The following is a 41155-nucleotide window of genomic DNA, read 5'->3' as shown; positions in this document are numbered from 1 at the left end:
CGTCCGCCCCACCCCATGCCTACTCCGCGCCCGCCCGCGCGCGCAGACTCGACGCCATGGACGACGACGCTACGGACAACCACCGACACCCCGTCACCGGCAACGCCGCCCGGCCCTTCGTGGCGGGCCGGTAGCGCCGGGCCCGGCCGGAAGGGGTCAGGTGGGGCCGGGGCGGAGGGAGCGCCAGATGTGGTCGGGGAGGTGGCGGGCGGCCTCGGCGAGGTCGATCACGTAGGTGCTGGAGAGCCAGCGGCGGGCCGCCTCCGCGAGCGGGCCCATGACCAGGACCTCGATCACGGGCGCGGGGAGCGGGGCGATCTCGCCGCGCCGTATGCGTACCTCGAGCCACTTGGTGATGGCCGCGAACTTCTCCGCCTCGGCGGCCCCGATCTCCGCGGCGTGCGCGACCAGGTAGCCCGAGTAGGCGGAGGCGTGCAGGAACAGCGCCACGTCGCGGTGCTCGCGGGTGAAGTCCAGGTACGCCGTGACCCACTGGTGCACACCGGTCCGGGCGGGTCAGGGCCGGGTGGCGCGCTCGTACAGGGCGCGGATGCCGTCGTCGAAGTGGACGCTGTACGAGGTCTCGTCGTCGCCGCCCCCGTCGCGGCCGCCGATCACCCCCATCAGGGTGTGACCGTCCGTCAGCACCGGCCCTCCGCTCGTGCCGTTGGGAACGCCCGCGCAGTCCAGCCGCAGCTGCGTCGGGCCGGCCGGGTGGGCGGTGGTCCGGCAGTCCAGGGGCTGCTCGGCGGCGTTCGGATAGCCCACGAGCCGTGCGGGCGCGGGCAGTGCGGTGCCGAAGGCGATCGTCTTGGCGCCGGTGACGTCCTCCAGCCGCTGGCCGGGGTACCCGGGCCGGCGCAGCCGGAGGAAGGCGACGTCGTGGTCGGGGTCCTGCCGCGCGGTCCAGCGGGGGTCCACGTCGATCCGGGTGGGCACCCAGACGCCGTACGGTGCTATGCCGTCCCGGTAGCCGGGCGCGAAGGCGAGGTTGGTGCGGAAGCCGCCGCCGTACACGCAGTGGGCGGCGGTGGCGATCAGGTAACCGGCGGGGGAGTGGACCACGACGCCCGAGCAGTGGTGATCGGGGTCGCCGTCGTTGCCGGGGGAGAAGAGCGCGCCGACCGCCGGCTCGGCGGGGGCGGGCCTCGCCTCCAGCGGATCGGAGGGCTTCCACCCGCCGGCGCGCCAGTTCACCGCACCGTCCCCGGCGAAGACCTTGCCGTCCGTGGGCGGTTCCGGGTCCTCCCGGACGATCCCGTCGAGGACGGCCGACGCCGTGCGGTCGGCACGCTCGGGGTCCTGCTGGTAGACGCCCCGCTCCGGATCGCCGTCGGCGCGGGTGGTGACGATGCCGCGCAGCTCCCAGGCGACGTACCCGGCTCCCGCCAGGACCAGGGCGCACACGAGGCCGACGGCCACGCGGCCCCGTGCCGCGGTCCGTTCCCGCTCCCGCCCCTGAACCCTGCTGGACATGTGGCCCCTTCCGCCCCGCGTACGCGTCCGACTCTCGGTTCGATGGGGGGAGCCCGGCCCGGGTTCCGAGGTCGGGACGTGTCCGTCCTCACAGCCGATCGTACCGGCGTGTGCATGCCATGGGGCGGGGCCCCCGGGGCACCGCCCGACTTCGGCTCCCCGCACGGGACGCACCCCGGCCCTAAAGCGGCTGCGGGAACCGCGCCCGGTTGAAAAGGTGACGGGATGGACGACGTGGCACAGAACGCATCCCCCGACGGCATCCCCCACCGCAACCCCGACGGCGTCCCCGCCGCCGTCCCCGGCTGGACCACCACCCCGGTCGGGCCGGAACTCCTGCGCGGCGCACTGGAGGTGGCGCGCACCGACTGCGGCGTCCTGCCGTACCGGCTGCCCGCCCGCGCCCGCCGCCAGGCCCCCGCCGACCTCACCGAGGTCGTCGCCCAGCCCGCCGGCGTCCGGCTGGCCTTCCGCACCAGGGCCACCGCCGTCGAACTGGACGTCCTCGCCACGACGACGGTCTACCGGGGCGCCCCGCAGCCCCCGGACGCCGTGTACGAGCTGCTGGTCGACGGCAGCCCGGCCGGGCGGGCCGTCGCCGGCGGCGGAAACGTCCGCACGGTCGACCTCGCCACCTGGGCCCAGGAGTTCACTCCCGGCCCGCCCGGCACCGTGCGGTTCACCGGCCTGGCCGCCGCGGAGAAGGACGTCGAGATCTGGCTGCCCTACCGCGGGGTCCACGAACTCATCGCCCTGCGCACCGACGCCCCGGTGGAGCCGGCACCGGATCCCGGCCGCCGCGTCTGGCTGCACCACGGCAGCTCGATCAGCCACGGCTCGAACGCCGACGGCCCGACCGGGACCTGGCCCGCGCTGGCCGCCGCCCGGGCCGGCGTGGAACTGGTCAACCTGGGCTTCAGCGGCAACGCCCTGCTCGACCCGTTCACCGCACGGGCCATGCGGGACACCCCCGCCGACCTGATCAGCCTCAAGATCGGCATCAACCTCGTCAACCACGACGTGATGCGCCTGCGCGCCTTCACCGCAGCCGTCCACGGCTTCCTCGACACCCTCCGCGAAGGACACCCCACGACACCGGTCCTGGTCGTCTCCCCGATCCACTGCCCGATCCACGAGGACACCCCCGGCCCGGCCGCCCCCGACCTCCGCGACGGGCGGCTGCGTTTCCGCGCCCTCGGCGACCCGGCCGAGGCCGCCCACGGGCGACTGACCCTGCGCGTCGTCCGCGACGAACTCGCCCGCATCACCGCCGCACGCGCCGCCGACGACCCCCACCTGCACCACCTCGACGGACGCGCCCTGTACGGGGAGGCGGACTTCGCCGAGTTCCCGCTGCCCGACGACCTCCACCCGGACGCCGCCGGCCACCGTCGCATCGGCGAACGCTTCGCCGCCCGTGCGTTCGGCTCCGCCTGGGCCCGGTGACGCCGAACCGGGCGTTCCCTACCCCCTGTCGAGTGCTCGGCGCTATCGTGCCGGGGCGGAGGGGCGACAGCACGAGGGGGGCGGGGCGGCGATGCGTTTTCTCTTTGTCCACGGCACGGGAGTACGGCGCGAGCGGCACGACCGGCTCTTCGCCCTGGTCCGCGAACGACTGACGGCCAGATTCCCCGACGCCGCCGTCGACTCCTGCTACTGGGGCGACCGGTTCGGCGCCACCCTCGGCGCCGGCGGCCGCTCCGTGCCCGGGCTGAAGCCCGCCGCGGGATCGGCGCCCGACCCCGTCGACGCGGAGACGGCCGAGTGGACCCTGCTGCTCGCCGACCCGCTGTGCGAGGTACGGGTCCTCGCCGAGGCCGGCTGGCCCGGCCCGGGCGGCAGCCCCGAGGGCGAGGACGGGAGCGGGTACGCGGACGACGACGCCTTCGCGATGCCCGGCGTACAGCCCGCCGGGGTACGGGTGCTCGCGCTGCTGGCCGGCTTACCGCCCGCGCCGCCCCACCCCGGGGACGAACTCGGCGCCCTGCTGCACGGCACCGGGCTCGCGGCGGACTTCCCCGCCGCCCTGGACACCGCCGCCCGCTCCGCCGAGGCGGCCCGCGCCGCGGAGCGCGCCACCGCCGAACCGCAGGCCCGGGAGCTGGCCACCGCCCTCGCCCGGGCCGTGACCGCCGGCGCGCTCGCCGCCGCCGGAGCCGAGGCAGACTGCACCGGCGCCGAACGCGACCGCCTCGTCGAACTGCTCACCACCCGCCTCGGCGGCGACGCCCGGGTCCCCGGCGCCCGGGCGGCCGCCGTCCTCGGCCGGCTCGCGATGCGGGTCACCACCCAGCCCCTGCTCAACGCCTGGCGCGGCTCCCTCACCGTCGGGGCCACCCCCGCGCTCGGCGACATCCTGCGCTACCAGGCCCGGGGCCACGACCTGCGCGCGTTCCTGCACGCCCGGATCACCGCCGCACCCGGTCCGACCGTACTCATCGGCCACAGCCTCGGCGGGATCGCCCTCGTCGACCTCCTCGCCCTCGCCGCCGCCCGCGGCGACGCCGTCCCCGGAGCGGAACTGCTCGTCACCGTCGGCTCCCAGGCCGCCTTCCTCCACGAGCTCGGCGCCCTGGCCGCCCTCGAACCCGGCGGGAAACTCCCCTACGGCTTCCCGCGCTGGCTCAACGTCTACGACCGTCAGGACGTGCTGTCCTACCTCGCCGGACCCGTCTTCCCCGGCGACCCGCGCATCACCGACCACGAGATCGGCAGCCGCCAGCCCTTCCCCGCCTGCCACAGCGCCTACTGGAAACAGGACTCCCTCTACGAACGGATCGAACAGGCGGTGGCCGAAGCGGAGATCGGGTGATCCCCACCGGCCTCCTGCCCCCCGCCCTCGGCCCGCAGCGCACCTTCGCGCTCGTCGCCGGCGTCGAGCGCTACGACATCAGCCACCGCTGGAACCTGCGCGGTCCGGCCCGCGACGCCCTGCGCTTCGCCGACTGGCTGACCGGCCCCGCCCAGGTACCGCCCGGCAACCTCAGGCTCCTGCTGTCCCCGCTCGACGAACCCGACGCCCTCGACTGGCCCGACTCCCCGGCCATGACCGCCTTGCGGACCGCGTACCGGCCGGCGACCGAGGAGAACGTGAAGGCGGCCCTCCTCGACGAACTCCCGCAGTGCGACGGCGACCTGTTGTGGATCTTCTGGGCCGGACACGGCTACCTCGGGCCGCGCCAGGAGCTGATGCTGCCCTGCGCCGACGCCCGCCCCAGCCAGATCCGGCACCTCAACCTCGACTCGGCGCTGCGCTGGTGGCGCACCGACCTCGTCAAACACCGCAGCTTCCCGCTCCAGGCCGCACTCGTCGACTCCTGCCGGGTCGACGCACCCCGCGACGCCCGGTGGAACTTCGGCAGCACCGACTACGGCGGCGGGAACTCGGTACCGGGACGCCGGCAGTTCCGGCTCTACGCCTCCCGCGAGGGCGAGGCCGCGCAGAACGACGCCGAGCGCGGCGCCGGACGCTTCACCGAGGCCCTCCTCACCGAACTCGGCGGCGCCTCCGTACGGGAGAGCGTCAGCGGGCTCCCGGCCGCCGCCCGCAGCATCCACCGCTCCTTCCGGGAACTGCGCGAACGCGGCGAGGGCTGGCAGCTCCCGCAGTTCCTCGTGGACCGGGACTGGGACGCCTGCTCCTTCCTCGACGACGACCTGACCGCTCCCGCGCCGCCCCGGGCCGCCCGGCTCGACCAGCAGGCCTGGGACGGACTCGGCGCGCTCTTCGAGGGCCGCGAACCGCCGCGCTGTGCCTACGAGGCCTACGCCTGGGCGTTCAAGGCGACCGGCTGCACCACCCCGGTCGGCGGCGGCCTGCCCGGCGACGGCCTCCTGGACGTGGTCCAGGACCTGGACGAACGCCACGGCGGACGCGGCGGCATGCCCCTGCCCGTGCCCTTCGTACGGTTCCTCGCGGACCGGGCCGCCGCGGCGGGCGACGCGGCCTGGGCGGGACGGCTGAAGGACTGGGTCGACACCACCCGCGAGCGGCTCGCCCTGCCGGTGCTGCCCCCGCCGCCGCCCCCGGCGCGCACCACGGTCGTGCACGTCGGGCTGGAGCCGCCGCCCGACGGCGGGCCCGGCTTCCGGGCCCGCATGTGGCTGCACGGCGAACGCGCCGAGCACATCTGGGAGTCGCAGGGCCCTCCCGTGCGCCTGGACGCCGTACGGGAGGAACTCGTACGGCAGCTCGCCCTCATCGGCGCGGCCCCCGGGGACGGCGGCGCGGCCGGGACCCCGAGCCGGGGCGGCGTCGACCGCATCGAGTTCCACGTCCCGTACGAGCTGCTCGACACCGACTTCGACCAGTGGCCGGTGCCCCGCGGTCCGGCCGGCCGGCAGCGCGCCCTCGGCCTGCTCCACCAGGTCGTGGTGCGCTGCCCGCAGGAGCGCGCCGACACCCGGGCCGAGTGGCACGGCAGCTGGCGCTGGCTGTGCACCAGGGGAGGCCGGCACCCCGAGGCCGTCCGGGTCGTGGAGGAGGCCGAGGTCACGGACGCCCTGGGGATGGAGCTGGCCGACCGCCCGGCGCCCGCATGCGTCCTGTCGCACACCACCGCCGGCCCGCACGCAGGTCTGCTGGAAGCCGTGCTCGAAGGCGGCGTCCCGGTCGCCGTGTGGCGGCGCGGGGGCGGAACGCCGCAGCCCCCGCTCCTCGACCTGCTCGCACCGGCCGGGCCCGACGGCCGCCCGGACCCCGGCGCACTGGACGTACTGGCCCTGCCCGCACGTGTGCGGGAAGTGCGCCGGGCGGCCGCCGGCGCCGCCGCGGACGCCGCGCGCACCACCCAACAGCCCGCAAGGGAAGACCAGTTGGTGCTCCTGTGGGACGATCCCGACGACATACCGGGCTTCCGGTCCCTGGCCTGACCCCGACCACTGACAGACGGCGGCACGACGATGGAGGCAGAGGCAGTGGTGAAGGACTGGTGGCTGTACCACGGGACCGGCGAGGGCGCGGACCGGCGGGCCCGCCTGGAGGCCGGATCCCCGCCGCCCTGGCGGGACTTCACCGGCACCCCCGACCCCGGGTACGCACCCCCCGGGTGCGAGGGGCCGGCCTGGGAGCGCACCCGGCGGCGCGGCGAGGGCTACGTCCCCGACGAACAGGAGAAGGACGTCGTCAACACGGCGCTGCACCTGCGCAGGCCGCTGCTGATCACCGGCAAGCCCGGCGTCGGCAAATCCACCCTCGCCTACAGCATCGCCTCGGACCTGGACCTGGGGCCCGTACTGCACTGGCCCATCACCAGCCGCACGGTCCTGCGCGACGGCCTGTACCTGTACGACGCCATCGGCCGGCTCCAGGAGGCCGGGCTGGAGCAACTGCGCAGGCCCGCCGGCCCGGTGGGCCGGGCGACGACGGCACCGGACGCCGCCATGACCGCGGACGCGGCCCTGCCCGCGCCCGAACCCGAGCCCGCCCCCGCGCCCTCGATCTCCCGCTACCTGCGCCTCGGGCCGCTGGGGACCGCACTGCTGCCGCAGGACCGGCCCCGCGTCCTGCTCGTCGACGAGATCGACAAGAGCGACATCGACCTCCCCGGCGACCTCCTCACCGTCTTCGAGGACGGCGGCTTCGTCATCCCCGAACTGGCCCGCCTCGCCCAGGAGGACCCCACCGTCGCCATCGGCACCGACGACGACCCGGACGCCGCCGTCCGCGTCACACAGGGCCGCGTGCAGTGCCGGTACTTCCCCGTCGTCGTCCTCACCAGCAACGGCGAACGCGACTTCCCGCCCGCCTTCCTGCGCCGCTGCGTCCGCCTGCACCTGGAACCGCCCGGCGAGGAGAAGCTCGCCCTCATCGTGCGCCGCAGGCTCGGCATCGACGTCGAGGCCGGCGGGGAGTACCAGGAGCTCGTCCGGGACTTCATCGACCGCGCCGGGGACGGTGACCTCGCCACCGACCAGCTCCTCAACGCCATCCAGCTCCGCCTCGCCGGAGCCTGGTCCGCCCCCGGCGACCGCGACCGCTTCCTCAAGACCGTCATGCAGCACCTGACCGGGCCGACGGCGTGATCGAGGAGCTGCTCGCCGCCCTCGCCGACGGCGCCGACGACGCGGGCCCGCGTCCCGGCATCGGGGCGGAGGAGATCGCCGACATCCTGTGGCTGGCCGCCCGCGTGGATCCCGCCGGGCCCCGCGCGCCCGCCGTGACGCCCGGCGACTTCGCGGGCCTGCCGCCACCGGCCGCCGACCCGCCGGCCCCCGAGGCCGCCACGGCCCCCGGCGGCCCGGCCGACGGGCAGTCGGCCGTCAGGATCTACCCCGCCTCCGTCCCCCACCCGGCCGGGAAACCGGCCGACGACGGCGCGGGCCGCCGGGGCTCCCCCGTACGGCTGCCGCGCGCCGCCTCCCTCGACGACCCGCTCGCCCTGATGCGCGCCCTGCGCCCCGTCGGCCGGCGCTCCATCGGCGGCCCGGGGGAGGAGCTGGACGAGCAGCTCACCGTCGAGCGCAGCATCGAGCGGATGGTGCCCACCCCGGTCCTGCGGCCTGCCGAGAGTCGCTGGCTGGACCTGGCGCTGGTCGTCGACACGCACCACTCGATGCTGCTCTGGGCGGACCTCGTGGACGAACTGCGCCGCGTGCTGACCCGCAGCGGGGTCTTCCGCGACGTACGCACCTGGCGGCTGACGGGTACCGGCTCCGGCGCCACCCCGATGCTCACCCGGGGCCGGTGGGGCGCACCCCGCAACCCGCTGGAACTGGCCGACCCCGCCGGCCGCAGGCTGATCCTCGTCCTCTCCGACACCGTGGCGGGCGGCTGGCGCGAGGCCTCCGTACAGGGCGTGCTCCGGCACTGGTGCACGCACAACGCCGTCGCCGTGCTGAACGTCCTGCCCGAACGGCTCTGGACGCGCGGCGCCGTCCGGCCCGTCCCCTTCGCCGTCCGCGCGGACCGGCCCGCGGCCGCCACCCGCTCCTGGCAGCGGGTGGCGACCGCCCGCCGCTCCCGCGCCGGCCGCCGGCGCGCACCCGACGTCGTCCCGGTGGTCGGCGTCGCCCCGGGCAGCCTGGCCCGGCTGGTGCGGGTGGTCTCCGGGGACGGCCGCTGGCGGCGCCTGGCCTGTCTGCGGCTGGAAGCAGAAGCGGAAGCGGATCCGCAGCCGGGGGCGGAGCCGGGGACGGCGCACGTGCGGGAGGCCCCCTCGGCCGGTCCGCGCAGCGCTCTGGAGGTGGTGGAACGCTTCCGCGCGAGCGCCTCCCCGACCGCCCAGCAGCTCGCCGCGCACCTGGCCGCCGTACCGCTGACCCTGCCGGTCATGAACCTGGTCCGGCGCTCCCTGCTGCGCGACTCGGAGCACGGCCACCTCGCGGAGGTCGCCCTCGGCGGGCTGTTCGCGCCCTGGGACCACGAACGAGACGCCGAGGAGGTGGAGTTCGCGTTCCTGCCGGGGGTCCGGGAGGCGCTGCTCGGCTCACAGCTGCGCGGGGACGTGGCCGCCGTACGGGAACTGGTCCGCCGCCGGGTGTGGGAGTACATGTCCCGCAGCCGCGGCACCGGGCCGGACTTCTCCGCGACCCGCGTCACCGACGGGCGGGAGGGCCGCCGCACCGTCGCCGAGGGCACCCTGCCCTTCGCGGCGCGCCCGCCGCAGGACCCCGGGCTCGCGGACCGGGTCGTACGGGTCCGCTACGACCCGATGCCCGAGCCTCAGGAGGTGGGCACCCTGCTGACACCCCGCCTCGTCCTCACGGTCGGGGACGCGCCCCTGCCCTCCGGGGCGGCGGCATGGGTGCGGGCGGGCGACCGCGAGGTCGCCTGCCGCGCGGTGTGGGCGGACGACGCCCTGCCCCGGGTGTTCCTCCTGCTGGCCGACGAGGACCTGGTGGACCCCGCGCCCTGGTCGGGGGCGACGCCCTGGGCGCAGGCGGATCCCCAGGTGGTCCGCGTCCGGGTCGACGGCGTCACGGACCAGGGCCGCCCCGTCGCGCTGACGGGCGAGGCGGTTCCGTACGAGGGCGACCGCAACGGAGAGCTCGTCCGGCTCTCCCCGGAACCGGAGGCCTGGACCCACTACCGCGGCGGCCCCGTCTCCCACGAGGGCGACCTGCTCGGCGTCGTCCACGGCGTCTGGCCGGACCGCATGGTGTTCCTGTCGGGCCGCGCCCTGCTGGAACAGCCGGGCTTCCGGGCGGCGATGGCGGAGCACGGGCAGGTCCGCCGGGTGCCGAGCACCTTCGTGTGCCTGGCCGTGCAGCCCGGTGACGACGCCGTGTACCCGGTCGGGAGCTCGCCCCACGCGGAGGCGGTGAAGCTCCTGATGGGGCTCATCGCGGACACGGGCCTCACGGAGACGCTGGCCGGCAGTGGGCCGGGAGCGCCCCTCTTCCTGCTGCTGCAGGGACCGGGCGCCTTCGGCAGGGCCGGCCGGCTGCTGACCGGCCTCCCCGAGGCCATGGCCCGGTTCGCCGACCGGACGGGGGACGGCGGTCCCCTCTCGCTCGACGTGGCCGTGGCCGCGGGGCCCATGGAACCGGTCCTGACGGACCTCGACCTCGACGGGCTGCCCACGTCGGAGGCCGCCCGGATCGTCCGGCATCCCGGGATGGCGGACCGGCGCCGGCTGCTCCCGGGGTCCCTCGCCGTCGCCCTGTCGCAGCCCGTGTACGAGGTGCTCGGCGAGAAGGTCGGTCCCACGGCGACGCGTGCGCTCGTACCACTCGGCGGCGAGACGGAGGGCTGGTTGTGCACCGACCCCGGCGAACTCGGCGCGGCCCTGACGGAGGCCGACGCGTCGCAGGACGCCGGCGTCGTATGGCCGGTGTGCGGCCGCCCGGCGGTGGAGGACGTCCGCGTCCCGTGCAGGGGGATCCGGCTGCCCGGCCACGACGTGTGCCTCGCCCATCTCGGGCCCGACGAGGAGCACCAGTACCTGGGGACCCTCGGGCCCGGATCCACGGTGGACTTCAGGGGCACCACCTTCAGGGAGGGGCTGCTCCAGCGGCTTCTGGCCGCGCTGCGGGAATCGCGCGCGCAGCCCGTCACCCTGGGTGAGGCGGCCTTCGACCACGCCACCTTCGTGGACGACTGGAACGAGGGCGGCATCGAGTTCCAGGCCGGGGCCTCCTTCACCCGGGCCGTCTTCGCCGGGCGGGCCAGGCTCGGGAACTCCACGTTCGCCGGACGGGTCTCCTTCTACGAGGCGGTGTTCCTGGGCGTCGGCGACTTCGACCGCAGCCGGTTCCACGGGGATGCGGATTTCCGCCGTGCGCAGTTCCGCGGCCTGGCGGGGTTCTCGGACACCGCCTTCCTGGACGAGGTGTCCTTCGACCGGGCGGTGATGGAGCTGTCGGCGGACCTGAACGGGATGCGGGCGGCCGGGCGTGCGGACTTCTCCCGGGCCGTGTTCTGCGGCCTGACGGGGCTGAGCGGGGCCCGCTTCGAGGCATCCGTCTCCTTCACCTCCACCACGTGGGAGCAGGGGCTGGTCGCCACCGGTGCCGTGTTCGAGGGGCCGGTGGACTTCCGCCGGGCCAGGTTCCTCGGGCGGGTGCGCCTCGAACAGCTGAGCCTCCCGGAGGCACCTGCGTTCGTCCTCGACGACCTGCACGGTGCGTGGGACACCCAGCGGCGCCCGGACGGCACCTGGGACATCCGGCTGCGCGGCACCGGGACGCAGTGACGGCGGGGACCCTTCCGGTCAGGAGCCGCTGTGGGAGGCCTCCAGGCGGCGTGGGGGGCGGCCGTCCTGGGCGGGGAGGCTCGCCTCGATCTCGTCCAGGGCGCGGCGGGCCGTCGCGATGCGGTCCCGTACGTCGGTGTCGGGGCCGGGCGGGGCCGGCGGCGGCCCCGGCTGCTTGCGGTCGCGGTTGGCCGCGTCCTCGATCTCGCGAGCCTCGTCGAGGGAGTTGAGGACCACCCCGATCAGGACGTTGACCAGGACGAACGAGGCGAGCAGCGCGTAGGAGGCGTAGTAGACGATGCTGAGGCGGGAGATCTGCAGGCCCGCCCGGACGGCGTCGGTGAGGCCGTCCAGGGTGGTCAGCAGGAAGAGCGTGAGCATGGCGCGGCCCACGGAGCCGTAGTGCCCGGGGTCGGACTCGGCGAAGCAGACCCAGCCGACCATGGCGTACACGTACAGCACCAGTCCGCCGACGAACAGGAAGCTGGCGGTGCCGGGCAGGCTCCGGCCGACCGCGATCAGCAGGATGCGCAGGTGCGGGAGGAAGCGGGCCGTGCGCAGCACCCGCGCCAGCCGCAGCAGCCGCAGCAGGGTGGTGTTCTCGCGGACGAACGGGACGAAGGCGGAGGCGACGACCGCGAGGTCGAAGAGGTTCCACGGGTCACGGAAGAATGCTTTCGGCCGGTCCGCGAAGGCACCGGCGCGCAGCAGCATCTCCAGACTGAACAGGGCCAGGCAGCACTGTTCGGCGGTCCGCAGCAGCAGCTGGTGTTCGGCGGCCAGCCCGCTGTACGTCTCGGCACCCATCAACGCGGCGTTGAGCAGGATCACGCAGAAGACGACCGCCCCGAAGGCGGGGGCCTCGGTGGCCACCCGGCACCGGGCCGCCAGTTTCATCCGACCGCGTCCGGCCTGCCTCGGGTCTGTCATCGTGCTCCTCGTACTCTCGCGTGTACCACGGGCGAACGGCGGCCCGCCTTCCCTAACGCCCCACAGCCGATCCGGTTTCACCACCGCGCGCGCCCCAACGCGCCGAGGCGTGCGCCCCCACCGTCCGAACGGCGGCGGGGGCGGAGGGCCCCGCCACCCGTCCGTCCGCCCAAATGCGTTGCATGAACAGTCGGTTGATCCGCGGGTGGAACGGGCCCGTGGCGCATATGCTCGGCGCGTGCATCCGTACGCCTGACCACCGGCACATCTGAACACCCGCGCATCCGTGCACTCGCACGTCCGTGCGCCGTACGTCTCGCGAACCGTTAGGGGACCGCGCCGTGAGTGTCCGCATTCAACCCTCCTCGCAGGTCGACGCGAGCGCCGAGCTCGGCGAGGGGACGACGATCTGGGATCTGGCGCAGATACGCGAGGAGGCCCGCCTCGGGCGTGGGTGCATCGTGGGCCGGGGCGCGTACGTCGGGCCGGGGGTCCGGATCGGCGACCACGTGAAGCTCCAGAACTACGCACTCGTCTACGAGCCGGCCGTGCTCGGCGACGGCGTGTTCATCGGCCCGGCCGCCGTCCTGACCAACGACTTCTACCCGCGCGCGGTCGATCCCGACGGACGGCTCAAGCGCGACGGGGACTGGGAGGCCGCCGGGGTCGTCGTGGCCGAGGGCGCCTCCCTCGGGGCCCGCTCGGTGTGCGTGGCCGGGGTGCGGGTCGGGCGCTGGGCCCTCGTCGCGGCCGGAGCGGTGGTCAGCAAGGACGTTCCGGACTTCGCGCTCGTGGCCGGGGTGCCGGCCCGCCGGATCGGCTGGGTGGGCCGGGCCGGGGTCCGGCTGGTGGAGGTCGAGGGCGAGCCGGGCACGTGGGAGTGTCCGCGCACCGGGGCGCTGCACGACGAGAAGGGCGACACGCTCGTCGAGCGACGCTGACGGAATGTCGGCAATTTAGGCCACAAGCATTTCCTCAAAACCACAATCAATGAACATCCGTGGGCATAACGTGTCCCTGCACACGGGATCTGAGCAGGCAACAGGCCTTGCTCAGTGGGGGGTTGTGTACGACGAGGCACCGCGGGCAGCGCCCGGCGGAGCGCGGGTCCACCGCGCCCGCCGACACTGCCGTGCGCGCGTGTCCCGGTCCGAGGCATCGCTGGGGGGATCCAGACGGCAGCCTTTCGGACGGCTCGTGCCCGCGGCGCCAGGCGCCTCGGGCACGGGCGCCGTCACGCGCAGTCCCCCTCCGCGGAAGGACGACCGCCAGGTCCGTCCGAGGAGCGAACAGAGGGGGTAGGTGTGTTGGAGCCGAAGAGCTCGGACATGCGGGGTGCGAGCGGCACCCGGGGAGTCGGGGTGGGGACCCGATGACCGTCACACGATTAGCAGCACTGGCCCAAGCGGATCCGGATCTGCACGCACTGGCGCAGCGGCTGCTCGGGCTGGCCGAGGCGGGCCTGCCCGCCATGTACCTTCCCGAGGCGGAGACCTTCGCCTTCACCCGGGCCGGAACGGTCTCGCCCGAGGGCACCCGCCGCCTGGAACTGCGGGGTACCAGCACCCGGTACGCGGCCATCACCGCGCTGGGCGCCCGGTTCCTGCCCGAGGACCGGCAGCGCGCCCTGTTCGGCGGACGTTCCGCCGAGGAGTTCACCGGGGTGCTCGTGGAACGGCTGCCGGGAGTGGTCAACCTCGGCGACGCGGCGCTCATCGCCTGGGCCGCCGCCGAGACCGGCCATCCGAAACTGTCCGACGCCCTCGACCGGGTCGCCGCCCTGGACCTGCCCGGGCAGCCGCAGTACACGGTCGAGGCGGCCTGGGTCCTCTCCGCCCTCGCGGCCGCGCGCGCCGCGGTGGACGTGGAGGACCGCCTGGCGGCCGCCCGGGACCGCCTGCTGATGGCCAGGATCGGGAACGGTCCGCTGTTCCCGCACGCCACCGGTCCGGGACCGGTGCCCGGCTACCGCGCGCACGTGGCCTGTTTCGCCGACCAGACCTATCCGCTGCAGGCGCTGGCCCGGCTGCACGCGAGCGGCGACGACCCGGACGCCCTCGCGGCAGCCGACGCCTGCGCCGCCCGCATCGTCGACCTCCAGGGCGACGGCGGACAGTGGTGGTGGCACTACGACGCCCGCACCGGCGGCGTGATCGAGGGCTTCCCCGTCTACAGCGTGCACCAGCACGCGATGGCACCGACCGCCCTGTCCGACCTCGCCGAGGCGGGCGGCACGGACTTCGGCGCGGCCGTCCGCCGGGGACTGCGCTGGATGACCGAGGTGCCCGAACTCGTCGGGCCCGCCGGCACCCCGCGCGAGCCGATGATCCGTGAGGACCTCGGCGTCACCTGGCGCAAGGTCTACCGCGGCGACCCCAAGAAGGCCGTCCGGGCAGCCCGGGGGCTCACCACCCGCGTCGTCCCGAACGCCCGGCTCGCACCCCTGGACCTGCTCTTCCGCCCCCGCGCGGTGGACCGGGAGTGCCGCCCGTACGAGTTCGGCTGGATGCTGTTCGCCTGGCTCGGGGGGCCGCAGAGATGACCCGTCACACCCTCTTCGGGGTCGCACTCGACCCCCTGACCATGGACGAGACCGTGCAGCGCTGCCTCGACGCCGTCCGGCGCGGGGAACAGATCGAGATCGGCATGGTCAACGCCGCCAAACTGGTCAACATGCGGCGCGACCCGGCCCTCGCCGAGGCCGTCGCCGGCTGCGACCTCGTCCTGGCAGACGGCCAGGCCGTGGTCTGGGCCGGCCGCGTCCTGGGCGTCCGGCTGCCCGAACGCGTCGCGGGCATCGACCTGTTCATGCGCCTGCTCGCCGCCGCCGAGGTCGCGGACATCCCCGTCTACCTGCTCGGCGCCCAGCAGGAGGTGCTGGAGATGATGCTCCGGCAGATCTCCGAACGCTTCCCGAAGCTGCGGGTCGCCGGCAGCCGCAACGGCTACTTCGGCGACTCCGAACAGGAGGGGATCGCCGACTCCGTCGCCGACAGCGGCGCCCGCCTGCTCTTCCTCGGCATGACCTCCCCCAAGAAGGAGATCTTCACCGCCGGCTACGGCAAGCGCACCGGCGCCCACGTCGTGCACGGCGTCGGAGGCTCCTTCGACATCCTCGCCGGCATCACCAAACGGGCCCCGCTCGTCTGGCAGCGGATGGGCCTCGAATGGTTCTACCGGACCCTCCAGGAACCGCGCCGCCTCGGCAAGCGCTACCTCACCACCAATGCCGCCTTCCTCGCCATGACGGTCCGCGAGCTCATCCACCGCACACCGTCGGCCGCTCCCGCGAACAGGAGTCACTGCTGATGCGCGTCGTCGTCGTGGGACAGGGATACGTCGGCCTTCCGCTGGCCATCAGGGCCGCCGAGGTCGGCCACCAGGTGATCGGTTACGACGTCGACGCGCGGCGGGTCAAGAGCCTCGCCGCCGGAGAGTCGTACGTGGAGGACGTCTCCTCCGAACGCCTCGCCCGCGCCCTGGAGCGCGGCACCTACCGGGCCAGCGAACTCGCCCGGGACTGCGGCGGTTTCGACGTCGCCGTCGTCACCGTCCCCACCCCCTTGCAGGACGGGGCACCCGACCTGCGCTACATCGAGGAGTCGGCCCACACCCTGGCCCGCTTCCTGCGCCCGGGCGCCACGGTGATCCTGGAGTCCACCACCTACCCGGGCACCACCGAGGAACTGTTCGCCCCGATCCTGGAGGACGGCTCCGGGCTCACCGCCGGCCCCGACTTCCACCTGGGATACAGCCCCGAGCGCATCGACCCGGGCAACACCGTCTGGGGCTTCCAGCAGACGCCCAAGGTCGTCTCCGGCGTCGACGCCGCCTCCCTGAAGGCCGTCGAGGCCTTCTACGGGCAGCTCGTCGACACCACCGTGCCCGTGCGCTCGCCCAAGGAGGCCGAGCTGGCGAAACTGCTGGAGAACACCTTCCGGCACGTGAACATCGCCCTCGTCAACGAGATCGCCATGTTCGCCCGCCACCTCGACATCGACGTGTGGCAGTCCATCGAAGCCGCCTCCAGCAAACCCTTCGGCTTCATGAAGTTCACCCCGGGCCCGGGGGTCGGAGGGCACTGCCTGCCCATCGACCCCTCCTACCTGAACTGGCGCGTGCAGCGCGAACTCGGCCAGAACTTCCGTTTCGTCGAACTCGCCAACGACATCAACAACCACATGCCCGAGTACGTGACGCGCCGGGTGATCGACGCCCTCAACGCCAAGCGCCGCTCCGTCAACGGCTCCCGGGTCCTGCTGCTCGGCCTCGCGTACAAGAAGAACACCGGCGACGCGCGCGAGTCGCCCGCCGTACGCATCGCCCAACTGCTCCTCGACATGGGGGCGAAGGTCCGCGCCGTCGACCCCCACGTGGTCGAGAGCGTGAAGGTCGACGTCCGCCTCGCCCGGGTCGAGGCCACCCGCAAGGAGCTGGCCGCCGCCGACGTCGTGGTCCTGCTCACCGACCACGACTCCTTCGACTACCAGATGATCACCGAGCACGCCTCCTTCGTGCTCGACACCCGCAACCGCATGACCGGACCGAAGGTGGAGGTGCTCTGAACCCATGACCAGGATCGTCTGCGTCGCCGGGGCGCGCCCCAACTACATGAAGATCAAACCGGTGATGGACGCACTGGAGCGCCGCGGCGCCGAAGTGGTCCTCGTCCACACCGGACAGCACTACGACGAGTCCATGAACGACGTGTTCTTCCGCGACCTCGGCATCCGGACGCCCGACCGCTACCTCGGCGCCGGCTCCGGCAGCCACGCCCGGCAGACCGGGCGGGTGATGGCCGCCTTCGAGCCGTTGCTCGACGAACTGGCACCGGACGCCGTGGTGGTCGTCGGGGACATCAACTCCACCCTCGCCTGCTCCCTGGTCACCGCCAAGGCCGGCCCCCTGCTGGCCCACGTCGAGGCCGGGCTGCGCAGCCGCGACTGGAGCATGCCCGAAGAGGTCAACCGGGTCGCCACCGACCGGGTCAGCGACTACCTGCTGGCCCCCTCGCCCGACGCCGCAGCGAACCTCCGCGCGGAGGGCTACCGCGAGGACCAGATCCACGTCGTCGGCAACGTCATGATCGACACCCTCCTCGCCAACCTGGACCGGGCCCGGCAGTCCGACGTCCTGGACCGCCACCGACTCACCCGCGGCGGATACGGCCTGGTCACCCTGCACCGGCCCGCCAACGTGGACGACCCCGGGGCACTGCGTGGCCTGCTCAAGGCCCTCGGCGAGATCGCCGGCCGCTGCCCCCTGCTGCTGCCCGTGCACCCGCGGGCCGCCGGCCGGCTCGCCGAACTCGGCGTCCCCGACGGCATCCGGCTCGTACCGGCCGCCGGGTACCTCGACTTCATCGCCCTCCAGGACTCCGCGCGCCTGGTGCTCACCGACTCCGGCGGCGTCCAGGAAGAGACCACCGCGCTGGGCGTGCCCTGCGTCACCCTGCGGGAGAACACCGAGCGCCCCATCACCATCGAGGAGGGCACCAACGTCCTGGCCGGCACGGACCCGGACCGGATCGTGGCCACCGTCGACAAGGTCCTCGACACTCCGCCCGCGCCCCGCTGCCCCGCCCTGTGGGACGGCCGCGCCGGCGAGCGCATCGCCGCCGTCCTCCTCGACGGCGGGACCGCCGGCACCCGGCCCAGACCCACCGACCTCGTGCCGGCCACCGGACCCGGACCGCAATAACCGAACCATCCGCAACAAGGGGGAAGACCATGGATCTCGCCGAGATAGGGCGGGTCATGCGCAGGCGCTGGTACGTGCTGCTGCCCGGACTGCTGCTGACGGCGGCACTCACCACCGCCGTGCACCTGCTGATCCCGGTGGAGTACCAGTCGCAGAGCACCGTGACGCTGCTCAACTCGTCGAAGGCCACCGAGGCCTTCGACGGAAACCCCTTCCTCAGCACACAGGCCTCGCTGACCGGCATGGCCGACGGCCTCGCCCGCAACCTCAACTCGGACGGGGCCAAAGCCGACCTCAAGGCCCTCGGCGTCACAGGCAAGCACGAAGTGAAGATCGCCGACAACGCCCAGGGTCCCTTCATGTGGCTGACCGTCACCGGCACCGACCCGGCCGCCGTCCTGCGGTCCGACGAACTCCTCACCGGCTACGCCGACAAGCGGCTCAAGGAGTTCCAGACCCAGCAGTCCGTGGCCCCCGAGGCCATGATCCGGATGGCCACCATCGTGCCCCCGCAGAAACCGGAGGCGCAGACCAAGACCCGGATCCAGTACATCGTCATGGTGGGCGCGCTCGGCTTCGTCCTCAGCCTGGTCGCCACCTTCTTCGTGGAGGCCCGCAAGCGCACCCCGCGCGGGAAGAACCACCCGGCCCCCGCCGGGACGCCCGCCACGGACACCCCCGCACCCGCAGCCGCCACGCCCGTCGCGACCGACGAGACCATGGCCCTGCGCACCGTCGGCCCGAGCGGGGCCGGATCACCGTGACCGACACCGGTACGAGCACGCAGACCACCCCGGCGGCGCCCTCCCTCGGGCGCAAGGTCGGCTCCGCGGCCAAATGGAGCCTGATCAACACGGTCGTCATGCGGCTCGGCAACTTCGCGACCGGCATCGTCCTCGCCCGCTACTTCCTCGGGCCCGAGGCCTGGGGCGTCTACGGCATCGCCCAGACCGTCCTGCTCGTCCTGCTCTCCGCGAACGAACTCGGCGTCTCCCTCGCCATCGTCCGCTGGGAGGGCGACCCGCGCCGCTTCGCCCCCACCGTCCTCACCCTGAGCGCGGCCTCCAGCTGCCTGCTGTACGCCGTGCTCTTCGCGACCGCCCCGGCCGTCGCCGACGTGCTCGGCTCACCCGAGGCCTCCGGGGTCCTGCGCGTCATGTGCCTGTGCGTGGTCCTCGACGGACTGTCCCAGGTGCCCGCCGGCTTCCTCACGCGGGAGTTCGCACAGGGCCGGCGGATGGCCGTCGACGCGCTCAACTTCGTCCTGAGCACCGCCGTCACCCTGCTGCTGGCCGTCCAGGGCTGGGGCGCGATGAGCTTCGCCTGGGGCTCCGTCGTCGGCAACGTCGCCGCCCTCATCGGCTGCTGGCTCGCCGCACCCGGCACCCTGAAGTTCGGCTGGGACCGCGAACAGGCCCGCGCCCTGCTGAAGTTCGGCCTGCCGCTCGCCGGAGCGAGCATGCTCGCCCTCGGCGTGGTCAACGTGGACACCATGGTCGTGGGCGCCACCCTGGACCCGCTCGCCCTCGGCTTCTACGTCCTCGCCTTCAACATCTCCGGCTGGCCCGTCCGCGTCATCTCCGAAGCGGCCCGCCGCGTCTCCTTCGCCGGTTTCTCCCGGCTGGCCGACTCGCCGCAGGCACTCGCCGCCGGCTTCGCCCGCGCCCTCGGCGTGGTGACGGCGGCCACCGTCCCGCTGTGCGTCCTGCTGGCCGCCCTCGCCGCACCCGTCATCGGACTCCTCTACGGAGAACGCTGGCTGCCCGCGGCAGGCGCCCTGCCCTGGCTGATGGCACTCGGCCTGGTCCGCATCGGCTGCGAACTCGCCTACGACTGCCTGGTCGCCATCGGCCGGCGCCGCTCGCTCATCGGGGTCCAGGGCCTGTGGCTCGTCCTCCTGATCCCCGCCCTCGTGATCGGCGCCCGCTGCGGCGGGATCGTCGGCGTGGCCCAGGGACACGTCGTGGTCGCCGGTGCGATCGTGGTCCCGGTCTTCCTCCTCGCCCTGCACCGCGGCGGCATCCCCCTGGGCACGGTCGCCCGGGCCTGCTCCTGGCCGCTGCTCGGCGGAGCCGTGATGACCGCGGTGCTCCTCGTACTGGAGCGGTACCTCGGCGACTCCGTGCCCGCCCTCCTGGCGACCGCGGCAGCCGGCACCCTGTGCTACGCCGTGTGCCTCCTGCCCGCCCGAAAAACGCTCCGAGGATAGGCGACCGGTCATGTTACGGAACCGAAGGCGCCCGGGGGCGTGGCTGCTCGCCGCAGTGGTGCTGGTCGTCGTCCTCACCCTGTACGACGCAGACCGCACCGGGGTCGGCGACCCGAAGGCCGTGCCCTCCGCGACCCCTTCGGCCGCCCTCCCCGGCCCGGCGACGCCCGCCCCCACCGCCACGCCGAGCCCGTCGGCCACCCCCGCCCCGTCGGCCCCGCCGGGCACCGGCGAACCGTCCCCCTCCGCCTCCGCCACCGCCTGCACCTCGCCCGGGGCCTGCGGATACCCCGACGCGGACAGCACCGGCCCGCGGATCGCCCTCGAACGGCACGACACCGGCAACATGTCGGTCAAGAAGGACGGCACGGTCATCAACGGCTGGGACATCCGAGGCTCCCTCGACATCTACGCCAACGACGTCACGATCATCGACAGCAGGATCACCTCCACCAACTGGTGGGGGATCAACCTGCGCCCCGGCTACAGCGGCCTGAAGGTCCTGCACACCACCATCACCGCCGTCCCCGGCAAGGGCCCCGACAACGGAGGGGTCAACTACGCCGTCTCCAACATGGGCGGCAGCTCCATCGAGGTCGGCTGGTGCGACATCTCGGTGTTCGGCAACGCCCTGTCGATGGGCCAGGGCGACCTGCACGACAACTACGTGCACGACCTGGTCGCCTTCCGCAACCAGGGCGGCGAATGGCAGCACATCGACGCCGTCATCAGCGGCGGCGGCAACAAGGGCCGGCTGACCGTCCGGCACAACACCCTGCTCAACTCCACCCCCGTGGACAAGGGCGCCACCGCCGCCGTGGGCCTCTTCGCCGACACCGGGGTCGTCTCCTCCGTCGTCGTCGAGGACAACTGGCTGGCCGGCGGCGCGTACGCGCTCTACGGCGGCGGCCCGGGCGCCACCGGCATCCAGGTCACCGGCAACGTCTTCTCCACCCAGTACCACCCGGCCGGCGGCGCCTACGGCCCGGTCACCGCCTGGAACGCGGGCGGCGCCGGGAACGTGTGGAAGGACAACCGCATGTCCGACGGCCGCCCGGTGGAACCCGCCCCCTGACAACCGCCCCACCACGGAGGCAGCGACATGCGCCGTATCGCCCGGGCCCCCTGGGAACTGCTCAAGCGGGCCTTCGGCTGGCTGGTGCTCTTCGAGGCCCGCAACAAGCTCCTGCTCCTGCCGTCGGCCGTACGGCTGCGGCGCTTCGAGGACGCCGAGACCACCCGTCTCGCCGCCCTCCTGGGCCGGCCGCCGTACGCCCGGGTCGCCACCGTCATCGCCACCCACCGGCGCCCCGACGCACTGCGCGCCGCGGTCCGCTCCGCCCTGGCGCAGACCGTCGCCGACCAGGTGGTCATCGTCGTCGACGACGGAGCCGGCCTGCCCGAACTGCCCACGGATCCGCGCCTGTTCGCGGTATCCCTCGCCCGCAACACGGCGACCGCCGGAGTCGTGCGCAACGTCGGCATCCGGCTCACCCGCTCCCGGTACGTGGCCTTCCTCGACGACGACAACCTGTGGGAGCCCGACCACCTGCAGCAGGCCCTCGCGGCACTCGACGCCGCCGACGGACCCGACGCCGTCTACACCGCACTGCGCAGGGTGCTGCCCGACGGCACCGAACGCGACGTCCTGTCGGTGCCCTTCGACCGCCGCCGTGCCGCCCACGAGGCCTTCCTGGACACCAACGCCTTCGTGGCCCGCCGCAGCCGGGCCCTGCACTTCAGCCGGCTGCGCCGGACCCCCGAGGTGCTGCCCCGCGAGGACTGGGAGCTCATCCGCCGCTACGCCCGCCGCCACGAGGTGCGCCACCTGCCCCGCCCCACCGTCCGCTACCTGGTCAACCCCGGCAGCTTCTACACCGCGTGGGAGGGATAGCCGCCGGGGCGGGGACAGGGGTCAGCGCACGGCCAGCGGGGTCTCCGACGCGAGGCGGGACAGCTTCTCCGGGTTGCGGACGTAGTAGAGGCCGCTGATGCGGGAGTCCTCGACCCGGACCGCCATGACCCCGTCGAACTCCCCGCCCAGCCGGACGACGAGGGCCGGGCCGCCGTTGACCACGGCCGGCGAGAGGGAGATGGAGATGTTCCTCCGGTTGTTCCTGCCGATCCCGCCCACCATGAAGCGGGCCACCTTCTCGGCACCGGCGATCGGCCGCAGCGCCGCCTGCTTGATACCGCCGCCGTCGGCCACGAGGACGACGTCGGGGGCGAGTACGGCCAACAGGTCCTGCGGGTTCCCGGACTCCAGCGCACCCCGGAAGGAATCCAGCGCCGCCCGCGTCTGCGCCGCCGACACCGCCTGCCGCGGGCGCCGCGCGTCGACGTGCCGACGGGCCCGGTGGGCGATCTGCCGGACGGCCGCGGAGCTCTTGCCGACCGCCGCCGCGATCTCCTCGTAGCCGACGTCGAAGACCTCGCGCAGCACGAATACGGCACGCTCGGTCGGCGACAGCGTCTCCAGGACGAGCATCAGCGCCATCGACACGCTCTCCGCGAGCACGGCGTCCTCGGCCACGTCCGGCGCCGTGAGCAGTGGCTCGGGCAGCCAGGAGCCGACGTACGCCTCCTTGCGGCGGCTCATCGACCGCAGCCGGTTGAGCGCCTGCCGCGTCGTGATCCGGACCAGGTACGCCCGCCGGTCGCGCACCTGCTCCAGGTCGACCTCGACCCAGCGCAGCCAGGTCTCCTGGAGGACGTCCTCCGCGTCGGCCGCCGATCCGAGCATCTCGTAGGCGACGGTGAACAGCAGATTGCGGTGTGCGACGAAGCTCTCGGTCGCCTCTCCGGCGCCGTCCTCGGTCATGGTCTCTCCTCCGGTTCCAGGGGTGCGGCCACAGGACACCGGCCGATCCGTATCTGTGACACCACGTGCGGGTCCTCCCGTTCCTTCCCGCGGTCTACGGGGCACCGTGCGGCGCCGCCGGGCCCGCCAGGGCACGGGCGGCCGCCCGGCTCGCCGGGCGGCCGAGGGCGGCGCGGGAGGACTCCCGCAACAGCACGGCCGCCCGGAAGGCGGTGGTCGCCGCCAGACCGTGACGGCGCCGGTACAGCCGGACCCGGTTGAGCGTCAGCAGAGTCCACAGCCGCGGCGACACCTGGGAGTCCCCACCGAGATGCGTGGCCGAGGCCGAGGGCTCCAGCCGGGTCACGAAGCCGAGGTCCCGGGCCCGCAGACAGTACTCGGTCTCCTCCGAGTACAGGAAGAACGACTCGTCCCAGGGCCCGCACGCGGCCAGGCACTCCCCGGACAGGGCCATCAGCGCCCCCGTGGCCCAGTCCGCCACCGTGTCCCGCTCGTACGCGGCCGGATCGGTGACCAGCTCGCTCCAGCGCGGGAAGCGCCCCGCCCGGCGGTTGCCGATCACCGCCTCGCCCAGCGCCCGGGTCACGCTGGACTCGCGGCGCAGCGAGTGCAGCAGCGTCCGGCCGTCCTCCTCGTACAGCAGCGGGACGCTGATCCCGACCCGGCCGCCGCCGGGCTGCGGGGCACCGAGCGCCTCCACCAGCAGTGCGGCGCAGCCCCGCCGCATCCGGACGTCCGGATTGCACACCAGGGCGGCCCGGAAGCCGCCCTCCCACCCGGCGGCCGCCGCCAGCGCCGCGTTCACCCCGGCCGCGTACCCGGCGTTGCGGCCGGTCTGGACGACCGTCGCCTCCGGGGCCAGGGAACGGACCACCGCCACCGTGTCGTCCGCGGAGTCGTTGTCGGCGACGACGAGACGCCAGTCGAGCCCGGCCATCCCCTCCGGCAGGGAAGCGAGGAACTCCGGCAGCACCTCCGCGCTGTTCCAGGTGACGACGAGGACCGCTACCGGACCGGAGCCGGAGCCGGCGAGGGGCTCGGGAAAGGACTCGGGGATTGCTGACCGGCGGGAAGACATGGGAACTCCACGGATCGGGGCTTCGGCGCCGCGCGCCGGATGAAGCCGAGGTAACTGCCTCCGGCGGCGATCGTCAGGAAGAACATCCCGGCGAACATCGGGAAGCTGAGTGCGTCGAACGTGGCGCTGACGACCAGGGCGACGAGGGCCGAGGCGAAGAACGCCTGCCCCAGCTCCCGGTCGGACTCGCCGACCGCCAGCCGGCGGATCGCCCCGCCCTGGTGGATCCCGGTGAGGAAGAGGAACAGGAGCGCGACCAGCCCCAGGAACCCCATCTCGGCGAGGGTCAGCATGTACTGGTTGTCGGTGAAGAAGTAGAGCTCGGGAATGAACGTGCCCAGACCCTGCCCGGCCAGGGGGCGCTCGTCCAGGTAGGGGACGATCGCGCTGTACTTGACCGTACGGGCCTGGGTACTGCTGTCGGAGTTCGTCAGGAAGGACGCGAACAGGGCGGTGATGGTGCCGATCAGCCCGGGGATGATCACCTTGAAGCAGGCGACCGCACCCACCAGCACACCGATCGCGGTCCACCGCCGCTGCGGCTTCCAGCGCGGCACCATCACCAGGATCACGATCAGCGCCCCGATGATCGAGGTGCGCGACACCGTCAGCGGCAGCGCCCCGCCCATCAGCGCCACCGGCCCCCAGCGGCGCCAGGCGCGCAGGTGCCTCCGCACCGGATCGAAGGCCTGCTGCACGGCGAAGGGCAGCAGCAGCGCCAGCATCCCGCCGAACTCCAGCGGCTGCGCCGTCGTCGAGCGGGGCCGGGTGAACGCCCCGCGGTCCAGGGTCGTGATCTGGGGGACGCTCGACGACAGCCCCGGAATGCTGATGCCGTCGGCGATGTTGGTCGCGGTGAAGAAGTCGTAGAAGCCGACGGCCGCCACGATCGTCCCCATCACCACGGCCCGGCGCAGCAGTACGTCCAGGCGCGCCCGGTCCTGGATCCCGGCGGAGACCAGCACCACCAGCGACACCCACACCAGCAGGGCGATCAGGCCGCGGTCCGCACCCAGCAGCTCCTTGCGCACGCTCCCGCGGCCCGCGTTCGCGACGTAGGAGGCCAGCACCGAAACCGCCAGCAGCCACATCGCCACCCGGGGCAGCCGGGTCCCGGGCGCCGGCCGGATCCGGCCCGTCAGCCAGGTCGCCAGGTACCACAACAGGGCCAGCAGGGCGAACACGTTGGCAGGCGTCCCCACCCCGCCCAGCCCCGGCAGCGTCAGGTTCGACGGGATGAAGAAGGCCAGCGCCAGATACCCGGTCAGCAGCGCCGTGGCGTCCACATGACGGCCCCGGGACCTGCGGCGGCCCGCCCGGCCCGGACCGCCGGAGTCCGCGGCGGAACGCTCGCGCCTGCGCCGCCGGGCGGCCGCCGCCGCGTCCACCACGAAGGAGAGGACGAATCCGCCGCCGGCGCCGAGGATGAGGACCCCCAGCACCTGCTGGTAGCGGCTCTTGAGCTGCGGCACCGGGGTCTGCGGCAGCACCACCGGCGCGGTCTGCACCATGTACGCAGGCTGCACCTTGGCGGCCGCCTGGAGTGCGTTGAGCTGCTCCCCGGCGAAGGCCGTCAGGGTGTTCGTCTCCTCGAGCACCTTGGCCCGGTCGGTGCCCGTGACCGTGAGCGTCAGCAGCGGGCCCGAGGTGTTCGCGGCGAACCCGACGGTGTAGGGGTCGGTCACCCCCAGGCTGTGCAGATCGCGGGCGGCATCCGCCCCCGACAGCGTCCTGATCAGTACGTCCGCGGTCACCACGAGGGCGCCGCCCGCGTTGGAGATGGGATTGCCGAAGGCGGGCGGCAGCTTGGAGGCCGCCGAGGAGTCCAGCAGGGCCACCGAGCTCTGCGACTGGTACGCCACCGGCACCGACCGGTACAGGTGCAGCGCCGCCAGGAGGCTGAGCAGGATCGCCGGCACGATCACGTACCAGCGCCGGCGCAGCACCGCGGCCATTTCACGAATGCTCACGAACACCCCTGCCGGGTAACGGATTTGATGGCGGACCTACCCGGGTCCTGCAAAGATCGGACATGAAGGAAAGGATCCCCGTGTCGCCTGGTGAGTTGGTCCGTGCGCTGCGTCGGCGCTGGTACGTCCTGGTCGTGGCGGTGCTGCTCGCGGCCGCCGGGGCGGTGGCGGTGCTGCGGCCCGAACCGGTGCACCTCAGCTCCGCGATCGTGGTCCTCAAACCGCCGGTGACCAGCCGGCAGCCGAACCAGCTCGCGAACCTGCAGCCGCCGCTCGCCGCCGTCTCGTACTCGGTGGTGCAGCAGCTGGACTCGCCCGCGGGGGCGGCCGAGCTCAAGGCGGCGGGAGTCGCGGGCACGTACCGGATGACACCGCGCAACAGCGGCACCAGCGTCACCCCGCGGCACCTGATCCCCTCGCTCCAGATCCAGGTCGAGCACGCCGACCCCGACGTGGCCGACGCGTCCGTACGGAAGATCATCGAGGTCTACACCCGGCACCTCGCGGACCTCCAGACGCAGCAGGGCATCCCGGACGGGGCGCGGATGAGCGTGGACCTGCTGGTCCAGCCGCACGCCGTCGCGCGGACCGGTGACCGGGTACGGGGCCTCGCCGGAGTGGCCCTGCTGACGGCGGTCACCGCGGTGGCCGCGGCCCTGTGGACCGACCGGCTCCTCACACGCCGGGACCGGCGCCGGCGCGAGAGCGCCGACGCCGGTCCCGAGGACCCGCCGGGAGAACCGGTGGAGACGGGGCATCAGATCCCTCGGCGCTTCCAGGACCGCCACCACAGCCACTCGCGCCCCCGGTCCGCGACGGCCGACAGCACCAGCGGCTGAAGGTAGGGCATCACCCGCGGACCGATCTGCCGGCGCCGCTGCAGCGCCCGGTACTCGGCCAGCGAGGTGTAGCCGTCGGGCAGGCACTCGGCCGCGAACTCCACGAGTTCGCCGACCGGCACCAGAGCGGTCCGCCCCCGGTCGTACGCCCGGTAGGCGCGCCGCAGCGCGTACCGGGCGAGCCGGGTGCGCGCCGCCCGTGCCAGCCGCTCGGACTCCGGCAGCAGGTCGCCGCACTTGACCAGCACCGAGTCGAAGGCGACGAGGCGCTGGCGCAGGTCGTCGAGCTGCCCGCCGAAGTCCGTGGTGGACATGTTGTCGCCGTGGACGCGGTAGAAGGCCTGGTCGGCCCCCTGGACGTAGCCCACGTCGGCGTGCGCCGCGAGCCGCATCCACATCTCGATGTCACCGGCGTGCGGCAGCTCCGGGTCGTAGCCGCCGACCGTGCGCTGGAGGCTGGTACGGACGACCACCTCGGGCGAGGTGATGCAGCCGGTCCCCTCCCGGAAGCGCCGGTCCAGCCACCACCGCCCGGGGTAGACCACCGAACCGGTGGACCGGGTGCGGGCCGCAGGGAGCGGACCGCCGTGCTGGAAGCGCAACGGCCTGCCGTACGCGAAACCCGCCTCCGGGTGTGCGTCCAGCAGGGCCGCCGCGCGCACCAGGGCGCCCGGCACCAGCCGGTCGTCGGCCGAGAGCAGGGCGACGTAGTCCCCGTCGGCCCACTCCAGCAGCCCCTCGTTGTAGGTCGCGATGTGCCCCTGGTTGCGTTCGTGGACCCGGACCTCGATCCGCGGGTCGGCCGCCGCCAGCGCCCGCGCCACGTCCGCGGAGTCATCGGGCGAGGCGTCGTCGATGATCAGGACCCGGACGTCCACGCCTTCCTGCTCGTCCAGGACGCTGCTGACGCAGTCGGCGAGGAAATGGCCGTACTTGTAGCAGGGGATCACCACGCTGACCGTGCTCACCGGCCGGACACCTCCGTGGACCCGTCCGACGACTGGAGCGTGTTCGGCGGGCTCGTGGTGAAGATCGGGCCGACCCAGTAGTTCACGGAACCGTAGGTGTTCGACGGGAAGGCCGTCGCGGAACCGTACTTGTAGAGCCCGTTGCCGCTGCCGGGAGCGTCGGCCGGGGCCACCAGCGGGTAGGACCGGTGAGCGCCGGTGAAGTACCCGCCGTCCACCGAGTAGTTGCCGTTCGGCGCGTGGTAGGAGGCCACGTAGGTGGTGCCGGCCGTGATGGGCACGGGCATCGCGAACTGCAGCTGCTGCCAGCCGGTCAGGGTCTCGCTGCCGAAGGTGCCGGTGGCCAGCAGCGCGCCGGTGGCGGACCACAGGCTGCCCGTGTGGGTGCCGGTGTTGCCGGGCCCCTTGTAGAAGGTGACACCGGTGATGTAGCCGTTCACCGCCGACTGGAAGCGGGTGCCGAGCTCCACCGAGTTGGCGTCGTCACCCACGTTCGCGGTGCTCGGGGTCGCGGCGCCGCTCCACAGGGTGCAGGGGCAGTTCACCGCCGGAGGGTTCGCGCTGGTCGTGAAGTTCCACGTGACCGGCGCGGTCATGGCGTTGCCCCACAGGTCGGACGCCTTCACGGACGCCGTGTACGTGGTGTTCAGGGCCAGTTCGGAGGACGGCGTGAAGGTGGCGCTGTTCGACGCGCCGAGGACCTTGGAGCCCGGGACGGTGGCACCGCCCGCGTCCTTCAGGGTGAAGGTGAGCGTTTCCGCGTCGACGGCCGTGCTGAAGGTGGCCGTCACCGCCGCCGTGATCGGGGTGCCGGTCGCGGCGGACTGCGGCGAGGTCCCGGTGACGGTGGGCGGGGTCGTGCTGGCGCCGGAGGTGTCCAGGACCGCGTCCACCCAGTAGTTGCTGCCGGACGATGCCTTGTTCGGGAAGCCGCCCGTGCCGCTGTAGCGGTAGACGCCGTTGCCGCCGTCGGTGCCGCTCTTGAGGGCCGTGAGCGGGGCCAGGCCCGCGTCGCCGGCGGCGAAGGTGTTGTCGAAGGAGTAGCCGCCGTTCGGCGCGAAGTAGGAGGCGATGTAAGTGGTGTTGGGCTTGACCGGCACGGGGCTGGAGAAGTTCAGCTGCTGCCAGCCCGACGCGGTCTCGTTGGTGAAGGTGCCGGTGGCCAGGCGCTGCCCGGTGCTGCTCCACAGGCTGCCGGTGTGGGTCCCGGTGTTGGCGGGGGACTTGTAGAACCGGACGCCGGTGATGGAGCCGGCCACCGAGGAACGGATCTTCACGCCGAGTTCGACGGCGCTGCCGTCACCGGCGTTGACGGTGCCCGGGACGGCCGCGGCGGGCCACACGGTGCACGGGCACTGCTGGGGCCCGACGGTCAGCGGGACCGTGGTGGTCGCGCCGATGTTGACGCTGTCGTCGACCGCGCGCACCGTGATCTGCACAGGTCCCGGGGTGGTCGGGGTCCACGTGTAGCTCCAGGTGGCCAGGCCCGTGGTCGCCTTCCAGGTGGTCCCGCCGTCGGTGGAGACCTCGACCCGGGCCACCACGCCGCCGCCGGTGTCGGTCGCCGTACCGGTGACGGTCACCGGCCGCAGGGCCGGCACGGTGGCGTTGGCCGCCGGGCTGGTCACGGTGATGCCGGGGCCCACGGTGTCCGTGGAGGCGGTCGAGGCGACCAGGTCGCTCTGGAGGGACTTGGGCTGGACGCCCATGTCGGCGAACACGTTCACCGTGGCCTGCTGCATCCGCTTGTCGGCGGTGACCACGGTGTCGTCCGGGTTGGACGTGGGCATGTTGGTCAGGCCCCAGGACCACTGCACCGTGCCCGCGCCGAACACCAGCGCGTGCGAGGTCTGGTCGCGGAAGGCCACCAGGCTGTGCGTCGCGGTGCCGTTCCCGTAGGTGTTGCCGTAGTCCTTCAGCAGCTTGCCGTCCTCGATGTCGACGGTGGTCGACGACATCTGGATCTGCCCGGCCGGCCGGCTGGCGTTCTCCACGTCGCTGTCCCACTCGTAGCCGAGCGTCCCCTGCGGGAACGTGGCGGTCTGCGAGGGGGTCAGGTTCGCGACGGAGGTGTTGCGCCACAGCCGCTGCTTGGCGAAGGTGCCCGGCACGGTGATCGCGTCGCTGCGGTAGCCGTTGACGCTGAACATCGAGCCGGTCAGCTGGTTCTGCGGCTGGAAGGGCCGCCCGTTCGTGGCACTGGCCGGGTCCATGAAGGTGCCGGTCCAGATCCCGCTCGGGTCGGGGACGCCGTTGGGCTGCGGGAAGGACAGCTTGGTCTCCTTGTACGAGACGAGCGTCCTGTTGGCGGTGTTCGTCCCGTCGATGCTCGGGGCGAGCCGGGTCTTCCAGAAGATCTCGTTCCCGGCGAAGTACGTCTGGTGCTGCCCGGCGCGGCGCGCGTTCAGGGCGTTGGTGAACTGGTCCTGGGTCCAGTACTCGTCGTGCCCCGAGGACATGAACACCTTGTGGTTCTGCAGCAGCGTCGCACCGCGCACCGACATGTCGACCCCGGACATGTAGCTCACGTCGTAGCCGTTGCGCTCCAGCCACGCGACCATCTGGAACTCGGAACCGTAGATCCCGTTGTCCCCGCCGATGTCCATGGGCCGGTTGTAACTGACCTCGTAGGCACGCCCGTCGGGCGCGGGCCCGCCGCCGTCGTAGAGGTCCTGGCCGCCGTAGTTGTTGTACGCCTGCCAGGTCTGGTCGCTGGTCTGCACGACGATGTCGGAGTGGCTGGAGTCCTTGCGGACCACGAACGGGTAGGGCATCACGCCGTTGCCGTCCGCCTGGTCGAAGTTGGCGACGTAGAGGCCGGACACGGCGTCGGCCGGCACGGTCCACGTCGCGGTGGTGGGCCAGTTGCCGCAGTCGACCAGGCCGGTGGACGCCTTGGTGGTGCAGGCGGCCGGGTTCCCGCCCGGCGCGAAGTTCGCCGGGTAGGTCTGGGCGGCCTGGGCCGCGGTCGACATCAGACGGGCCCCGGTACCCCCGTAGTGGCCGAGGCGGTACACCGAGACCTTGTACGGGGTCGGCGACTGGATCTTGAACTGCAGGGTGTCGCCGGCCTGGACGCTCGTCTGGGCCGGGAAGCCCTTGATGTCGCCGTACGCGCTGGGCGCGAACCACTCCTCCATGGGGGTGCCCGGCTTGGAGTTCTCGCAGACGACCGCGTTCGTCGTCGGGCCGCAGGGATCGGCCGCGCCGGCGACCGCGGCCGGGGGAAGGACCGTGGCCATCAGGGTCGCCGCCACGGTGAACAGACCGTAGCGCAGCGACCTCGTCCGTCTTTTCATGTGGACCTCATTGGTTTCACGCCGGCGCGGATCAGCGCAGGGCGTCGGAGAACGCTTCCACGACCCGCTGCTGCTGGGCGGCGGTGATCTGCGGGAAGAGGGGGAGGGAGAGCATGCGGTCCGCTGCCTGCTCCGCGTGCGGGAAGTCCCCGCGACCGTGACCGAGGTGGCCGAAGGCCCCGGTGAGGTGGACCGGGGCCGGATAGTGCACGCCCGCCCCGATCCCCTCCGCGTTGAGCTTGCCTACGACGGTGTCGCGGTCGGCACCGGAGACCCGGACGACGTAGAGGTGCCAGACGTGGACGTTGTCCTCGTCGGTCACCGGCAGTGTGACGCGGCCGGCGGCGGCCAGATCGCCGAGCAGCTCGTCGTAGCGGCCGGCGGCGGCGCGGCGGGCCGCGTTCCCCTCCGCCAGCCGGGCCAGCTTCGCCCGCAGGACCACCGCCTGCAGACCGTCCAGCCGGCTGTTGAACCCGGCCACGTCGTGCCGGTACTTGGCGACGCCGCCGTGGTTGGCGATGGCCCGCACCAGGTCGGCGCGCTCCCGGTCGTCGGTCACCACCGCGCCGGCGTCCCCGTAGGCGCCCAGGTTCTTGCCCGGGTAGAAACTGGTGGCCGCGATGGTCCCGCTGCCGGGGGAGCGGCCCGCACGGGTCGCGCCCTGGCTCTGCGCCGCGTCCTCGACGACCTTCACGTGCGCCGGAAGCCGCTCCGCCAGCTCCGCGGCGTCCGCGCACTGCCCGTACAGGTGGACGGGCACCACCGCGCGGGTGGCCTTCCCGACCGCGTCCAGTGCGGCCTGCGGGTCCATCAGCAAGGTGTCGGGAAGACAGTCGACGAGCACCGGCCGGGCACCGATCCGGGCGACGGCGCCCGCGGTGGCGATGAAGGTGTTCGCGGGCAGTACCACCTCGTCGCCGACGCCGACCCCGCTCGCCCGCAGGGCCAGTTCCAGGGCGTCGGTGCCGTTGGCGACGCCCACGCAGTGCCGGACCCCGGCGAACTCGGCGTACTCGCGCTCGAAGGCCTGGACCTCGGCGCCCCCGATGAAGGCCGTACCGGCCAGCACACGGTCGAATCCGGCCTGTAACTCCTCGGCGACCTCGGCGTGCGCCGCCTTCAGGTCCACCAGCGGTATCTGGTTCATGCGACTGGACTCCCCATCCGTGTCTCCGGCCGCCGGCCGTCCGGGCCGGTGCCGTCTTCCGTGCCGTGCGCCGACGCCCCTGCGGGCACCGGCGCGTCCCCGGCGGGCCCGCACCCGGCCCCGCCCGGACCGCCCGCCTCACGGGCCAGTTCGGCGAGGGCGGTGGCCCCCGCCGGCCGCAGGAGGCGGGCCGGACCGCCGGCCCACACCTCCCCGGCCGGGACGTCCGCGAGGACGGTGCTGCCCATGCCGGTCAGCGACCAGGCGCCGATCGCGGCGTACTCCCGGACCAGCGCCCCCGCCCCCACGTACGCCCCGCGCCCCACCCGCACCCCGCCGCCCAGGCGGACGCCCGAGGCGAGGGTGGCGAAGTCCGACACCTCGTCCTCGTGGGTCAGCACCACCTGCGGCATCACCGCCACGTGGGACCCGACCCGGACGCCGGCCGTCAGCACGCAGTGTGCGAGCAGCACCGAGCCGGGGCCCACGGCCGAGGAACCCGACACCGCCGCCGTGGGATGGACCACCGTCGCGTACCGCTCCGCGGGAAGCCCCAGACGCCGCACCAGACGCGCCCGCACGGCGTAGTCGCGCGGACTGCCCACGCAGACCACCACCCGGGCGGCCGGCAGCTCGTGGACCAGCTCGCAGCCGCCCCGCACCGGCACCCCGTCGACCTCCCGGCCGTGCAGGGCCGGATCGTCGTCGAGGTGCCCGGCGAGCCGCCACCGGGGCGGGCGGCCGCCCGCCGCGTCGGCCGCGGCCACGTCCCGTACCGCCTGCGCGGTCTCCCGTGCGAACCCGCCCGCGCCGACGATCAGCAGGTCCTCGGTCACCGGAGCGCTCATCCGCCCGCCTGCTCGCGCAGCACCGCCACCACCCGGTCCTGCTGGGCCGCGGTCATGGTGTGGAACAGCGGGAGGATCAGGGAGTCGCGGCTGATCCGCTCGGTCACCGGCAGCGGGGCCGCGCCGTGGCCCTCGTACGCCGGTTCCAGGTGCGAGGCCATGATCCCGCGCCGGGCCGAGATCCCGGCCTCCGACAGCACGCCCAGCAGCTCGTCCCGGCCCACGGGGAAGTCCTCGGCCAGCAGCACCCAGTACGACTGGAAGTTCCCCTGCCCGTGGGCGGGATCGCGCACCGGGCGCACCCCCGGGACCTCGCGCAGCAGTTCCGCGTAGCGGGCGGCGAGGAGGCGCCGCCGCGCCACGATCTCGTCCAGCCTGCCGAGCTGCACCAGGCCGACCGCGGCCTGGATGTCGGTCATCCGGTAGTTGTAGCCGACCTCCAGGTAGCTCTCGACGATGGGCTTGCTGCTCGCGTGACGCTGCGCCGCGGACACGTTCATGCCGTGCTCGCGCAGCCGGCGCAGCCGCTCCGCCCACTGCGCGTCGTCCGTGGTCACCATGCCGCCCTCACCGGTGGTGATCACCTTGCGGGGGTGGAAGGACCAGGCGGCGAGCAGCGCGCCGTGGCCGACGGACTTCCCGCCGACCGTCGCGCCGATGCCGCAGGCCGCGTCCTCCACGAGCGCGACGTCCCACTCGGCGCACGCCGCGCGCAGCGCGTGCACGTCCGCGGGCACCCCGCCCTGGTGGACGGCGATCACCGCCTTCGTGCGGGGGGTGCGGACGGCGTCCACCGTGACCGGGGTCAGGTTGCCGGTGGCCTCCTCGACGTCGGCGAACACCGGCCGCGCGCCCACGTAGCGCACCGCGTTGGCGGTGGCGATGAACGACAGGGAGGGGACGATCACCTCGTCGCCCGGCCCGAGGTCCAGGGCGACGAGGGCCAGGTGCAGGGCGGTGGTGCACGAGCTCACGGCGATGCCGTGCTCGGCGCCCACCCGCTCCGCGAAGGCCCGCTCGAACTCGGCGACCCGGGGGCCCTGGGCGACCCAGCCGGAGAGCACCGCGTCCGCCGCGGCCTTCGCCTCCTCCTCGCCCAGCCACGGCACCATCACGGGGATCCGGGCCGGGGCGGCGTCAGGGGCCGCGTCCGGGGCGTTCATCGGCCCGCCTCCGCTGCCGCCGCGCCGGCGGCGCGCTCGGCCCGCCACCAGTCGACCAGGTCCCGCAGACCGGTGCGCAGGTCGATCCCGGCCGTGAAGCCGAGGCGCTCGGAGGCCCGCGCGGTGTCCGCGAGGCGCCGGGTCACGCCGTTCACGGCCCGGGCCGGGCCGTGCTCCGGCACCAGGCCGTCCGCGCCCATCGCCTCCAGCAGGCCGTTCGCCAGCTCCAGCAGGCTGGTCTCGGTCCCGCTCGCGACGTTGAACACCTCGTCGGTCAGGTCCGATTCGGCGGCCAGCAGGTTGGCGCGCGCGATGTCGCGCACGTCGACGAAGTCCATGGTCTGCAGGCCGTCGCCGAGGATCAGCGGCGGTTCGCCCGAGGCTATGCGCTCCATCCAGCGGATCAGCACCTCGGTGTAGAGCCCGTGGATGTCCATCCGCGGCCCGTACACGTTGAAGTAGCGCAGCGCGACGTAGTCCAGCCCGTACATCGAGTGGAAGCTGCGCAGCATCCCCTCGTTGAAGGCCTTCGCCGCACCGTAGAAGGTGTCGTTGTTGTACGGGTGGTGGCGCTCGGTGGTCGGGAACCGCTCCGCCAGCCCGTAGACCGAGGCCGAGGACGAGGCGATCACCTTGCCCACCCCGGCCGCGGCCGCCGCCTCCAGCACGTTGAACGTGCCGTCCACCATCACCTCGTTCGCCAGCCGCGGCTCCTCCGCGCACTGGGTGATGCGGATGGCGGCCAGGTGGAAGACCAGGTCGGCGCCCTCCGTCACCTTGCGCACGGCCGCCACGTCGCGGATGTCGCCCTCGACGACCTCGACGACGCCGCTGGGCAGGGCGCGGGCCAGGTTGGCGGTCCGCCCCCGCACGAAGTTGTCGAGCACCACGATCTCGCGTGCCCCGTTGTCCACCAGCTGGTCCACCACGTGCGAGCCGATGGTGCCCGCTCCGCCGGTGACCAGAATCCTCTTGCCTCGTACGCTGCTGCTCAACGCCCTGCTCCCACCGAATCGGTCGTGGTCTTGCGTGTGACGGAATGCCAAGGGTCCGGATGAGGACCGTGAGCGGTCAGCGCCCGGTGCGCAGCCCGACGACCGCGCCCCGGAACTCCAGGCTCCGGGAGGCCGCTTCGAGGATGTCCAGCACCTTCAGGCCCGCCCGGCCGTCGGTCAGCGGCCGACGCCCCGTCCGGACGGCGTCGCCGAACTCCTCGACCATGCTGCGCAGTGCTTCCTTCTCACCGATCGCGGGCGCCACCATGTCGCCGCTCCGGTAGGAGACGAGCATGTCGCGACGCTCGTCGGCGCCGATCTCCTGCGGGGTGCTCATTTCCACGCCCCGGTCGAACACCGAGAGCCGCTGAGTCGGGTTGAGGTCGTCCCAGACCAGGGTGCGTTTCGACCCGCCGACCATGGTGGTGCGCACCTTCGTCGGGGACAGCCAGTTGACGTGCACGTGCGCGATGGCACCGGTGCTCAGCTGGAGGGTCAGGTAGGCCACGCAGGACTGGCCGGCCCCGATCGGATCGGCGCCGGTCGCGGCGACGGCCACCGGCTGCACGTGGTCGGGGAGGATGAAGTCGAGGACCGACAGGTCGTGGGGGGCCAGGTCCCACAGGACGTCGACGTCCTTCTGGACGAGCCCCAGGTTGATCCGTACCGAGTCGACGAAGTGGATCTCGCCCAGTTCACCGGAGCGGACCATCTCCCGGATCCGGCGCACCGCCGGGGTGTAGCAGTAGGTGTGGTCGCACATCAGGGTCAGGCCGCGCTTCTCGGCCTCCGCCACCAGCCGCTTCCCGTCCTCGTACGTGGCGGCGAGGGGCTTCTCCACCAGGACGTGCTTCCCGGCCCGCAGGGCGGCGAGCGCCACGTCCAGGTGCGTCCCGGCCGGAGTGGCCACGGCGACCGCCTGGACCGACGGGTCGGCCAGGACGGCCGCGTAGTCCGCGGTCGGCTGCACGGTGGAGTACCTGCCGAGCGCCTGCCGGGCCCGCTCGATGTCCAGGTCGCACAGCCATCGCAGTCTGAACTGCGAACTGGACTGGAAGTTGCGGACGAGATTGGGGCCCCAGTAGCCCGCACCGACCACCGCGACGCCTAAGGGTGCCGCGGACCCCCGGCCGGAGAGTGCGGCACTCTGCCCGACGGTCCGCTCGGCGCTCTGCGCGCCGTCCTTCGAGGTGTCCTTCACAGCGTTCCCCATTCCTTCCGCGCACGCCGACCGGCGTGTCGACAACCCATGGCCGGGACGCGTGCGGTGGAGGGGAAAGCCGTCGCCGAGGGGCACGCCGGACGTTTTCGCGTCCCGTGCGTGCCCTGCTCAACGGTGATGGCCCCCCACAACCGATGTTCTGCGTGATGCGCGTATGCCGCCCCCCGGCCCGACGGCTTGTTCCCCACAAGCAGCCGAACCCGTACCACCCTTGCCGGTTCCGGAACGTCGCCGGCGGTGCCGAAGCGCGCCGAATCCGGTCGGCGCCGCTCAATCTAGTCCACCGGGCGTACCCCCGGGCAGAGTTGGCGGAATCGCCGGGACCTGGTGTTCGAGCGTGCATACTGCCCGGGTGACCAGCATCGTGATACCGGCCCACAACGAGGGCCGGGTCATCGGCCGGCTCCTCGACGCGCTCCTGGCCGACCCCTCGTCGTCCGGGCCCGACATCGTCGTGGTCTGCAACGGCTGTACGGACGACACCGCCCGGGTGGCGGCCGCGCGCGGCGACCGGGTACGCGTCGTGGAGATCCCGACCCCTTCCAAACACACGGCACTCCGGGTCGGGGACGAGCACGCCCGCGGCTTCCCCCGGCTGTACGTGGACGCCGACGTCGTCGTCGGGTCCGCCGACGTACGGGCCCTCGCGGGCGCGCTCGGCCGGGACCCGGGCCTGCTCGCCGCCGCACCCGGCCGGGACGTCCCGCTGACCGGGTGCGCCTGGCCGGTCCGCGCCTACTACCGGGTGTGGCAGCTGCTGCCGGCCGTCCGCGAGGGCCTGTTCGGCCGGGGCGTCATCGCCGTCACCGAGGAGGGGCACAAGCGGATCGCGGCGCTGCCGCCGCTGATGGCCGACGACCTGGCCGCGTCCCTCGCCTTCGGGCCGGGGGAGCGGCGCGTGGTCGAAGCGGCCCGGGTCGTCGTGCGCCCGCCGCGCACCTGGGCCGACCTGATCCGCCGCAAGGTCCGCGCGGCGACGTCCACCGCCGAGTTCGAGCGCTTTCAGGCCACGCGCGATCCGGCCGGGCCGGCGCGGCCGGCCGACGGGCCGGACGCGCCCGCGGCGCCGTCCGCGCGCACCGGAACGTCCGACCTGCGCGCCCTGCTGCGCGCCCGGCCGATGCTGGTCCCCGAGGTGGCGGTGTTCGCGGCGGCGGCGCTCGCCGCTCGCCGGGGCGCCCGCCGGGCCATCCGGGACCAGGACTTCTCCACCTGGCTGCGGGACGAGAGCAGCCGACAGGGGTGAAACGGTGCGTACGGCCGAATCGCGTCGTACGCACCACAGTTGGTCCGTACAAGAATGAGGGTTCGGGTTCGACCCGCACGTTCGAGTGACTCAGATCGTCTGCACGGGGGAGCTCCAGAGCATGTACCTCGCGGACCGCTCCGCACCCGCGGGCGCGAAGACCGCGCCGGACCGGGGATCCGGCAGGGCACCGGCCGTCGCCTCGACCGTCCTCGCCCTGGGCACGGTCAGCCTGATCACCGACATCTCCTCGGAGATGGTCACGGCCGTCCTGCCGCTCTACCTGATCGCCGGGCTGGGCCTGAGCCCGCTCGGGTTCGGCGCGCTCGACGGCCTCTACAACGGCGTCAGCGCCCTGGTGCAGCTCACCGGCGGCCACCTCGCCGACCGGGTCCGCAACCACAAGCTGGTCGCCGGCATCGGCTACGGCCTGTCCGCCCTGTGCAAGCCCCTGCTGCTGCTCGCCCACAGCCTGGGCCCGATCAGCGTGATCCTCGCCCTGGAACGCACCGGCAAGGGACTGCGCACCGCCCCGCGTGACGCGCTGATCTCCCTGTCCACACCGGACCAGTTACAGGGCCGGGCCTTCGGCGTGCACCGGGCCATGGACACCACGGGCGCGCTGCTCGGCCCGCTCGCCGCCTTCCTCATCCTCGGCGTGGCCGTCGACGGCTACGACGCAGTCTTCGGTGTCAGTGCCTGCGTCGCCGCCCTCGGCGTCGTCGTGCTCCTGCTGTTCGTCCCCTCCGGCGCGGGCCTCGGCGACGCCCCGCCCCGGCCGGCCGCCACTCCCGCCCCCCGTCCCACTTCCGCCCGCCCGGACCCCGTACGGCTGCGCGACGCGGCGGGCCTGCTGCGCCTGCCCCGGCTGCGCGCCCTGGCGCTCTGCGCGGTCCTGCTCGGCCTCACCACCGTCAGCGACGCCTTCGTCTACCTGCTGCTCCAGCGCCGGACCGGCATGGACGACCAGTGGTTCCCGCTGCTGCCGCTGGGAACCGCCGCCGTGTTCCTGCTGCTGGCGGTCCCGGCCGGGGCCCTCGCCGACCGGATCGGGCGCCGCACCGTCTTCCTGACCGGGCACGCCCTCCTGCTCGCCGCCTACGGGCTGCTGCTCTGGGCCCCCGACTGGCCGGTGCTGCCCCACCTCGTCCTCGCCCTGCACGGCATGTTCTACGCCGCCACCGACGGGGTGCTGCCCGCCGCCGTCGCCGCCACCGTCCCCGAGTCGCTGCGCGCCACCGGCCTGGCCCTGGTCGGCACCGGCCAGGCGCTGGCCCGCTTCGGCTGCTCGCTGGCCTTCGGCGGGGCCTGGACCCTCTGGGGCACCGGCCCGGCGCTCGCCGCCGCCGCAGCCGGCCTGCTCTGCTGCGCGGCCGTCGCCGGCTTCGTCCTGCGGCCCGCGCCCTCCGCACCTCCCGCACCCGACCCGGCCCGACGCCCGTGAGGAACCCGATGACACGCTCACGCCGCCTGCTCGTCCTCGCGGTGGCGGTGCTCCTGCTCGGGGGCGTCGGCGCCACCCTGGTGGTGCGCGCCGCCTCCCGCGCCGACCAGCCGCGCACGGGCGGCCCCGCGACGACCGCGGGCGCCGTCACGCTGACGGCCGGCCAGAACACGCTGGCCTTCCTGGCCGGCGGGCAGGGCCCGCAGCGCGGGGCCCTCGCCTCCGTGCCGGCCGATGCGCCCGACGGCACCCGCACGGTCTCCGACCTCACCTGCCAGCGCTTCCACGCGGCCGCGGGGACCGGCGTCTGCCTGCGCTCCAGCCCGGGCGCGCTCGCCCAGGACAACAAGGCGGTCATCGTCGACGCGGAGCTGCGCCAGGTGCGCAGCTTCCCCCTGGCCGGCACGCCCAGCCGGGCCCGCGTCTCGCCCAGCGGCCGGTTCGCCGCCTGGACGGTGTTCGTCTCCGGGGAGTCCTACGGCGCCGCGTTCTTCTCCACGCGCACCGCGATCCTGGACACCAGGACCTGGAAGCTCGATGCCAACCTGGAGGAGTTCGCGATCACCATGGACGGGCGGGACCACCGTGCGCAGGACGTGAACTTCTGGGGCGTCACCTTCGCCAAGGACGACGACACCTTCTACGCCACCCTCGCCACGGCCGGCGAGACCCACCTGGTCAAGGGCTCGATCTCCCGGCGCTCCGTCACCACCCTCGCCAAGAACGTCGAGTGCCCGTCCCTGTCCCCGGACGAGACGCGCATCGCGTACAAGAAGCGGGTGCGGGCCGGTGCCTCGCTGTGGCGGGAACACGTCATGGACCTGGGGACGCTGCGGGACCACCCGCTCGCGGAGAAGCGCAGCGTGGACGACCAGGCCGCCTGGCTCGACGACCGCACGCTGGCCTACGCCCTGCCCTCCGACGGCGCCGCCGACCGCACGGATCTGTGGACCGTGCCCGCGGACGGCACCGGAACCCCCCGCCTGCTGACCTCCGCAGCCGCCTCCCCGGCCCGCCTGGGCTGACGGGCCGGGCGGGGTCAGGCGAAGACCCGTACCCGCTCGACGAGTGCGGAGCTGAATTCTCAGCCTCATTCAGTGCCGGATCGGATGCTCGCACCGGCCTTTTGGGCGGTGGCTCCCGTGACGGAGTACAGCCGGAGCTGAATCAGGAGTGCTGGTCAGAACTGCTCAGACCTGGGGTTGACCGTTGCTGCGAGGTCAACTCGCAATGACAGGACGGATATTGCCCGGACTTCCGACCGCTCGCATCGTTTCGGACGGGGCCCGATGCGGGTGACCGTGGTCGAAACTCGCTGAGCGAAAACGGTGTGGGGCATCCTGCCGGCCTGGCCCCTGTCTTTTCGGGGACGGGATGGGCTGTTCGGGCAAACCGTGTGCTTCGGGGTGCCGGAATCGGGCAGGCGTGGAGCATGACCTTTGAGCACCCCTCGAAGAAGGGCGGAGACAACGAGCTCGGGCGGTTCGAGAAGTTCGCTGAACTGGCGTCCAACTTCACCAGCTCCCCTCTCTTCTCCGTGTTCTGCGTCCTGCTGGTCGCGGCCTTCCTGGTGGTCCACCTGGCCCACCTGGACACGAGCTGGCAACACCTGGTCGGCGATGCGATGGGCGCGGTGGCCCTGCTCCTGCTCGCCCTGCTGAAGAACTCCGAACGCCGGGCGGAACACGCTATTCAGGTCAAACTCGACGCCATTGCGGCGGCCCTGCTGGAACAGCAGGAGGGCGAATGGGGCCAGGCCCACCGGGACCTCCAGAAGGCGATCGGCCTGGAAGACCGCGCCTAGCCACTCGCCGTGGCGCCCGGCTCCCGCCGGGGGCGGCCTGCGGCTCCCGCCGGGGGTGGCCAGGGTTGTGGCTGGGCGGTGGTGGCCTGCGGCTCCTGCCGGGGGTGGCCTGCGGCTCCCGCCGGGGTGGCCACGGTTCCGGTGGGCCGGTGGTGCGCTGTGGCTCCCGCCGGGGGTGGCCACGGTTCCTGCGGGGCGGGGGTGCAGGGGTGTGGGGCGGTGCCCCGGCGGAGTGTCTCCTCGGCTCGGCGCGTGCGGCTTCGTCGTGATGAGGCGACCCTGGTTGCGCGCTCGTCCTGCGGGGACACTCCGCCGTGTCCCCACCCCACGCCACGGCTCCGCCCCAGCAAAGACCACCGTT

The 41155-nt window shown here is 73.5% G+C and carries 32 protein-coding genes; 19 read left to right on the top strand and 13 right to left on the bottom strand.

Annotated elements, in window-relative coordinates; all coding sequences use genetic code 11:
• Nucleotides 1-156 precede the first annotated feature (156 nt).
• Together IH80_RS0131015 and IH80_RS39890 are read right to left on the bottom strand one after the other, a co-directional pair.
• Entirely contained in the window at nucleotides 157-501 is a 345-nt protein-coding gene (locus IH80_RS0131015; protein ID WP_051810160.1) for a hypothetical protein, read from the bottom strand.
• A gap of 15 nt (nucleotides 502-516) precedes the next feature.
• Nucleotides 517-1476 (bottom strand): trypsin-like serine peptidase, encoded by a 960-nt coding sequence (locus tag IH80_RS39890; protein ID WP_051810159.1) that lies wholly within the window; start codon nucleotides 1474-1476, stop codon nucleotides 517-519.
• A gap of 225 nt (nucleotides 1477-1701) precedes the next feature.
• Here IH80_RS39890 and IH80_RS0131005 point away from each other — a divergent pair, with 225 nt between their 5' ends.
• From IH80_RS0131005 to IH80_RS0130985, 5 genes are all read left to right on the top strand, one after another.
• A complete protein-coding gene (locus IH80_RS0131005) occupies nucleotides 1702-2922 on the top strand; it encodes a GDSL-type esterase/lipase family protein (RefSeq protein ID WP_078906832.1) in 1221 nt (406 codons plus the stop codon).
• Between the two features lie 91 nt (nucleotides 2923-3013).
• Nucleotides 3014-4288, top strand: a complete 1275-nt coding sequence (locus IH80_RS0131000) for a hypothetical protein (RefSeq protein WP_051810158.1) — start codon at nucleotides 3014-3016, stop codon at nucleotides 4286-4288.
• Nucleotides 4285-6348 carry a caspase family protein gene (locus IH80_RS41115; RefSeq protein WP_030964895.1) on the top strand — a complete coding sequence of 688 codons (2064 nt, stop codon included), beginning with the start codon at nucleotides 4285-4287 and terminating at the stop codon, nucleotides 6346-6348. The genes IH80_RS0131000 and IH80_RS41115 overlap by 4 nt, the downstream gene beginning before the upstream one ends.
• A 30-nt stretch (nucleotides 6349-6378) precedes the next feature.
• The gene (locus IH80_RS0130990) at nucleotides 6379-7500 is read left to right on the top strand and encodes an AAA family ATPase (RefSeq protein WP_030964894.1); all 1122 of its coding nucleotides are present in this window, start codon (nucleotides 6379-6381) and stop codon (nucleotides 7498-7500) included.
• Nucleotides 7497-11111, top strand: a complete 3615-nt coding sequence (locus tag IH80_RS0130985) for a pentapeptide repeat-containing protein (RefSeq protein ID WP_030964893.1) — start codon at nucleotides 7497-7499, stop codon at nucleotides 11109-11111. The genes IH80_RS0130990 and IH80_RS0130985 overlap by 4 nt, the downstream gene beginning before the upstream one ends.
• Nucleotides 11112-11129: 18 nt before the next feature.
• On the opposite strand, the gene IH80_RS0130980 is transcribed toward IH80_RS0130985, so the two are convergent.
• Entirely contained in the window at nucleotides 11130-12041 is a 912-nt protein-coding gene (locus tag IH80_RS0130980) for an ion transporter (RefSeq protein WP_051810157.1), read from the bottom strand.
• A 341-nt stretch (nucleotides 12042-12382) separates the two neighbouring features.
• Between IH80_RS0130980 and IH80_RS0130975 the strand changes: the two genes are divergently transcribed.
• From IH80_RS0130975 to IH80_RS0130935, 9 genes are all read left to right on the top strand, one after another.
• Entirely contained in the window at nucleotides 12383-12982 is a 600-nt protein-coding gene (locus IH80_RS0130975; RefSeq protein WP_030964891.1) for an acyltransferase, read from the top strand.
• A gap of 431 nt (nucleotides 12983-13413) precedes the next feature.
• Entirely contained in the window at nucleotides 13414-14583 is a 1170-nt protein-coding gene (locus IH80_RS0130970; protein WP_030964890.1) for a hypothetical protein, read from the top strand.
• Entirely contained in the window at nucleotides 14580-15350 is a 771-nt protein-coding gene (locus tag IH80_RS0130965) for a WecB/TagA/CpsF family glycosyltransferase (protein WP_030964889.1), read from the top strand. The genes IH80_RS0130970 and IH80_RS0130965 overlap by 4 nt, the downstream gene beginning before the upstream one ends.
• On the top strand, nucleotides 15350-16606 hold the full coding sequence (locus IH80_RS0130960; protein WP_030964888.1) for a nucleotide sugar dehydrogenase: 1257 nt from the start codon (nucleotides 15350-15352) through the stop codon (nucleotides 16604-16606). The genes IH80_RS0130965 and IH80_RS0130960 overlap by 1 nt, the downstream gene beginning before the upstream one ends.
• A 4-nt stretch (nucleotides 16607-16610) precedes the next feature.
• A complete protein-coding gene (wecB, locus tag IH80_RS0130955; protein ID WP_037881604.1) occupies nucleotides 16611-17741 on the top strand; it encodes a non-hydrolyzing UDP-N-acetylglucosamine 2-epimerase in 1131 nt (376 codons plus the stop codon).
• A gap of 29 nt (nucleotides 17742-17770) precedes the next feature.
• Complete coding sequence (locus IH80_RS44140) at nucleotides 17771-18505, top strand: chain length determinant protein (protein WP_199819332.1); 735 nt, start codon at nucleotides 17771-17773, stop codon at nucleotides 18503-18505.
• A complete protein-coding gene (locus IH80_RS0130945; protein ID WP_234432439.1) occupies nucleotides 18502-19950 on the top strand; it encodes a lipopolysaccharide biosynthesis protein in 1449 nt (482 codons plus the stop codon). The genes IH80_RS44140 and IH80_RS0130945 overlap by 4 nt, the downstream gene beginning before the upstream one ends.
• A 10-nt stretch (nucleotides 19951-19960) precedes the next feature.
• The gene (locus IH80_RS0130940) at nucleotides 19961-21025 is read left to right on the top strand and encodes a hypothetical protein (protein ID WP_199819331.1); all 1065 of its coding nucleotides are present in this window, start codon (nucleotides 19961-19963) and stop codon (nucleotides 21023-21025) included.
• Nucleotides 21026-21052: 27 nt separating this feature from the next.
• The gene (locus IH80_RS0130935) at nucleotides 21053-21844 is read left to right on the top strand and encodes a glycosyltransferase family 2 protein (protein ID WP_030964880.1); all 792 of its coding nucleotides are present in this window, start codon (nucleotides 21053-21055) and stop codon (nucleotides 21842-21844) included.
• A gap of 21 nt (nucleotides 21845-21865) precedes the next feature.
• Here IH80_RS0130935 and IH80_RS0130930 read toward each other — a convergent pair whose 3' ends face one another.
• The 3 genes from IH80_RS0130930 to IH80_RS0130920 form a co-directional block, all read right to left on the bottom strand.
• On the bottom strand, nucleotides 21866-22771 hold the full coding sequence (locus tag IH80_RS0130930; RefSeq protein ID WP_030964879.1) for an RNA polymerase sigma-70 factor: 906 nt from the start codon (nucleotides 22769-22771) through the stop codon (nucleotides 21866-21868).
• Nucleotides 22772-22865: 94 nt separating this feature from the next.
• Nucleotides 22866-23849 carry a glycosyltransferase gene (locus tag IH80_RS0130925; protein WP_078906828.1) on the bottom strand — a complete coding sequence of 328 codons (984 nt, stop codon included), beginning with the start codon at nucleotides 23847-23849 and terminating at the stop codon, nucleotides 22866-22868.
• A complete protein-coding gene (locus IH80_RS0130920; protein WP_078906834.1) occupies nucleotides 23777-25819 on the bottom strand; it encodes an O-antigen ligase family protein in 2043 nt (680 codons plus the stop codon). Before IH80_RS0130920 ends, IH80_RS0130925 begins: the two co-directional genes overlap by 73 nt.
• Before the next feature lie 62 nt (nucleotides 25820-25881).
• On the opposite strand from IH80_RS0130920, the gene IH80_RS0130915 reads away from it, so the two are divergent.
• The gene (locus IH80_RS0130915) at nucleotides 25882-26658 is read left to right on the top strand and encodes a hypothetical protein (RefSeq protein ID WP_199819330.1); all 777 of its coding nucleotides are present in this window, start codon (nucleotides 25882-25884) and stop codon (nucleotides 26656-26658) included.
• Here the strand turns inward: IH80_RS0130915 and IH80_RS0130910 are convergent.
• From IH80_RS0130910 to IH80_RS0130880, 7 genes are all read right to left on the bottom strand, one after another.
• A complete protein-coding gene (locus IH80_RS0130910) occupies nucleotides 26577-27626 on the bottom strand; it encodes a glycosyltransferase (protein WP_030964874.1) in 1050 nt (349 codons plus the stop codon). The genes IH80_RS0130915 and IH80_RS0130910 overlap by 82 nt on opposite strands.
• Entirely contained in the window at nucleotides 27623-30925 is a 3303-nt protein-coding gene (locus IH80_RS0130905) for a DUF4082 domain-containing protein (RefSeq protein WP_051810156.1), read from the bottom strand. Before IH80_RS0130905 ends, IH80_RS0130910 begins: the two co-directional genes overlap by 4 nt.
• Nucleotides 30926-30956: 31 nt before the next feature.
• Complete coding sequence (locus tag IH80_RS0130900; RefSeq protein WP_030964872.1) at nucleotides 30957-32072, bottom strand: DegT/DnrJ/EryC1/StrS family aminotransferase; 1116 nt, start codon at nucleotides 32070-32072, stop codon at nucleotides 30957-30959.
• Entirely contained in the window at nucleotides 32069-32920 is an 852-nt protein-coding gene (locus IH80_RS0130895) for a NeuD/PglB/VioB family sugar acetyltransferase (protein WP_078906827.1), read from the bottom strand. Before IH80_RS0130895 ends, IH80_RS0130900 begins: the two co-directional genes overlap by 4 nt.
• Nucleotides 32917-34083: a DegT/DnrJ/EryC1/StrS family aminotransferase gene (locus IH80_RS0130890; protein WP_078906833.1), complete on the bottom strand. Its 1167-nt coding sequence runs from the start codon at nucleotides 34081-34083 to the stop codon at nucleotides 32917-32919. Before IH80_RS0130890 ends, IH80_RS0130895 begins: the two co-directional genes overlap by 4 nt.
• The gene (locus IH80_RS0130885; RefSeq protein ID WP_030964868.1) at nucleotides 34080-35078 is read right to left on the bottom strand and encodes an NAD-dependent epimerase/dehydratase family protein; all 999 of its coding nucleotides are present in this window, start codon (nucleotides 35076-35078) and stop codon (nucleotides 34080-34082) included. Before IH80_RS0130885 ends, IH80_RS0130890 begins: the two co-directional genes overlap by 4 nt.
• Before the next feature lie 76 nt (nucleotides 35079-35154).
• Entirely contained in the window at nucleotides 35155-36279 is a 1125-nt protein-coding gene (locus IH80_RS0130880) for a Gfo/Idh/MocA family protein (RefSeq protein WP_234432438.1), read from the bottom strand.
• Between the two features lie 373 nt (nucleotides 36280-36652).
• Between IH80_RS0130880 and IH80_RS0130875 the strand changes: the two genes are divergently transcribed.
• The 4 genes from IH80_RS0130875 (at nucleotide 36653) to IH80_RS0130860 (ending at nucleotide 40794) form a co-directional block, all read left to right on the top strand.
• Nucleotides 36653-37546 (top strand): glycosyltransferase, encoded by an 894-nt coding sequence (locus IH80_RS0130875; protein ID WP_030964865.1) that lies wholly within the window; start codon nucleotides 36653-36655, stop codon nucleotides 37544-37546.
• 121 nt (nucleotides 37547-37667) lie between these two features.
• Nucleotides 37668-38990 (top strand): MFS transporter, encoded by a 1323-nt coding sequence (locus tag IH80_RS0130870; protein WP_030964864.1) that lies wholly within the window; start codon nucleotides 37668-37670, stop codon nucleotides 38988-38990.
• Nucleotides 38991-38998: 8 nt separating this feature from the next.
• Nucleotides 38999-40015, top strand: coding sequence for a TolB family protein (locus IH80_RS0130865; RefSeq protein WP_030964862.1), 1017 nt, complete (start codon nucleotides 38999-39001; stop codon nucleotides 40013-40015).
• A gap of 407 nt (nucleotides 40016-40422) precedes the next feature.
• Complete coding sequence (locus IH80_RS0130860) at nucleotides 40423-40794, top strand: low affinity iron permease family protein (RefSeq protein ID WP_030964861.1); 372 nt, start codon at nucleotides 40423-40425, stop codon at nucleotides 40792-40794.
• Nucleotides 40795-41155: the final 361 nt, after the last annotated feature.

Origin of the sequence: Streptomyces sp. NRRL S-378 (genome assembly GCF_000720645.1) — a bacterium.
In the GTDB taxonomy this organism is placed as follows: Bacteria; Actinomycetota; Actinomycetes; order Streptomycetales; family Streptomycetaceae; genus Streptomyces.
This window is presented reverse-complemented; position numbering and strand designations above follow the sequence as displayed.

Excerpts from the sequence above, each read along its gene's own strand:
- IH80_RS0130980 (WP_051810157.1), bottom strand. The coding sequence starts at position 12,041 with ATGACAGACCCGAGGCAGGCCGGACGCGGTCGGATGAAACTGGCGGCC.
- IH80_RS0130890 (WP_078906833.1), bottom strand. The coding sequence starts at position 34,083 with ATGAACGCCCCGGACGCGGCCCCTGACGCCGCCCCGGCCCGGATCCCC.
- IH80_RS0130900 (WP_030964872.1), bottom strand. The coding sequence starts at position 32,072 with ATGAACCAGATACCGCTGGTGGACCTGAAGGCGGCGCACGCCGAGGTC.
- IH80_RS0130925 (WP_078906828.1), bottom strand. The coding sequence starts at position 23,849 with ATGTCTTCCCGCCGGTCAGCAATCCCCGAGTCCTTTCCCGAGCCCCTC.
- IH80_RS0131005 (WP_078906832.1), top strand. The coding sequence starts at position 1,702 with ATGGACGACGTGGCACAGAACGCATCCCCCGACGGCATCCCCCACCGC.
- IH80_RS0130860 (WP_030964861.1), top strand. The coding sequence starts at position 40,423 with ATGACCTTTGAGCACCCCTCGAAGAAGGGCGGAGACAACGAGCTCGGG.
- IH80_RS0130930 (WP_030964879.1), bottom strand. The coding sequence starts at position 22,771 with ATGACCGAGGACGGCGCCGGAGAGGCGACCGAGAGCTTCGTCGCACAC.
- IH80_RS39890 (WP_051810159.1), bottom strand. The coding sequence starts at position 1,476 with ATGTCCAGCAGGGTTCAGGGGCGGGAGCGGGAACGGACCGCGGCACGG.
- IH80_RS44140 (WP_199819332.1), top strand. The coding sequence starts at position 17,771 with ATGGATCTCGCCGAGATAGGGCGGGTCATGCGCAGGCGCTGGTACGTG.
- IH80_RS0130990 (WP_030964894.1), top strand. The coding sequence starts at position 6,379 with ATGGAGGCAGAGGCAGTGGTGAAGGACTGGTGGCTGTACCACGGGACC.
- IH80_RS0130895 (WP_078906827.1), bottom strand. The coding sequence starts at position 32,920 with ATGAGCGCTCCGGTGACCGAGGACCTGCTGATCGTCGGCGCGGGCGGG.
- IH80_RS0130905 (WP_051810156.1), bottom strand. The coding sequence starts at position 30,925 with ATGAAAAGACGGACGAGGTCGCTGCGCTACGGTCTGTTCACCGTGGCG.
- IH80_RS0130940 (WP_199819331.1), top strand. The coding sequence starts at position 19,961 with ATGTTACGGAACCGAAGGCGCCCGGGGGCGTGGCTGCTCGCCGCAGTG.
- IH80_RS0130970 (WP_030964890.1), top strand. The coding sequence starts at position 13,414 with ATGACCGTCACACGATTAGCAGCACTGGCCCAAGCGGATCCGGATCTG.
- IH80_RS0130915 (WP_199819330.1), top strand. The coding sequence starts at position 25,882 with ATGAAGGAAAGGATCCCCGTGTCGCCTGGTGAGTTGGTCCGTGCGCTG.
- IH80_RS0131000 (WP_051810158.1), top strand. The coding sequence starts at position 3,014 with ATGCGTTTTCTCTTTGTCCACGGCACGGGAGTACGGCGCGAGCGGCAC.
- IH80_RS0130865 (WP_030964862.1), top strand. The coding sequence starts at position 38,999 with ATGACACGCTCACGCCGCCTGCTCGTCCTCGCGGTGGCGGTGCTCCTG.
- IH80_RS0130870 (WP_030964864.1), top strand. The coding sequence starts at position 37,668 with ATGTACCTCGCGGACCGCTCCGCACCCGCGGGCGCGAAGACCGCGCCG.
- IH80_RS0130960 (WP_030964888.1), top strand. The coding sequence starts at position 15,350 with ATGCGCGTCGTCGTCGTGGGACAGGGATACGTCGGCCTTCCGCTGGCC.
- IH80_RS0130935 (WP_030964880.1), top strand. The coding sequence starts at position 21,053 with ATGCGCCGTATCGCCCGGGCCCCCTGGGAACTGCTCAAGCGGGCCTTC.
- wecB (WP_037881604.1), top strand. The coding sequence starts at position 16,611 with ATGACCAGGATCGTCTGCGTCGCCGGGGCGCGCCCCAACTACATGAAG.
- IH80_RS0130965 (WP_030964889.1), top strand. The coding sequence starts at position 14,580 with ATGACCCGTCACACCCTCTTCGGGGTCGCACTCGACCCCCTGACCATG.